The organism is Pseudoalteromonas sp. Angola-4 (assembly GCF_028599265.1).
Classification (GTDB): domain Bacteria; phylum Pseudomonadota; class Gammaproteobacteria; order Enterobacterales; family Alteromonadaceae; genus Pseudoalteromonas; species Pseudoalteromonas atlantica.
The window spans coordinates 173,014-228,612 of record NZ_JAQREK010000005.1 but is presented as its reverse complement, the minus strand read 5'-3'; the positions used below and the strand labels follow the sequence as shown (position 1 = coordinate 228,612).

Below are 55,599 nucleotides of genomic sequence, written 5' to 3'. Positions count from 1 at the left end.
TATTCATGCTGTTGTGTGGTAACAAGCCTAATTGCACGTTCACGAAATTCTGATGTATAGCGATTTGATTTTTTCATAGTTCCAGTTTCTCAAGTTATTGAGTCTCTGGCAAACACGGGGCGATTCAGAGTGGTTTTTAATCCTTTAGTTGTATTTTTGTTTTAATTTTTGTTTTTGTATATATAATGAACTTTCAACTTTGTTGTGTAATAAATTTTGTTTACTTAATAGTTTTATATGTCCATTCAGGATGGAATTTTTACTTTAGAGGGATTAAATGAAAAAAATAATTAATTTAAAAAAATTAAGTGGAGCAATTGCACTTACTTTAACAAGTTCTGTTTCTAATGCGGCGGATTTAGGCGTTGCTAATAGTTTTTCTGCTTTTGTTTTTGACGAGTTTAAATCGCATGTTGGCCGTGCAGATGGTGCAATTGCGGCTGGAGAAATTAATTTAAAAGGCGTATACAGTGTTGGCTATAATCGCCCGTCAAACCCACATGAATATTATTTAATTAGTGAAACCGGTATTGAATTTAAGCGTGGCCGCCAATTTGTAGGCAGTATGTTAGCTGGCGGTGGGGTAGATGCACATTGGAGTGTTCGTTGGGGTATGGAGCGGGGCGCTACCATTAGTAGTCGTCAAGACGAATCGGCCTTTCCGTTTAACTTTGATGAACAAGAAGAACATTACAAATATTTAAGTGCCGAGTTAAATAACTTAAACGAAACAGGCGCTGTAAAATGGAAGTGGGGCGGGCTTTACCTAAAAGGTGATAAAGTCTCTGAAACACAAGTATTTAATATAGATGCTGCGCACTTTGCTGCTGCCCATACCTTTAAAGTTAAAGGTATTCCTAAAGGTGCGACGGTTATTTTTAACATTTCTGGCGATCAAAAAGTTAATGTAAGAAGTAAAAACTTCGCCAGGTTAAGAAAGCATGCTTCTAAAACGGTGTTCAATTTTGTAGATGCACACAACCTGAATATTGAAGGAAGCCGATGGGAGGGAGTGATTTTAGCCCCTTATGCTGATATTAAAGGAGTGTTTGGTATTGTAAAAATGCCTGTAATTGGCCAAAGCTTTAAAGGTTCGATGGCATTATTAGGTGGTGAATTTAAGGGTAACCTTCCAGCAGTCGCTGAACCATTAGCGCCGTTTGAAATGACGCAAAAATGGAGCTGGAACTCTAGTGATTTTATGCCTGAATATAATCAAGTCATGACAACTCCGGTTGTAGGTCAACTTAACGACGATAACCGTGATGGTCTAATTAATGAAAATGATGTTGCCGATGTCGTTATTGTAACATTCTCACCTAAAAATATATCTACCGGTATATTAAGAGCCCTCAGTGGTGTTGATGGGACAGAGCTTTGGGACTATCATAATGGTCAAATTTACTCGGATGCAAGATATTCACCGGCATTAGCTGATTTAGATAATGATGGTTTGATTGAAATAGTTCTGAGTGATAGAAATAGCGATACGATTAGTGTGATTGATCACTTGGGTAATATTAAAAAATCTATAAATAAATTTAGCCCTAAATCAGGCAGTTCTATTGGTTCTGTTAGTATATCTGATATGAACAATGATGGTATTGCAGATATTGCTGTTGGCGATGCTGCATTTACATATGAAGATGAAGTGCTTTTTTCATATGGTTGGGCTCCTTCTCCTATTATGTTTGATTCTAATGATAATGGGGTTCAAGAGTTATTTGCTAATAGCACACTTTTTGATAAAAATGGGGCCGTGCTTTGGGCATATCCTAGCTTAGAAAAGTCTTGGTTTTCCTCTGTTGCCAACTTAGACTCAGACTTTCAACCAGAGTTAATTGTTTCTATTCCGGCTACTGCATCAACGGGTGAAAAATCTTCTCTTACAGCTTTAGAGCATAATGGAAATGTCAAATGGGAAATTGATACAACCACAGCTCCTGGTGGTGGTGTTCAATCTATTTCAAACTTTTTAGAAGATGGTGAGCTAGGTATTGTCTATGCCAATTACAATGCCGTTAAAATGATTAATGCTATGGGTAATGAGAAATGGTCTGTAGAGATTGATGATTCTTTTAGTGGTAAAATAGGTGTAAGTGCTTATGACTTTAATGGTGATGATATTGATGAAGTTATAGTGCAAGATCATTTTACTGTAAGGGTGCTTAATGGTGTAAATGGTGAGGTTTTATCATCTGTTGATAATTCAACGGCATCGCTTTGGGAATACCCAATTGTAGTTGATCTAGAAGGCGATGATAACGCAGAGCTTGTTGTTGTTTCTAATAACTATGATTCGCGCTGGTCAATTAACAATGGTGTAACAGTCTATGGCGCTGCTGATGAAAGCAAACCATGGAAAAATGCAACACGCATTTGGAACCAGCACTCTTTCCACCAAACAAATATTTCTCAAGACGGTAAAGTACCTGAGATAGAAAAACCCAGTTGGTTAAACAATAATACTTATCGCTCAAGTACAATTAAATAAATACTTATTTAGTTTTTATTTATAAAGCCAATTAAATTTTTAATTGGCTTTTTTATTGCGAAAATAATCTAAGAATTCTTACATTATTCGAATAAACAAGGTTAACTTTTGTCTAAATTAAAATCAGATCCAGCTGTGCGCAGTCTACTTAACCGAATGCCACACGATGTGCAGGACAGTTTTACCGAAGAGCAATTAGCTCATTTAAAAGTGGCAATAGGTGCAAGGCAATGGGGTAAGCATACAGTTGATTGCCGTGGCGTAATTAAATTTTTTAAATATAGGTATTACTTTGTTGTACTAGCGGGGCGAAATAGGCGAGAACTGAGCGAGAAAGAAAAAAAGATAGCTGCTGTATCTCAAGCAATAACAGTATCACTATTTAGTTTTATTGTTATTAGCATATTACTATTAGTTGTTTATTTAGTTAAATCGGCTTTAGGGATTGATATATTTAGCGGCTACTCATTTGGCGTGTGGTCGTGGTTTAAGGAACTGTTTAAATAAAAACTAGGTTACAATGTTGTTTATAAATGTTTACCCAAGTGTTTATAAGTTTATATTTGTTTTGTTTTATGTAACGCCCTCGCTACTTAAAAATATTTTGCATAATATTGTTATACATTAAAGCACCCTTAATATTGAATACGTAAGTATGATGCTGTAACATTTGCCGCACAGTTTTGTGGAGCTTAGTTCACTTATTAAGATATCTATAGGGATACATAGTATGACATCTTCAAGGACGTTTAAGCCTAATGGTTCGTCTGATGCAAATTTTTATCGTTTGTTCGATATTTTTGCATTGTTTTTGGCCTTTCAATGTTCTGCTGTTTTTTATAGCTTTGAACTCTCACCTACTTACATGGTTGCTGCATTAACCGTTGCGTTAAGCTTTTTGTATTGCGCTGAAATATTTTCGGCTTATCGCTCTTGGCGAGCTGGTAAATTTAGAACCATGGTTTTATGTGCTTGGGGCTCTTTGTTTGTAGCCTTTGCAGTTTTATTTTGTGTGTCGTTTGTTTTTAAGTTTACAGAAGAGCTCTCGCGCATTGGTTTAGGTTTGTGGTTTTTATTAAGCTTTGCTTTCATGTATAGCTGGCGCTTAGGGGCACATATGTTTAAGCGCAACAAGCGCAAGCTTGGTATGAACTTACGTAATGTCGCCATTGTTGGTGCTACAGAGTCGGCCGTGCATTTGTATAATGAAATTACTAAAAATGATGAGCTAGGCTTTAAGTTTTTAGGCTTTTATGATGACCGACAACCAGAACGCTTATTTGAAAATGCAACAAAGCATGATGTAGCAGGTAAAATACAAGATGCAGTTGATGCTGCACGCAATGGCAATATAAGTGTTTTATATATTGCCTTACCTATGAAAGCAGATAAACGCATAGCAGATATACTACTGCAATTAGGCGACACCACAGTTGATGTACATATAATTCCTGACTTTTTAGTATCTAATTTAATACATGCGCGAATAGAGCATGTTGGCGAGCTTGATACATTAAGCGTTTTTGAATCCCCTTTTATTGGAGCGCGAGAATTTATAAAGCGTACTGAGGATATAATGGTTGCTAGTATCATTTTACTGTTGATCTCACCTATTTTAATTGCCATTGCATTTGCTGTTAAATTTACATCTAAAGGACCTGTTATTTTTAAACAAGACAGGTATGGGCTTGATGGGCGAAAAATTAAGGTATGGAAGTTTCGCTCAATGAGCGTTACCGAAAATAGTAATGTGGTAACACAGGCTAAAAAAAATGACGCGCGTATTACACCGCTTGGTGGCTTTTTACGGCGGACTAGCCTTGATGAATTACCGCAATTTATAAATGTGTTAAAGGGAGATATGTCGATTGTGGGGCCAAGGCCACACGCTGTTGCCCATAACGAGGAATACCGTAAAAAGGTTGAGTTTTATATGTTACGCCATAAAGCTAAACCCGGTATTACCGGTTGGGCGCAAATTAATGGCTGGCGCGGCGAAACCGACACCTTAGACAAAATGGAAAAACGTGTTGAATTTGACTTACATTATATTAAGCACTGGTCGCTGTGGTTTGATATAAAAATTATTTTTATGACAATTTTTAAGGGATTTAAAAATGCAAATGCATACTAAAAAACTTGTACCACTTAGCGCTTTATTGAGCGCTATGATAGCTGCACCTGCTGCTGCTAATTTGCAACCTGGTAGCGTTATGACTAAAGATGGGGCCGAAATTACCCCTACGTTACAAACTGGTATTAGTAGTAACAGTAACTTTTTTAGCACCCCGAACGATGAAGAGTCTCGCTTAATTTGGACAATTACTCCTAATGTTAAAGCGGTTATTGAAGATGGCCCAGATAGCTATAGCCTAGACTTAGGCACTAGCAGCTCGTTACATAATAAAGATACTGCCGACAACTTTACCCAAGTAAATATAGGTGCGGGTGTACATAAAGAATTTACCAGCCAGCACCGCTTAGATATTAACGGCGATGCCGATTGGCTATATGAACCTCGTGGCAGTGGTTTAACCGAAGGCTTAGGCAATGCAGTAAACGAACTTGTAAAGTACCAACAACAAAATGTGTTAGCACGTTATGAGTACGGAGTGCAAAGCTCAAAAGCGCAAGTGGCGTTAAGTGCCGGTTTTTTTAGTAAAAAATACCAAAATTTTAGAGAAGTATCGCAGTATCGTGACTACGATAAATCGTTATTAGGTGTTACCGGTTATTATAATACCCAAGCCGCAACACGTACCTTTTTAGAAATTAAACAAGAAAACTACCGTTACGATGTATTAGCCAGTAGTGGTATATCGCGTGACAGCGACGATATAAAAGTACTTGCAGGTATGGAGTGGGAGGCAACTGCGGTTACTTCTGGCTCGTTTAAAGTGGGTTATCAAAATAAAGATTTTGACTCATCTGAGCGTGAGAACTTTAGTGGCTTAAGTTGGGAGGCAGCCATTAACTGGCAACCGCTTAGCTACTCTACCGTGCAGTTTATGACCAGTCGCGCTGCAAAAGACCCATTAGTACAGGGCGATTACATTAAGGAAAGCGTCTACGGAGTTAATTGGACCCACAGCTGGAGCGATTATTTAAGCTCGCTTGCAAGCGTTAATTATATTGACGAGCAGTATACAGGTGACGTTGGCCGTAAAGATAAAACAAAAAACCTGCGTTTAGGTTTAAATTATGTAGCGAGCAATTTTGGCATGGTTTCTACCTATGTAGATTTTATGGATAAAAACTCTACAGTAAATGCTATTGAGTTTGACCGTGTAATTGTAGGTGTTAACTTTACTTTTACGTTAAAGGCTAATTAATGAAGTATTGTTTTAGTTTAATGCTGCTTGTATTTAGCAGCATTTGTTTTGCTCAATCTGCGCAAAATTATGTGTTAGGTGCGGGTGATAAGGTTGAAATTAAAGTGTTTGGTCAACCCGATTTAGAAGTTACCGCTTTATTAGGTAACAGTGGTGAGGTTAACTACCCATTTTTAGGAAAAGTTAAACTTTCAGGTTTAAACACCTCAGAGGTTGAGCAGGTAATAACACAAGGTTTAAAGCCAGACTATTTAGTAAACCCCAATGTGTATGTGCAAGTTATAGAATATCGGCCCTTTTATATCCACGGTGAAGTAAAAGATCCTGGTGCTTATCCTTATCAGCCCGCAATGACCGTTAACCAAGCAATAGCTCTTGCGGGCGGGTTAACCGAGCGTGCATCTACCGATAAAATTTTTATTTTTAAAGAGCAAACTAAACAGCAGCAACAAAAAGGTAGTTTAAATAGCCAAATTGCAGCGGGCGATACTATAAAAATTGAACAACGCTTGTTTTAAGCAGTTTACAAGGCAGTAATTAATGAACCAGACAACCGAAAACTTAAACAGTAATGAAGAAATTATTGATTTAAGTGCATATATTAATGTTATTAAGCGCGCCAAGTGGCGAATTTTAGGCTTTGCGACTGTAGTTACATTACTCACTATTATGGTGGCCCTTACCTTAGTGCCTAAGTATGTTGCAACGGCTACATTACTTATTGAGGCAGAACAAACCAAAGCAGTTAGCTTTGAAGAAATATACGGGTTGGATTCTACTAAAAAAGAATATTACCTAACTCAGTTTGAGGTTATTAAGTCTGACAGTATTGCTCGAGAAGTGATTACAAAACTTGACCTAAAAAACCATAAAGATTTTACTGCTAAACCCTCGGCTATTAGTGAAGTTAAAGAGGCTATAAAATCTTACTTGCCTTTTTTAAACAAAAAAGAAGCCACTGTATATTCTGCAGAAGAAGAAGCTGAGCGTGAAATGTTAGGTTTACTAGCTGCGTTTAAGTCTCGCCTTTCTGTTTCGCCTATCCGCAAAACTCAATTAGTACGTGTAAGTTTTGAGTCGAGCGACCCGAAGTTAGCGGCACTTGTTGCAAATACAGTGGGTGAAGTTTATATAGAAAGCCAAATGCGTGCAAAAATGGGCATTACGCAACAAGCATCTAGCTGGTTAAACACGCGTTTGTCTCAACTTCGTGTTCAGTTAGATGACTCTGAGGTACGTTTGCAGGCTTACCGAGAGCAGCAAAAACTAGTTGATATTGAAGGGATAGCGGGCCTTGCAACGCAAGAGCTTGAGCAGATATCGGAACAATTAGTAAAAGCGCGAAACGAAAAAAACAATCTAGAAAGCATTAACCGTGTAATTAGTGAGTACGGTAACAATAACTTAGAGCTACTAGGCAGCATGCCTGAAATTACCTCACATAAAGTAATTCAAGATGTAAAGCGTGAAGTTGTATTAGTTGAACGTAAGCTTAGTGACTTAAGCGAAGTATATGGCCCTAAACATCCTAAAATAATTTCTGCTAAGGCAGAGCTTGCTACTGTAAAAAATAACCTAAATAAACAAATTAAAGGCCTTATTACCGGCATTGAAAAAGAGCTAAACCGAATAACACGTACTGTTAGTGCGCTTGAGCGCGATTTAGTTAAAATTCGCGCAGAATACCAGGATATTACCCGCAAGGAAACCAAATATAACCAGTTAAAACGTGAGGTTGAGACTAACCGAAATATATTTAATACATTTTTATCTCGCTCTAAAGAAACCGAGGTAACAAGCGATTTTAGTTCGGCTGCTGCACGATTTACCGACCGAGCCTACGCACCAAATAATCCAGCTAAACCAAATAAAAAACTTATTGTTGTTTTGGCTTTTGTTGCAAGTTTTGGCTTTGCTGTTGTAATGAGCTTTATATTTGATGCGTTAAACGATACCGTTAAAACTAAAAACGATGTTGAGAGTAAACTCGCTCAGCGCATGTTAGGTTTATTACCTAATGTTCCTATGCCTAAAAAGAGCACACTCCCAATTCATGCTTACCTTGACGATAACTACAGACGCTTTGCAGAGTCTGTACGTACATTCCGTACTAGTTTATTGTTAACTCAGTTAGAGCGCGACCATAAGGTTATTGCTGTTACATCGAGCTCGCCGGGTGAGGGTAAAACAACTACCTCTGCTAATTTAGCAATGTCGCTTGCGCAAATGGGTAAAGTATTACTTATTGATGCCGATTTACGTAAACCAAGTATAGCAAAGCGCTTTGATATACCGGTATTTCATCCTGGCCTTAGTAATTTAATTATAGGCACCGAGCAGTTTAGTGAATGTGTGCATGTTGATGGGCAGTCGGGTGTGGCCATTATGCCGAGTGGGCAAATTCCTAGTAACCCGTTGGAACTGCTATCAAGCTCGCGCTTTAACGAAGTGCTAGATGTGCTAAAATCTAAGTACGATCATATTATTATTGATACACCGCCTACTCAAGCAGTGAGTGATGCACTTGTTATTTCACAAAGTGCTGATTCGGTAATTTATGTAGTTAAATCAGATGTTACACGTATTAAACCAATAAAAGCCGGTATAGAGCGTTTATTTGAGTCTAAAGCGCATGTTGCCGGTATTGTGCTAAATAAAGTTGATATGAGTAAAAGTAAAGATGAGCATAGCCATGGTTATTACGATTATTACGACTACTCGCAAAAACCTGAGCAACCTACCTCTTAATTGCTAAAAATTTATGTTTGATATTCATTCGCACATTTTGCCAGGCATTGACGATGGCGCTAAAGATTTAAACGAGTCTTTAGCGCTATTAAAAATGGCGCAAAATGATGGAATAACACATATGGTAGCAACCCCACATATTCATATAGGGCGATTTAATAACTCAGCAAAAGCACTTAATAATGACATTGATGTTTTAAAGCGAGAGGCTTTAAATGCAGGTATTGATTTAAAGCTTGCAGTAGCTGCAGAGGTTAGGCTCGACATTGAATTAATGGCGATGGTTATAGCGGGGCAGTTACCTTTTATTGGTGCGTTAGATTCAGTCAATTATTTGTTGTTAGAGTTACCGCATTCCCACGTACCGCAAGGCTACGATAAGTTTATAAATTGGCTATCTAAGCAAAATATAAAAGCGATAATTCCTCACCCCGAACGCAACAGAGATATCCAAGCAAACCCATTTTATATTGAGCGTTTAAAGCAGTTAGGTTGTGATTTTCAGTTAACTGCCTCAAGCATAGAAGGGGCGTGGGGCGATACCGCTAAAGCAATTAGTATTGATATGCTACAAAAAGGCTTGGTTAGTTATGTTGCAAGCGATGCCCACTCAGTCAAACGCAGGCCTCCATTATTAAGTAATGCAAAAAGACTCGTTACCGATTTAATAGGTGAGCAAGAAGCACAAAATTTGTTTGTAAACAATCCACGGCGTTTAACAGAGTCTTTGTTTGATGAGTAATTTAAAAAAGCTAACTCAAATTACATTTATTGCAATTATTACTTTGTTTATTAGTTTTGAAAGTATCCAAAGTATGCGCGCTAATGCGTGGTATTTTAATGCATTAAATACGCTAAAACAGCCAAGTGATTTACTAACACCTCAAGAGCTTAGCTTGGCAAACGATGCAATAACACTCGCCACACAACTTGAGCCTCTCCAAGCGCATTATTGGCAGCTAAGTGCGTATATAAAAATTCTTAGCCTAACTAAAAATAATGTAAACGTTGAAAGCGCTCCTAAAGTATATAAGCAAGTAGAGTCATCTCTTTTAAATTCGTTAAAGCACAGAACGTCGTGGGCCGAAACATGGATAGACTTAGCTAAAGTAACAAGTTATCAAGAGGGGCCAAGCGATCGTGTGTTTGGTTATATTCAGCAGGCTAAAAAGTCAGGCCCTTTTAAAATAGATGTTCATTTAGGTGTTATTGAAATAGCGCTTGTTAACTGGCAGCAACTCCCTCCAAAATATAAAGCTTTGTATGTTAGCGAGCTTAGCCTTGCAGCCAAACATGGTTATAAATTTTCACGTGCGTTTGAGATAGCTAAGCAAACAGATACACTCCCTACTTTATGTTTGTCTCTTCAGTTTGGCGCACAATTTGAATCTGCCAGAAATAACTGGATGTTTAAAAAGTACTGTAAATAGGTTTTCTTGTTTAGGAAAATATTTCAGCTATTAGTTATTTAACCTCACCACCGTGAGTAAAGTGAAATTGCGTGTATTTACTTTAGAGCGTTGCTTCTCACGTTAAAAGCATAGCTTCTTTTTAAAAGATCATGTGCACAAAGAAGCAAATGAGAAGCCATTGGCCAAGCTGCTTAATAACTTTGTTCGTCTATCCTCTAAAGCGAAGCGTCTCTTAACCTCTTTGTGAAAAATTACCTAAAAACAAATTGCACAAAGAGAAGTAAACGAGGAGTAAATGAGTAGACATAAATACACCAATGAAGGTTTATTACTTAATAATTTATCACTACTCTAAAAGCGAAGCGTCTCATGACCTTTTTGTGAAAAATTACCTAAAAACAAATTGCACATAGAGAAGAAAATGAGAAGTAAATGAGTAGACATAGATACACCAATGATGGTTTATTTATTTAGCCACTAGATCACTTCTCTAAAGCGAAGCGCCTCTTGACCTCTTTGTGAAAAATTACCTAAAAGCAAATTGCACAAAGAGAAGAAAATGAGGAGTAAATGAGTAGACATAAATACACCAATGATGGTTTATTTACTTAGCCACTAGATCACTTCTCTAAAGCGGGGCGTCTCTTAACCTCTTTGTGAAAAATTACCTAAAAACAAATTGCACAAAGAGAAGAAAATGAGGAGTAAATGAGTATATATAAATACACCAATGAAGGTTTATTACTTAATAATTTATCACTACTCTAAAAGCGAAGCGTCTTATGACCTCTTTGTGAAAAATTACCTAAAAACAAATTGCACAAAGAGAAGAAAATGAGGAGTAAATGAGTAGACATAAATACACCAATGAAGGTTTATTACTTAATAATTTATTACTACTCTAAAAGCGCAGCGTCTCTAAACCTCTTTGTGAATAATTTTACTGTAGGCGCCTTGCTTGTTGGCGCTTTATTTATAGGTATGTAAAAGCGTTGCTTTTAAACGCCAGCAAGCTGCGCGTCTACAGAGGAAGGTTTGGTATGTACTTGTAAGCGTATAGTTTACTTATGTTAAAAGCGCGAAAAAACATGTGCAGCCTATTTAAAAATCACTTAACTTAGTTGTATGAAAACGCCCAGAGCCATTGTAAATAGCTCTGGGCTATAAATGGCTCTTAGTTGAGCCTTGCGCTAACTAAATACACTTTCGTAATTCTTAGGGAGAAGAAGAAAGTAACTTCTAGTGTAGTTAACTAACCCGTAAAACGCTAAGTTTTGTTTATTTATTAACCCAAAATAACAACAAAGGCTTAATGGAGTTGTGCACAGGTTAACTAATGTATTGCTTGTTTTATGCCCAGCTTATTAACTGCGTATTTTGCACAAGATCGCGAGGCAAAGAGTTTTTTATTTTATTTTTTTGCCATTTACCCAGCCCAACTGGGCAGCCACATAAGGTTAGTACTACTTCGCCGGTGGCTTTTGTAACGTCTTCTAGGCGTATATCTTTACCATTAAAGTAGTCGTTTGCTTGCTCGTTTGTTAAAGCATATGTATTGCTTTTGCATTCATTACCAAACACGGTAGCAAACTCGTGTGTGAGCCTTACTCCGTTTTTATGAGTAATACCTAACTGAATACCTAAACGTGCGTATTTTATTTTGTTTTGAACGGCTTCAAACCCATCAGGAAATAACCACAGTTCTTTATCGCGCTGCATTAACTTACCTGGCAGCGCTTTTAAGCCAAACTGTTTTTTAAGCTCGCTCATAAAAGAAGTGGTTTGTTTTTTATCAAACTCGTTAAACGGAAACGCACCTTTTTTAACGCTTTGGGTTGGGTTATTGCAGCTTGCGAGTTTTTTAAATTTAGCAATAAAAAAGCCTTCACTGTCGAATGTTTGCGGCCACACATGTAAATAGCCCTCGGCGGTTGTGGCTTTTTCTGCCCCTTTAAATAAATCACTTAGCGATTGCGGCTCAATATAGTCGCTAAATTCACTCAGTAGGTAGTTGCATACTTGTTGGTTTTCGAGCGGGGTAAGCGTGCAGGTTGAATACACCAGTGTACCGCCTGGCTTTAATGCGTAAAAAGCGCTTTTAATTAAATCTTTTTGAACTTGAGCAATTTCTATATTTGATTCTATTGACCAGTTTTTAAGTGCATCGGCGTCTTTACGTACGGTACCTTCGCCAGAGCAAGGTGCATCGAGCAAAATGCTATCAAAGCATTCAAACATATAGTTACCAAATATGACGCCATCAAAATGCGAAAGCGCACAGTTACCAACGCCCATACGTTTAAGCGTAGCGCTAAGTACTTTTAAGCGTGATGACGAAAGCTCGTTGGCAACAAGTACCCCTTGGTTATTCATTATTGCGGCAAGTTGCGAAGTTTTAGAGCCAGGCGCTGATGCCATATCAAGTACGTAACTATCTTGTAAATCTAAGTTTTCAATACTTTGTTTTAGAGCCATAGGTGGCAGCATTGAGCTTGCCTCTTGCACGTACATGGCGCCGCTTAAATGTAAGTCGGTATTGCCTAATGCTAAGCTTTGCTCTTCATCGTTTGGGCGTTCTAGCCAAAAACCTTCATTGCACCAAGGTATGGGTGTAAGTTGCCAGTTTTTTTGCTCTGCACGGAGTTTAAATTCAGCAACGCTAATTTTTAATGTATTTACACGAATAGATTTTCTGAGAGGGCGACGGCACGCGTTTATAAAGTCGTCTAAATTGAGGTGCGCAGGTAAATAGGTTTTTACGTCGTCAATAAAATGCTCAGGAATAAAAGTGTTGGCGTTCACGCGTTGGCTCGTACATTAAAAAATAAAGCGCGATATTAGCACTTTTAACGCACTATTTCAGTGTTAAATAGCGGCTTTATAATTTATTGGTATGTCGACATATTGTGTTTTTAGTTTAATGTTAAAGCAATTTTATACGACTTTAGATTAACAGTGTCGACAATAAGTGTGTTTTTTACTCATTTTTACCTTAGGTGGGGTTGACATGTTTTTTTATTAAGCACATAGTTAACCCATCAATTGTCGACAATTTATTTATAAAGCCATGACGCAACCTTTTTTAAATGATACACCTATTACTACAGCATCTGATCAAGTGTTTGTTGATATGCGCCGTGAAATAGTAGAAGGCAGCATACAGCAGGGCAGCAAAATATCGGAGCCTGAGCTTGCAAAGCGCTACGGTGTAAGCCGTGCAACGCTTAGAGAAGCGCTTAATCGCTTAGAAAGCTGTTACTTAGTGGAGCGTAAAGCCAATGTAGGTTGCCGAGTAGTGGCGCTAACCGCAGAGCGTTTAATTGAAGTATACCAAGTACGCAGCTCGCTTGAAGGCTTAGCATGTAGGCTTGCTGCCGACAATATGGCAGCTGACGAAGTTCAAGGCTTAAAGCAATTACTTAATCAGCATTTGCAAACTCAGCGTGTTAAAGAGGGTGAGTCGTACTATCAAGAAGCGGGCGATTTAGACTTTCATTATCGCATTATCAAAGGCAGCAAAAACGCTCATTTAATCCATTTGTTATGTAACGAGCTTTACCAATTAATACGTATGTACCGAGTACAAATGGGCATGGTAGGGCCGCGCGTATCAAAAGCGTTTGACGAGCACTTAGCCATTATTAACGCGATAGAAAACCACGATGGTGAACTTGCCGAAATGCTGATGAAACGACACATCAGTGCATCGCAAGCTAATATTCAAACCAAATTTGATTTGCTGAATAAGCAAACAAACACTTTGCTAAAAGCTAAAAGCTAAAAGCTAAAAGCTAAAAGCTAAAAGCTAAAAGCTAAAAGCTAAAAGCTAAAAGCTAAAAGCTAAAAGCTAAAAGCTAAAAGCTAAAAACTAAAAGCTAAAAAACAGTCACAATTTAAAATTAAAACACTAAGTTACTCCATGTAGCAACCGTTCAAAGTGAGGAGAAAATAATGTCAGCAGGATTAAAATTTAAACAGGCCATTGCGAATAACCGCCCATTACAAGTAGTGGGTACTATTAATGCCTACACAGCCATGATGGCTGAAAAAATGGGCCACCAAGCTATTTATCTCTCAGGTGCCGGTGTTGCGAACGCCTCTTACGGTATGCCCGATTTAGGCATGACCAGCCTTGATAATGTACTTGAAGATATTCGCCGTATTACTGGTGCCAGCGATTTACCACTACTGGTAGATGCCGATACAGGCTGGGGCGGGGCGTTTAATATTGCGCGTACCGTTAAAGAAATGTCCAAAGCAGGTGCGGCGGGTTTTCATATTGAAGATCAAGTAGCGCAAAAGCGTTGCGGTCATCGCCCTAATAAAGAAATTGTAAGCCAAGGTGAAATGGTTGACCGCATTAAAGCCGCAGTTGATGCAAAAACCGATAGTGATTTTTACATTATGGCGCGTACCGATGCGTTTCAAAAAGAGGGTTTAAGCGCCGCGATTGACCGCGCAGCTGCGTGTGTTGAAGCGGGCGCTGATGCTATTTTTGCAGAAGCCGTGCACGACCTTGCCGATTACCAAGCATTTGCAAAGGCGATTAATGTACCAATTTTAGCTAATATTACAGAGTTTGGCCAAACGCCTATTTACACCAAAGAGCAGTTAAGTGAAGTAGGTGTTGAAATGGTGCTTTATCCACTTAGCGCCTTTAGAGCAATGAATAAAGCTGCGCTTAATGTGTACTCTGCCATTTTAAATGAAGGCTCGCAGCAAAGCGAAATTGAGAACATGCAAACACGCGCCGAGCTTTACGAATTTTTAGATTACCACACATACGAAAACACACTCGATAACCTTTTTTCATCAAAATCTGACAAATAATAACTATTAAAATAGATAACACACACAAATTTAGATAGGAGAAGATCATGGTAGATAAAGCATTAGGCGGAGCAGGCTTACGCGGCCAAGTAGCAGGGCAAACAGCATTATGTACAGTAGGACAAACAGGCTCAGGTTTAACGTATTGTGGGTACGATATTAGCGAACTTGCCGAAAAAGCACAGTTTGAGGAAGTGTCTTTTTTACTTTCACGCGGCGAGCTACCAACAGTAAATGAACTAGCCGAGTATAAAGCTAAATTAAAAAGCTTACGCGGCCTGCCAGATGCACTAAAAACCGTGCTTGAAAATATTCCTAAAGACGCGCATCCAATGGATGTTATGCGTACCGGTTGCTCAATGCTGGGTAACCTAGAAATGGAACTTGATTTTAGCCAAGCAAACGATGCGATCGACCGCATGGTTGCGCTCTTCCCAAGTATTATTTGTTACTGGTACCGATTTACTCACGATGGCGTGCGCATTGAAACACAAACTGATGACGACTCAGTGGGCGCGCACTTTTTAACCCTCTTACACGACAAAGCACCGAGCGAGCTTTTTGCGCAAGTTATGAATGTGTCGCTAATTTTATACGCAGAGCATGAATTTAATGCCTCTACCTTTACGGGGAGAGTGTGTGCATCAACGCTTTCTGATATTCATTCTTGTGTAACGGGCGCTATTGGTACGCTTCGTGGGCCATTGCATGGTGGTGCAAACGAAGCCGCTATGGATATGATTCAGGGTTTTACAAGTGCAGAGCAAGCCGAGCAAGAAATCATGGGTATGCTAGAGCGCAAAGATAAAATAATGGGCTTTGGACACGCTATTTACCGTGAGTCAGACCCACGTAACGTTATTATTAAAAAGTTCTCTGAAAAACTAGCTAAAGAGGTGGGCGATGATGTGCTTTACCCAGTGTCGGTTAGGTGTGAAGAAGTTATGTGGCGCGAGAAAAAACTGTTTTGTAATGCTGATTTTTTCCATGCATCGGCATATCACTTTATGGGGATCCCAACTAAGTTATTTACGCCAATATTTGTGATGAGCCGTGTTACCGGCTGGACGGCACATGTTAAAGAGCAGCGCGCTAATAACCGTATTATTCGCCCAAGTGCAGATTACACAGGGCCAGAGGCACGTAGCTACACGCCAATTGAATCAAGAGGCTAATTAGTTACACATAATACCAATCCGTAATAATACTTAATTAAGCGGGTTGGTATAGGGTGAGCACACGCTCACCTTTTGCCTTTTATCTCCCGTCACCTATTAGCGAATAGATATTATGACCATAATTAATAACACCCAATACCGAAAACCATTGCCCGGCTCAAATGTGGATTACTACGATACGCAAGAAGCCGTTGATGCAATAAAGCCTGGTGCTTATGCCACATTGCCTTACACATCACGCGTACTTGCCGAAAACTTAGTGCGCCGCTGTGAGCCTGATATGCTAACCGATGCGCTTAATCAGCTTATTGAGCGTAAGCAAGATTTAGACTTTCCGTGGTATCCGGCGCGCGTAGTGTGCCACGATATTTTAGGCCAAACTGCTTTAGTTGATTTAGCAGGCCTGCGCGACGCCATTGCCGCAAAAGGTGGTGATCCAGCAAAAGTAAACCCGGTTGTGCCTACCCAGCTAATTGTTGATCACTCTTTAGCGGTTGAACACGCAGGCTTTGATCCTGACGCATTTGAAAAAAACCGTGCAATAGAAGATAGACGCAACGATGACCGTTTTCATTTTATAAACTGGACTAAAACCGCTTTTAAAAATATTGATGTTATTCCGCCTGGTAACGGCATTATGCATCAAATTAACCTTGAAAAAATGTCGCCTGTTATTCAAAACCGCGATGGCATTGCATTCCCCGATACCTTAGTAGGTACCGACAGCCACACCCCGCATGTTGATGCACTTGGCGTAATTGCTGTAGGTGTTGGTGGGCTTGAAGCCGAAAGCGTAATGCTTGGCCGCGCCTCGTACATGCGCTTGCCTGATATAGTAGGAGTTGAGCTTACAGGCACTCGCCAGCCTGGGATTACCGCAACCGATATAGTGCTGGCTATTACCGAATTTTTACGCGCTCAGCGTGTTGTATCAACCTATTTAGAATTTTACGGCGAAGGCGCTGATGCACTAACCCTTGGCGACAGAGCAACGATTTCAAACATGACACCAGAATTTGGTGCCACTGCAGCCATGTTTTATATAGACGATAAAACAATCGATTATTTGCGTTTAACAGGGCGTGATGAAGAGCAAATAGCGCTTGTAGAAAACTACGCTAAAACGGCTGGCCTTTGGAGCGATAGTTTAAAAACCGCAAAATATGAGCGAGTGCTTAAATTTGATTTATCAAGCGTAGGGCGCAACATTGCAGGGCCTTCAAACCCGCACCGCCGAGTATCCACCAGCGATTTAGCCAAAGAGGGTATATCTGGCACGGTTGAAAACGAGGAAGGCTTAATGCCTGATGGCGCATGTATTATCGCGGCTATTACAAGTTGTACTAACACCAGTAATCCGCGCAATGTAATTGCTGCAGGCCTACTTGCGCGTAACGCAAATGCTAAAGGCTTAATGCGCAAACCCTGGGTTAAAACGTCATTAGCGCCAGGTTCTAAAGCGGTGCAATCATACCTAGAAGAGGCAAACTTACTCCCTGAGCTCGAAAAGCTCGGCTTTGGTATTGTGGGCTTTGCTTGTACTACCTGTAACGGTATGAGCGGCGCATTAGACCCTGTTATTCAAAAAGAAGTAATCGATCGCGATTTATACGCAACAGCGGTACTTTCGGGCAATCGTAACTTTGATGGGCGTATTCACCCCTATGCTAAGCAAGCATTTTTAGCGTCACCGCCATTAGTGGTGGCTTACGCTATTGCCGGTACTATTCGTTTTGATATTGAAAAAGGTGTACTAGGGAAAGATCAAAATGGTAACGACATAACGCTAAAAGATTTATGGCCAAGCGATGAAAAAATAGATGAAGTAATCAAACAAAGTGTAAAGCCAGAGCAATTTAAAAAAGTGTACGAACCTATGTTTGATTTAACCGTAGATTACGGTGAAGACAACGACCCGCTATACAATTGGCGCGAGCAAAGTACCTATATTCGCCGCCCGCCATACTGGGAAGGCGCCCTTGCAGGTGAGCGAACCATGACCGGCATGCGCGCCCTTGCTGTACTTGGCGATAACATTACAACGGATCATTTATCGCCTTCAAACGCTATTATGGCAAGCAGTGCTGCGGGTGAATACTTAACTAAAATGAACGTCCCTGAAGAGGACTTTAACTCGTACGCAACGCACCGAGGGGATCACTTAACAGCGCAGCGCGCTACATTTGCAAACCCTAAATTGTTAAACGAAATGGTGCGTGATGAAAACGGCGAAGTTAAACAAGGTTCATACGCACGATTAGAGCCACAAGGTACTAACACACGTATGTGGGAAGCAATCGAAGCTTATATGCAGCGTAAACAACCACTCATTATTGTAGCCGGTGCCGATTATGGGCAAGGCTCATCGCGTGATTGGGCTGCAAAAGGGGTAAGGCTTGCAGGCGTTGAGGTTATAGCTGCAGAGGGCTTTGAGCGTATTCACCGTACTAACTTAATTGGCATGGGTGTATTACCGCTTGAGTTTAAACCAGGCACTACCCGCAAAACGCTTAACATTGATGGCAGCGAAAGCTTTGATGTAAAAGGCGAGCCAACACCAGGTGCAACGCTTGATTTAGTGATTACACGTAAAAACGGTGAGGTACTAACAGTACCTATGAAATGCAGATTGGATACCCAAGAAGAACTTTCTATTTATGCCGCTGGTGGTGTATTACAGCGCTTTGCGCAAGACTTTTTAGAAGCTACGCAATCAGCATAAGGGGCGTGCATTATGTTTAAACCACAAATTAAAGTACCAGCAACTTATATGCGCGGCGGCACCAGTAAAGGTGTATTTTTTAAGTTAACCGACTTACCCAAACCTGCCCAAGTGGCAGGTGAGGCGCGCGACAATTTACTGTTACGCATAATTGGTAGCCCCGACCCATATGGCAAACAAACCGATGGCATGGGCGGTGCAACATCAAGTACTAGTAAAACGGTTATTTTAAGTAAAAGCGAGCAACCTAACCACGATGTGGATTATTTATTTGGCCAAGTGGCAATAGATAAAGCTTTTATAGATTGGAGCGGCAATTGCGGTAATTTAACCAGCGCAGTAGGTGCGTTTGCTATAACGAACGGCTTAGTTGATAAAAGCACAGTACCCGATAACGGTGTAGCTGTAGTACGTGTATGGCAAGCTAATATTAAAAAAAGCATTTTTGTTCACGTACCTATTACTAATGGCGAAGTGCAAGAAACTGGGGATTTTGAACTTGATGGCGTAACCTTCGCCGCTGCCGAGGTAAAGCTTGAGTTTTTAAACCCTGCCGATGGTGAAGGGGCGTTATTCCCTACAGGTAATGTAGTGGATGACTTAGAAGTACCAGGAATTGGTACCTTAAAAGCCACGATGATCAACGCGGGTATTCCTACTGTGTTTATTAACGCAAGCGATATCGGCTACAGCGGCACTGAACTGCAAGATGACATAAATAATGATATCGACGCACTTAAAAAGCTTGAAACAATACGTGCCCATGGTGCGGTAAAAATGGGCCTGATCAGCAATATTAGCGAAGCACAAACACGACAGCATACACCTAAAGTCGCTTTCGTGGCAGCGCCATTAGATTATAACGCGTCTAGTGGTAAATTTATTGAAGCTAAAACAATTGATTTATTAGTACGTGCTATGTCTATGGGCAAGCTGCATCACGCTATGATGGGCACAGCTGCAGTGGCTATTGGCGCTGCCGCTGCTATTGAAGGTACGCTTGTTAATGTGGCCGCAGGTGGCGGTGCGTTAAACGAAATTAATTTTGGACACCCCTCTGGTACATTAAAAGTAGGAGCCGAAGCTCAACAGATAGACGGCTATTGGCAAGTAACAAAAGCGAGTATGAGCCGCAGTGCGCGCGTGCTGATGGAGGGCGTAGTGAAAGCACCTCAATAGTATTTCCAACGTTTTATTGAGTCATTAACGGTGCATACTGCGCGTTAATGACTTTTTAGCGTTTAGTCTTAATATAAAGCTAAATAAACATCCTGTTTATATATTTCATTTCAAAACACCACCTAACCCCATCCTTTTTCATTATATTAGCTTTGGCGGGCGTTTTTTTTAGCGTATCTGTCGCAATTACTTGAAGAATATTATTAACAAACTAAATTAAATGTAATATTCACTTAATATTGTGGATATATGGTACGCCAGAGCGATGCTTCTTAATGGTTTTAACATATGTTATTGAAAATATAGTAAAGCCTATGAAGAAGCGTCGTTTAAAATTAGATAAAAACTTGTACTCAAAACGTATAAAAATGTAGCAAAAACTCGTTACTTAATGTTACTTTAATTTATAAGTAACAAAGGTTGTTATTGTGTGTCTGTTTATGTTGTTTTGTAAACTTTCGCACGTATATTTAATAAAATAATTTTCTGATACTCATTGCAGGCTATCAAGGAGAAATAAATGGCACAGCGTATGACTAAAATTACCCCGATTGCAGCATCTGTTGCACTTACACTAGGTTTGGCGGGTTGTGGTTCAGACAACGACAGAAACACTTATGTTCCTCCAGTTGAATCGGTTACATCATCTGATGACGCTCAATTTAACGTAGAAATAACAGGTAAAGCTGTTAAAGGTGCAATGAAAGGTGCCGTTGTTAGCGTAATGACACTTGACGAAACAGGTCAAAGTGTTCCGGTTGCATTTAGATTAGAGGCTTCAGCAGAAGCTGAAACATTTACCGGCGAAGCAACGTCTCAAGATGCGGCTGATGCAGCAGTAGAAGCAAGCAAAATAGCGGGCAACCCCGATGCGCTAGTAACTGGCGATAATGGTAGTTACAGCATTTACCTTGAAGATGACTTTACAGGCCCTGTGTATATTACAGTTGCAACTGCTGAAGAGGGTGACGACAGTTATTTACGTTGTGATGCGTATGTTGGCTGTGGAACTTACAATGAAGCGCCAGAAGCAGACGATGTAAACGATGGCGACACTAACATTGAATTTGGTGAATGGTATAAAGCTGATCTAGAGCTTTCGGTTGTTAAATATATTGCTGCAGCGGACGCTGATTCGTCTGATACAAGTGGTGCAGCAGGCGATGCAAATGTTGCTCGTTCGTTTAAAGCCAATGTAACCTTTTTAACTACGTTGGTTGCTCAAGCACTACTTGAAGCTGAAGCTGACGTTGACGCAGGTGCAATTGCATCAACAAGTTTAAATACGGTTATTCAGGTAATGGGTCCTGATGCAGCAGTATTATTATCTGCACTGTTAGGTGATGTATCTAACGGCGGCGCTATTGATTTAAGTGATGTAGACGGTGAAGAAGCACTTTCACAAGGTGTATTAGCAATTGCTCAGCTGTCGTCGTCTATTCAAGGCTTATCTTCAATTAGCGAAGTAATGACCAGCATTAAAGAGGGTATTAAAGCAGGTACTTTAAGCTCAACCGACGTTGCAGCAACTTTACAAACAGCTGTTTCTAGTACGGCGAGTGTGTTTGTAGCAATTGCAACAGGTGATGAAGCAGCAATTAAAACAGCCCTTGAAGCGGCTTATGCGGCTAAGGTCCCAGCACCTTCGGCGGCAGAGATAGCTGCATTTGCTGAAAACTCAGCAGGCATTGCTACTAAAGCTAAAGAAGCAAAAGACAATGCAGTTAAAAACGGCGCTGCAAGTGATGCAGAGCTGGCTGAAATTGCAACGGCTGTTCAAACAGTGTTAGAAGAACTTGGTTGTACAGGCGATGAGTGTGTGGCGGGCGATGACTTTTATGCTGATTTAGCGGTTGCTCTAAATGCTCAACTTGATGCATCTTCTACTGAGCTTACAGAACTTCAAGCTTCGGTAGATGCTGCTGAAGAAATGCTTGCTGATGTTCAAGCATTAGGTGGTGATGCAATTACCGATGCAGACTCTGCAATTGAATTTGTTGCTGCTGTTGCAGCGCTTGAAAACGAAGCAGAAGCTGCTGACTTATCAAGTATGGCTGATATTTTATATGTTAAATCGCAGGGCTATGTTAGCACAGCTTCTTTACTTGTAGAGCAAAGCTCTGACTATCAAGGTGTACTTGATACTGCAACTGATTTACAAGACGCAGCCTTAGTCGAGGTAGAAAACCTAAGCGATTACGATGCAGCAATTGCGCAATTAGTAGCTGATGCACAAGCCGCTATTACTGAGTACGAGATTGAAGTAGCAGCTGCTAAAGAAGTTGCTATGAATACTGCCGATGTTGCAGGTGAAAAGAAAACAGCTGCTAATACTGCAGAAGCTGCATCAACAAGTGCGCTTGCTGCTGCACAAGCTGCTGTTGACTCGGGTGACGATGCACAAGCAACGGTTGCTTTAGTTGATGCTGCGGTAACTGCTGCTTCTGATTTTTCTGCTGCTGTCGATGCGCTTGAGCTTGCGATTGAGCAAGCCTTAGAAGCTGCAACTGAATATGAAGCTGTAGCAGTAACTGAAGCTGATATGGCTGAAGCCGCTGATTTAGTTGAAAGCGCAGAAATGATGGCCGAAGCTGCACAAACTCAGGCTGAACTTGCAAACGAGCAACTTGTAACAGCGCTTAGCTTACAAGCAGAAGCAGACCTTGCAGTGGCGACAGCATCAGTTAAAGAAACGTCAATGTCACTTTCTACAATGACGGTATTAACTAGCACGGGTGGCGATGCTCTATACGACACAGCCGAAGTGTTATTTGATGTGTTTGAAGAACTTGCTGATATGGGCAACTCTGGTGAGGGTACTTCAACAACTCATCCTGAATGGGACTACGATTACAGCCTAGACAACTTGACGCTAATGCTTACAAACTCAGCGACCGGTAGTGAAATTACCGCTTCGGCAGCGTACCAAGATGATCAACTTGTTGTTGCTTGGGGTGGCATGCTAAATACACAAAGCGATGCAACTGTTGAGCTTGTTACAGGCGATGTAGCCTCGGATGCACTAGAAGAGTGTCAAGCATTTGCTGATGGTACTATTACCGATTCAACACAAATTGATTCGTGTTTAGTATTTACTTTTGACGGTGCTGTAAATGCAGATACCGTTGATGACGCAGAGCTTACTATGGCGCAAGCGTGGAACCGTGTTGAAATTATGGACGGTGACTCAGGCTTTATGGGTAACCTAAACTTAAGCGGCATGGATGAAACTGATTCTGCAATGCTAGAAGCTATGGGTATGTCTGGTGACTTAGACTTTAGCGTAATGTCTGAAGTGGATAGCAGTGGTGATGAAGATATGACCATGCTTGAAATTAAAGTTAACGGTGACGCAGCTATGGGTTACACGCTGTCTATGTCGGGTACCGAATCAGCTGGTTACATGGGTGATGTTAAAGCGATGTACGATGGCATGATGATGACCTTTGGTACCGCAACTAAAGTAACAAACGGTGTTTCGATTACTTACATTGATGATGAAGTAATTGAGTACACAGATGTGACTTTAATTGACTCATCTAACTAATACTTAAACTATAAAAGGGAAAAGCTGTGTGCTTTTCCCTTTTTTTATAGAAAGCGATTAAATTATGAAAAAAAAAATTCTCTTGTTAGGATTTTCAACTGCTCTACTTTCACCTCTAGCTTCTGCAAATAATCAATTTCAAATATTTACTCACTTTGACGCCGAAATCTACACTGAGGCACAGCCAGTACAGGCATTTGTAGATGACTTTGACGAGCCTATTAAATCTGGCGATAGTGCATTTACTTATAATATTTTTGAAATTGGTGTGGGCTATAATAATTTTAAAGTGGGCCTGCAGAGCCGTTATGATTATGTACTTAATTTTGACCCAGACACTGCACTTTATACTTATTTAGAAAAAAACGACTTACCCTTTGAAGAACGATTTTACACATACCAGTTAAATGCAAAGCAAGTGACCTCTAATGGTGTATTTTTATCATACGATTTTAAATTTTTAGATAAAAACGCGCTTACTATTACGCCAAAAGTGTCTGTTTTTGCCAGTACACATTTTCAAGATGCTTCTGTAGATGGGCGAGTGTTTAGTGATGATGTTGAAGGCAGTATTACTGCTGATTATAATTTTTCGAAAGATATTTTATTCAAAAAGTTTACCCCTTCTGAAAACCCTGAGGGCCTAGGTTATAGCTTAGATATTTTTGCCGATTGGCAAATAAATGATGATTTAAAAGTAGGCCTAAGTGTAAAAGACTTACTTTATAAAACTGACTTTGATGATACTGGCTCAGTAAAAGGGCAAACGACCGAAATTCCTTTCAGCGAAGATGAGAGTGGTAATGTCGTCTCTACACCTACTGTATCTCTTCAAACCTCAGCTTTTGGTAATACCCAGTCGCACACACTTGATATGGAAATGCGTATTACGGCTTTTGCCGATTACAGAATAAATAACCGCTACTCAACTGCTTTTACAGTAAAACAGTACGATAAAGATACCTTTAGTCAGTTAAAAGGACGTATTCATTTTTGGGATCATTGGAAGGTACAAGCTGGCTATGAAACAAAAAGTGAAGCGTTTTTAGTTGGTATTGAAAACGAGTACTTTGGTCTTAATTTACAAACCGACAGCTTAGATTTAGATAAAGCTTATTATGCGAATGTAAATTGGTACATGAACATTAAGTTTTAAGGAATGAAGATGTTAAAAAAACTTTTACCTTTGTCAGTTGCTCTAGCGCTTAGTGGCTGTGGTGGCTCTTCAAATGATAGTAGTGACGAAGCGATTGAAATAAGCGTAGCATCCACCTCTACCGTAAATTTTTATGTGCCTAAATGGCAATCAGCTAAAGGTACGCTTAATCAATTAGACGGCCAAGGCAATGTAGTAGAGTCTGTTGCAGTCGAAAACATAAATACTGCAAGCGTGAGCGTATCGCCTCTTAATTTTTATACATTTGAATTTATACCTGAGGATAGTGCCTTGCCATGCCCACGGTTTACAGGTTGCGGCAGAACGCTTCGCGGCGATGTAAACGATATAAATGAAAACCGTTTAATTGATTTTGAAGAGATAACTGGCGTTAATTTAAACTATGCTGCTCGCGCTTATGTTGCACCGGGCGTTAATGAAGTATTTTTCTCGCCGTTAAGTACCGCAATTACGAATGCAAATGTTGACGCGACCCTTGCAAGTTTATCTGCGAGTCCTTTTTATCAGCTTACACACAGTGGCCTAAGGAATACACTAGAGGCAGAAATTGTGGCTGATGCATTTACCTATGGGGCTATTGTAGCTGGTGTGTCTGTTGAAGGGTTTGATTTAGCCACTGCATTTGATGATTTTATTACCGAGCAAGATGATACCAGTGCGTGGCAAACTTACAGTAATTTAGCTGATCAATACATTGCAGATAACCTTTACAGTGAGCAAGGTAATGGTTTAATTCAAAGTGTAGCAGGGCAGGTTAAGCAAACTATTGCGAGCGTGACTAGCTACACCAATTGGCAACAAAAGGTTGAAACTGAGCAAGCACTCGAGTCGCGCGAATTACTCGAAAATATAAGAGACGCACTGGGTGTTATTCGCTTACAGGACACAACCTACGCAGAGGATGTAGATGCTAAGCTCGCGCAACTAGAAAGTGCACTTGATGATGATACTCAAAAAGCGATCACTGTGCTTGCTGAAGTAATTAACGAAGTACTCATAAATTATTCGCCCCTTGCGGAAGTTTCTGCAAGCGAAGGACAATACAGGTTACGCGATCTTGATATTAGCTATTCTACATCCCCTTACGAATGGCTAATTACGGGTACTTACGACGGTTTACCAGTTAGTATAGATATGTCTATTCCTACTTTTAGAATAAGTGGTGTACTGGGCGATAAAGTAGAAGGGGTTATGAGTGCTTCTGTTATCAACGGCGATACTCGCTTAGATGTTGATGTGAGCGAATTACTAATTGAATTTGATGGGGTAAGTGAGCAAAGCGAGTTATTACCTGATGCGCAAACAGGCATAGCTAATATTATCACTGATGTTGTTATTGCTAAGCAGTCTGGCGAGCTAACAGGTGAGATATCATTAGATTTAAACCGTTTTGTATCTGCGTTTGCACAGGAAGTTACTTCTCTTTCTTCATTTGATTTTGAAGGGCAGTTTCAAAGCGATATTCAAACAACACCTTTTCATATTACCGCGCTTGAGGCTTCACCACTCAGTGGTGAGGAAAACGACGATTTAATGTTTGGCCTTGAGTTGGCGCTGCCCTTGGGTGGTGCGAGTGATTTTAGCCTGGCGTATGTAGGTGATGTTATTGATTTATCGCAGCTTACTAGTAGCGATGTCTTTATTAGCGTAAAACAAAAAGCCTTAGATTTACGCATTAGAGAAGTAAATAGCAATATTAGTTTAACTGCAAAAGGTGAAAACGGCCGTTGGCTCGACGTAAAACAAGCTGGCAGCAACTACAGCGGTGGCTTGTACTTAGGCGATACAAAAATTGCGGATGTAACTGCAGTACGTGGTATCCCTGGGGTGTTATTTCCTAATGGTGATTTTGAGTCGTTGTTTTAAACGCGACTTAACCCAATTTTAAGCCCAGCAAATTTAGTAAATGTGCTGGGCTTTTTTATGGACAAGGTTTTTTATAATAGCTCTATTTCTACGGTTTCGTTTTTTTCAATATTGCCACTTTCTGCGGGCACTACAATAAGGCAATTTGCATGACTAAGCGATGAGAGTACCCCCGAGCCTTGCTTATTTATAGGCGTTACCAACAGGTTATTGTTTTCGTCGGTACTGGCAATACCGCGTTGAAAGTCGGTACGGCCTGGGCGCTTTTTAATCAGTGTGGTTGTAGTCGCTTTTAAGCTTAACTTAGCAGTATGTTCATTTCCTGAAAGCTTTGTAAGGGCGGGTTTTACAAGTCGCTCAAGCGTTACAGCCGCTGATACTGGGTTACCTGGTAAACCAAAAAAGTAGCTGTTAGGTAATTTACCAAAAGCAAAAGGTTTACCCGGTTTCATGGCAATTTTCCAAAAATGGATATCGCCAATCTCATTTAATACTTCTTTGGTAAAATCGGCTTCACCAACGGATACACCACCAGAGCTTATTACAGCATCAGCTTGCTCATTTGCTTTTAAAAACGTGTTTTTAATGAGCGTTTTATCATCGGGAATTATTCCAAAATCAATCACTTCTATATTGCTATCATTAAGCTCGCTTAAAATAACTGCTCGATTACTTTCATAAATAGCGCCTGCATGAAGCGCATTGCCCGGCTCTATAAGTTCATCCCCGGTAGAAAACACCGCAACTTTAAGTGTTTCATATACGCTTACTTGGCTAATGCCAATAGAGGCAAGTAAGCCTACATCGACTGCTTTTAGTTTTCTGCCAGCTTTAAAAACAGCACTATTTTTTGCAATGTCTTCACCTGCAAAACGTACGTTAGCATTGAGTTCAATTTTGCCTGTAAATGTTATTTCGTTGTTATTTACAGTGGCGTTTTCTTGCATCACTACCGCATTAGCGCCAGAGGGCAGGGCTGCGCCGGTCATAATTCTCACGCATTGCCCTGGGATTAAAGTGCCCTCAAAGGTTTGCCCAGCAAATACACTGCCTACTTGTTGATAAGTTGTTAAGCCTTCACTTAGGCAAAGCGCATAGCCATCCATTGCCGAATTATCGTGACCAGGCACATTTATATCAGATTTAATATCGCGTGCTAGAACACGGCCCACACTGTGCATTATAGAAATGGTTTCTGCGGCTTTATTAAAGTTAATGGCGTTGAGCATATTACTTATTGCGGTATCTACTGGTAATAAACCAGGTGCATTGCATACATCGTTCATATATATTGTTTTTTATAATGTGACTGATTTTTAAAACAATACTTATAATGTTAAAGCTTTACAATACATGGTGTGGTTATTTGTTGTTACTGTTAGTGCTATTTAGCAACTGCGTTAGCGCAAAAGAAACACTGCATATAGCCGTTGCGAGCAATTTTAAACCAGTGCTACAAAAGCTGATTACTGATCCTGCACTTAAAAATATAAATTTTAAAATATCGGCAGCATCTAGCGGTGTATTACACTCGCAAATTATGCATGGAGCGCCGTACGATGTTTTTTTATCTGCTGATGCGTCGCGTCCACAAGCACTTATAGAAGATGGTTTTGCAATTAAAGACAGTTTAACAACCTATGCAATAGGTTTATTAGCACTTTGGCAACCAAGTAGCAGCGTTATGAATAATAAATTAGCCATTGCGAACCCACGTTTTTCGCCTTATGGGCAATCATCAATGCATTACGCAAAAGCGTTTATAAAAACCCCCTATGAGTTTGTCTATGCAAATAATATTACTCATGCCTTTCAATTTGTTGAAACAGGCAATGCCGCTAAAGGTTTGGTGGCGTTATCTACGTTAAAGTCGGCTTATGGTAAAACTAAAAATAAAAAATATTTAAACTACACGCTTATCGACACTAAAAATTACCCAGAAATAACACAGCAAGGCGTTATTATTAGCGCATCAAAGCATTTAACTGTTGCTAAAAAGTTTATGGCTTTTTTAAATGCCCCCGCAACCGCAAAAACATTATTAGCACTTGGCTACAAAGCAAAGGACAGTGATGCTAGCAAGTGATTTAACAGCGCTGTGGCTTACAATTAAACTTGCCTTTATAACAGCCGCTATTTTGTTAGTGATATGTATTCCGCTTGCGTGGCAACTTGCCAGTTATAAAGGTAAGTTAAAGCCTATATTAGAAGCACTTATAGCCATGCCTTTGGTACTGCCGCCTACGCTAATGGGTTTTTATTTATTAGTGCTGTTTTCACCTACGCATGCATTTGGCCAGTTTTGGTTTTGGCTTACTGGTACGCAGCTCGCATTTAGTTTTCAAGGGGTGGTTATTGGCTCATTATTTTATTCACTTCCGTTTGTGATGCAGCCGCTACTAGCGGGTTTTAAACAAATAAATACCACCTATGACCAAGCAGCTATTGCTTTAGGAATAAGCCCATTTAAACGATTTATGTATTTAACGTTACCGCTATTAAAGCCAAGTATAGGCAGTGCCTTTGCGCTGGGTTTTGCCCATACATTAGGAGAATTTGGTTTAGTGCTAATGATTGGTGGCAATATACAAGGCGAAACCCAAGTGGTGTCTATTGCACTTTACGACCATGTAGAGTCACTTAATTATGGGGCTGCGCATCAATTATCGTTGGTGTTGCTCGCAATGGCGTTTGCGTGTTTAGTGTTGTTGTTTAAATTTAATAAAACCGTGATAAACGGAGCTGCTAATCGTGCTTAAAATACAATGCCATCAACGTTTGGACGATTTTGAACTCAATGTTGACTTAGCTATAAACCAATTTGATATTTTAGGGGTGTTTGGCCCTTCGGGCTCTGGCAAGTCGAGCTTATTACAGGCGATAGCGGGGCTTACTACGGCGCAAAATGTGTGTATAAATAATCATAATATAACCCATCTAAAGCCAGATAAACGCCTACTTACTTTACAGCTGCAGTCGTGCCCGTTATTTCCACATTTAAATGTGATGGGTAATTTACTGTTTACTCACAGGCATTGTAAAAATAAAAGTAACAACCTAACGCCTGAACAGGTAATTGATTTATTAGCACTAAATCCATTACTCAATCGTGATGTGGCGGGGCTTTCGGGCGGTGAGCGCCAGCGTGTAATTTTTGCCAGAACACTTCTAAGTGGGCAATCTGTTATTTTACTTGATGAGCCATTTAGTGCATTAGATTGGTCAACGCGTTTTACTATGTTGGCGGGAGTGCAACAACTTAATAAATCCCATGGTATTAAATTTATTATTGTTAGCCACTCTTTAAAAGAGCTCCTTTATTGTAGCGATACATTAATACATATGGCTAAAGGTAAGGTGCTTAAGTGTGGTGCCACACAAGACGTGGTGCACAGTATTTATACAAATAAGAGCCAAACACCACTGAGTGTACTTAGTTTTAGTAAGTCTGAATTTAATGATGCATTTGGGCTATGCAAGCTAACTCTTAGTAACAGCTTACAACATGTATATGCAGTGCCTTCGCTGGTAAAACAAAGTCATAAGTTAATTATAGAAAGCGGGCAAATAACCTACAGCAAAGTAAAACCGTCTAACCAGTGCAGTGCAAACGTGCTAATAGGTATGCTTGAAAATACCCAGCAGCTTGATGAGCAATGGCTACTTACTGTTAATGTAGATACGCAGTTGCTGTATTGCGCGGTATCTAAAAGGCAATGGCAACAAAGTAATGTGCAACTGGGTGAGCAGGTTTACCTGACAATAAATAATTTAGAAACACTGAGCTAGGCTTTTAAAAGCAGTCATGAATTTTAAATGTATTAAATCAGGCACTGCAAACTGGGCAGTGCTTATTTTTAACAATGTTAAAACGGTTAAACTCCATACTCAAACCATCTACAAGTAATAGTTGCTCAGTGAGTTTACTGTTAAGTCCTGCAATAATTTTAAGGGCTTCAGTCGCTTGAATACTGCCAATAAGCCCTACAATAGGGGAGAGCACGCCTGACTCGGAGCAACTTTGAGTTTGTTCGCCAAAGAGCTGTGATACACACCCATAGCAATGGCTATTAGGCGCCATTGTAAAGCAAGCAACTTGCCCCTCAAACCGAATAGCAGAGCCAGAAACCAAAGGCGTGCATGTCTTATAGCAGGTGCTATTGAGTAAGTTTCGCGTTGCTAAGTTATCAGAGCAATCAATAACAACATCCACTTTGCTAAGTAAGTGCTCAAGGTGCGCACTTTCGTCTAAAAATTCATCAATCGTGTGTATTTCTATTTCATTATTCAACTGAGTTAAATGCTTTTTTGCACTGTGGGTTTTTAAACTGCCGATATCAGTGTGTTTGTAAAGCACCTGCCTTTGCAAATTTGTCGCATCAACCACATCGTTATCTACAAGCGTTAATGTTCCTACTCCTGAGGCAGCCAAGTATTGTGCTACAGGGCAACCTAATCCACCTAGCCCAACTATAAGCACATGACTTTGCCATATTTTTTCTTGCCCATCGATATCCAGCTGAGGAAGCATAATATGGCGTGAATAGCGTAATTGCTGCTGATAGGTTAAAGGCGGTTTTTGCATTTATTTTTTCTCATAATTTTTTTAAACAATACCAATTAGTTAAATCTTAGAGCAAGTAAAGCTTAAAATTTCTTTGCACTGTTTACGCTCACAGTGGCTGCTTTAATAGTGCAAAGCAAAAAAAATAACATTTCCAAAAAATATAAGTGCATGAAAAGCCTAACTAATAATTATTGGCTTAGTAATTGCTGAAGGCGGTTAACGTTAATTTAACAATCGTCGCAGTGTTTTTACTACCAAAGTTGTATTCGCTGCTTAAAACAATAATCGTTACAAGGAAAAAAACATGCAACCGAGTACTGGGTTTAATCTCATATCGTTTAGCGGAAAAATGAAAATACTGCATTTAAGCTGGATGGTGTTTTTTATCTCTTTTTTTGTATGGTTTAACCATGCGCCATTATTAGGTGCCATAGCGAGCTCGCTGGGAATATCCATGGCACAGGTTAAAACGCTACTAATTTTAAATGTCGCTTTAACCATTCCTGCACGTGTAGTGGTTGGCATGCTAACCGATAAATTTGGCCCGCGTATTGTTTATGCGGCTTTACTTATTTTATGTAGTATTCCGTGTTTTATGTTTGCCATGGCGACCACGTTTGAACAAGCCGCTATTGCCCGTTTCGCACTTGGCTTTATTGGTGCGGGTTTTGTTGTGGGCATTCGTATGGTGAGCGAGTGGTTCCCAGCAAACGAATTAGGCACAGCAGAGGGTATTTATGGCGGCTGGGGTAACTTTGGTTCGGCAGCTGCTGCAATGCTATTACCTGTATTAGCGCTTATGTTTGGCGGTGACGATGGCTGGCGTTATGCGATAGGCCTAACCGGTGTGTTAAGTGTCATATTTGGTGTTATTTGGTACATCAACGTAACTGACACGCCAAAAGGTGGCACTTACTTTAAGCCCAAAAAAGTTGGGGCAATGGAGGTAACCAGTAAAGGCGACTTTGTATTACTACTTATAATGAAACTGCCTATGTACGGTGCTTTAGCACTACTTACTTGGAAACTTTCGCCAGCGGGCGCCAGTTTACTGTCTGAAAACGTTGTAATTTGCACCTATGCCTTTTTAGTACTGCTTTATTTATACGAGGTATATAAAACTTACGACATAAACGGCCATATTTTTAAACAACCAGTGCCAGAGTCGCACCGTTACGAGTTTAAGCAAGTGGCAGTATTAAATATTCTTTATTTTACTACTTTTGGATCAGAGTTGGCTGTTGTATCTATGTTGCCATTATTTTTTAGTGAAGTATTTGGTCTTGATATGGTATACGCAGGCTTATTAGCATCAGCTTATGCATTTATGAACTTAGCCTCTCGCCCTGGTGGTGGTTGGATTTCAGATAGAATGGGTCGTCGTAAAACACTTATTGTACTTACCACAGGCCTAGCTGTAGGTTACTTTGTTATGGGCTTAGTTGACGCAAGCTGGCCGCTTTGGCTTGCTGTTGCCGCTGCTATGGCGTGTTCGTTTTTTGTTCAAGCAGGAGAAGGCGCAGTATTTGCCGCAGTGCCACTTATTAAACGTCGTTTAACGGGTCAAATTGCAGGTATGACAGGTGCCTACGGTAATGTAGGGGCTGTTGTATATTTAACGGCGCTCTCGTTAGTTGATTACCAAACATTCTTTATGATTATCGCTGCCAGTGCATTGTTAGGTTTAGGTGCATTATTTTTCATGAAAGAACCCGATGGGCACATCACAGAAGTTAACGAAGATGGCACTGTTGAACTTATTTCAGTGACTTAAGGTAGCGTTTAGTATGTTTGATGAAACCCAACACGCTCAAGTTCGTAATAATACGCTAGATGTTTCTTTTGGTGGGCACAGTGCCGCGGGCATAAAAGATGAAAATCAAGATGCGTTTGCTGCTTTAAATACTGAGCACGAACAACAAGAAACAAAAGGCGCTATTGCGTGCTTAGCAGATGGGTGTTCATCAGCTAAAAATGCCAAACAAGCATCGCAGCTCAGTGTTACTCATTTTATAAATGAGTATTTAAATACACCCGACAGCTGGGCGGTCAAAAAATCGGTTTCTAAGGTTTTAGCTAGCTTAAATCAGTGGTTATATTCGCAATCAGTCAACTATAACCACTTAGGGCAACGCCAAGCAGATTGGATGACCACCTTTACGGCGCTTATATTAAAATCAGCTACGGGGTATATATTTCATTTAGGCGATACTCGCATTATGCGTTTACGCGATAATCAAATGGAAGCGATAACGCGGGATCATAAAGTAAATGATACGCTCACTCGTGCTTTAGGCGCGCAGTCACATCAAGAAATTGATGTTTACGAAGTTGACCTAAAAGCCGGTGATATTTACATACTGACTTGCGATGGTGTGCATGATGTATTGCCCTATACTGAAATTGCCAACGAAATAAACGCCCATAACAACTTAGAGCAGGCAGCAAAGGCCATTACCTCACGGGCTATAGCACAAGGCAGTGATGATAATGTGAGTTGTTTATTAGTGAAGGTAAATAGCATTGCGCAGCAAAATCTAGATGAGCTTTATCAATCGTTAACGCAGCGAAAAATACCACCCGCATTAGAGGTTGGCCAAATAATTGATGGATATACGGTTATTCGTAAAATCAACGAAAGCAGCCGATCGCACATTTATTTGGTACAGCAAGCACCTGATGCACCTCCCGTTGTATTAAAGGCACCCTCGGTTAATTTTGAAGACGATATACACTACCTTCAAGGCTTTATACGCGAAGGGTGGGTAGGGCAACGTATTAATCATCCTAATGTAATGAAGGTTTTAAATACGCAATCGCAAAGCCGATTTTTATATCATATTTGCGAGTACATGGACGGACAAACCCTCAGTGACTATAAGCACGACGTCCCTTATTTAGAAATAGCGCAAGTGCGCAGTATTGTAGAGCAAATAGTGCATGCGCTAAGGGCTTTTCAGCGATTAGATATGGTACATCGTGATTTAAAGCTCGATAACGTGATGATAGATGCTCACGGTAAAGTTACGTTAATTGATTACGGTACTGTAAGTGTTGCGGCTATGGATGAGTCGGTTAAGCAAATAGCCGATGACTGCCCGCAAGGGACTATAGATTATACGGCTCCTGAAACACTTATTTCGCTGCACGCCGATTTTAAAAGCGATATGTTTTCGCTTGGGGTGATTGCTTATGAGTTATTGTGCTCGAAGCTGCCTTATAAAACATTACCGGCAAGTCATACCCCTATTGATTACAGCCACTGGCAATACACAAGTATTCGCAAGTACCGAGCCGATATACCCTTTTGGTTAGATCAGGCTTTAATGAAAGCACTTGCGCCAAAACCAGCGCTCAGATACCACGCATTTTCTGAGTTTTTAACAGATATTAGTAAACCTAATCCACATTTACAGAGCTCAGCCAACAAAATTTCAATAATGAAACGCGATCCAGTATTACTCTGGAAGAGCATTTCGCTGTGTTTATTTATCATTTTATTGTGCGTGCTCATAATTAAAAACTAAGAGACCAACATGTTAAATTATAAAAATAACTTACCTATTATTTTAATGATAGGGTGCATTGCTGCGCCTTCTATTAGTGTTGCAGCGCAAACCGACCTTAATTTTAGGCTGCGTTATGAAAGTGCAGAGCAAGATAACGCACTAAAAGATGCCAGTAGCTTAACGCTGCGCACACGCCTTACTCATAAAACCGATGAAGTGAATGGCTTTTCTGCTTTATTAGAGGTCGAAGATAGCCGAAGCCTATTAGGTGTAGACGATTACAATAATACGCTGGGTAAAAATACTAATTACTCAGTAATAGCCGACCCTGAAACCACAGAAGTAGATCAGGCTTTCGTTAAGTACGCAAAAGATGCTTTATCAATTAAAGTAGGTAGGCAAGTAATAGCGCTTGATGGACAGCGCTTTGTAGGCCACGTTGGCTTTAGGCAAGACAGGCAAACTTTTGATGCTGCAACAGTAAATTACTCCTTTAATGATATTAACTTGCACTATAGCTACATAAGTAAGCGCAACCGTATATTTGCCGATAGCAAAGATATTGATGCATCCGATCATCTTATCAATGCAAGCTTTAAAACAAGCCTAGGTAAGGTGGTTTTATACAGCTATTTATTAAGTGACGATGCAATAGATAATGACAGCTTAGATACTTATGGTGTGTCTTTTAATGGTAATAAAACGCTCAGCGATATTAAATTTTACTATAAAGCACAGTACGCCACGCAATCTGCATCAACGAGTATGAGTGATTTTGACGCAGATTACTATGCGTTTGAAGGGGGGATAGATTTAGGCGGTTTAGGCATTGAAACCGTTACATTAAAAGCTGGTATTGAGTCACTGGGTTCTGATAACGGTGATTATGGTTTTGCCACGCCGCTTGCCACAATGCATAAATTTAATGGCTGGGCCGATACGTTTTTAGCAACCCCAGCACAAGGGCTTGATGACACTTATGTAAGTTTAAATGGTAAAGCTTACGGCGGTAAATGGCTGTTGGCGTATCACAGCTTTGATGCCAACGATAGCGCCAATGGCGTTGATGATTTAGGCACAGAGCTAAACGTACAATACGTAAAGCCTATTAATAAAACCTATGCTGTAGGCGCAAAATATGCCGATTATTCAGCAGGCGATAGCGCTGCAGGCAAAGTTGATACCCAAAAACTGTGGGTATGGGTAAGCGCTAAATTTTAAGTATTTAACCTAAACCCTCGTTATTTAATTTAAAGCGTTACAAGTTGGTGCAATAGCGCCAGCTTGTGGTGCTTTCACTTCTTTTTTACTGTATTAAATTAGTTAAGCTGTTGAAATATATTGTTTATATATCTGGCTTGCATATTGCTATAACCAACACATAATAAATTATACATTTAAAGTACCCATCTAAAGTTAAGTGTATTTTAAATCAAACAGGTGATTTTAATGCCAAGCAAGCAGCGTGTTGTAGTTGTCGGAAATGGAATGGTTGGCCATCATTTTGTACAACAGCTAGTATCACAACAAGGTGATACTCAAAATATGGAGATTACCGTACTCAGCGGTGAAGACCGACTCGCTTATGACCGCGTACAGCTTTCGTCTTTTTTTAAAGGTAAAACCGAAGACGATTTAGCACTTACCTGCAGTAAAACCTATCAAGATTGGCAAGTGTGCTTTCATACTCATTCTAAAGTGGTTGATATAAACCGCGATGCAAAAACAGTCACTACTGCAAAAGGCAAAACATTTGAATACGACAAGTTAATATTGGCTACCGGTTCATTTGCATTTGTACCACCCATTCCAGGTAAAGACCGTGAGCATTGCCTAGTTTACAGAACCATTAACGATTTACACGCCATAAAAAAATCTGCACATGCCAGCAAGGTGGGCGTAGTAATTGGCGGCGGTTTATTAGGGCTAGAAGCTGCCAACGCATTAAAGCAGCTTGGCTTGCAAACCCATGTAATAGAATTTGCACCACAACTTATGGGCGTACAAATAGATAGTGCTGGTGGTCGATTGCTTAAAAATAAAATTACCGAGCTGGGCGTTACAGTGCATACATCAGTGGCGACAGAGCAAATTATAGAGGGTGAAAACAGCCGTTATAAAATGTGCTTTAAAGGGGGGCAAACCCTAGAAACCGACATGATTGTATTTTCGGCCGGTATTCGCCCATACGACAACCTAGCTCGTGAGTTTAATTTAGAAATAGGTGAGCGCGGCGGCATCGTAATAAACAACCATTGCCAAACGAGTGATAAAAACATATACGCCATAGGCGAATGCGCCCTTTGGAATAACTTTATTTTTGGCCTTGTAGCACCGGGCTACGCGATGGCAAAAGTAGCGGCAGGGCATGTTTTACAACAGCTCTCTTCAAACAAAGCTTTACACACTACCTCAAACAATTCCTCAAATAGTGCTGATGAATTTAGCGGTGCCGATATGAGCACCAAGCTTAAATTAATGGGTGTTGAAGTAGGCTCAATTGGTGATGCCCATGCACGCAGTGAAGGCGCAATTAGCTATTACTTTGAAGATCAGCCAAACGGTGTTTACAAAAAAGTAGTCACTAATGAGCAAGGCAATAAGCTCATAGGTGCTGTACTGGTTGGCGATACCAGTGATTACGATAATTTATTGCAGTATCACTTAAATGGCATTGAGCTTAGTGTGCCCGCAGAGTCATTAATAATGCCGCTTGCAGGTGACGCGGGCGAGCTAAACGCTGATGATTTGCCACGTGATGCCATTATTTGTGTGTGCCACAAAGTGACAAAACACACTATTGAACAAGCGGTTATACAAGGTTGTAGCGATTTAAATAAAGTGCAGCAAGCCACTAAAGCAAGTACGGGTTGTGGAGGCTGTGAAAAACTAGTGCAAAGCGTTATTAGCAGTGCGCTTAATAATAAAATAGCTACGCTAACCCCAGTAGATGAGCCAGTATCACAGAGCGCTTAACGCAAATAATAAGAGAGCAGTATGGAAACATTAAACACATGTTCAAACACACCTTTGCTTAAACAAACCACCTGCGCTTATTGTGGTGTAGGCTGTGGGGTTGATATTTCATTATTAAATAATACCCCAACAAAACTTGAAGGCACGCGCGAGCACCCCGCTAATTTTGGCCGTTTGTGTGTTAAAGGCACGCACTTGCTTGACACCATTGGCACTGATAATCGCTTAACATCGCCCCTTATTGATAACGAACCCGCCAGCTGGAATACGGCAACTGATTACGTTGCCAACAAATTTAACGCCATTATTAAAGAGTATGGACCGGAGTCGGTTGCGTTTTATGTATCGGGGCAGTTACTTACTGAAGATTACTACGTTGCCAATAAATTAATGAAAGGCTACATAGGCTCAGGCAATATAGATACAAACTCAAGGCTGTGTATGTCATCGGCGGTTGCCGGTTATAAACGTGCGTTTGGTGAGGACGTAGTACCATGTAGCTACGACGATTTAGAGCAAACGGAGCTACTTATTTTAATTGGCTCAAATGCGGCGTGGACTCACCCGGTGCTTTACCAGCGTATGGAGCGCGCAAAAAAACTTAATCCAAACATGAAAGTAGTGGTTATCGACCCGCGAAAAACCGATACAGCCGAACTTGCCGATACCTTTTTAAATATAAAACCAGGCAGCGACGGGGCTCTTTATAACGGCTTACTTAATTATTTAAGTGAACATAACTATTTAGATACGCAATTTATAAATGCGCATACAAACGGCTTTGAAACAGCGCTTGCAGAGGCTAAAAAGTGGAGTGTAAAAGCGGTCAGTGATTTTTGTGATATTGACGCGCAGCTAGTCAGTGACTTTTACGCCTTATTTGCACAAAGCCCAACCGCTATTAGTTTTTATTCAATGGGTATTAACCAATCAAGCTCAGGGGTTGATAAGTGTAATGCCATTATAAATGCGCATTTAGCGTCGGGCAAATTGCTAAAACCTGGATGTGGCCCGTTTTCAATAACGGGGCAGCCTAATGCTATGGGTGGGCGTGAAGTAGGGGGCTTGGCAAATCAATTAGCAGCACATTTAGACATTGAAAACGACGCGCATCAACAGTTAGTGCAGCGTTTTTGGCAATCGCCAACAATAGCTAAAAAAGCAGGGTGTAATGCGATTGATATGTTTGATGAAATCGCCAAAGGGAAAATAAAAGCTATTTGGATAATGGCAACCAACCCGATGGTGAGCTTACCTAATAACGCAGCCATACAACATGCACTTGAGCAATGTGAGCTGGTGGTTGTGTCTGACTGTATTGCTAAAAGTGATACGCTAAAATTTGCTAATGTGGCGTTTCCATCAACCGGATGGGGCGAAAAAAACGGCACAGTAACTAACTCAGAGCGCAGAATATCGAGGCAGCGCCCGCTAGTTGAGCCATTTTCGGGGGCTAAAAACGATTGGCAAATAATGTGTTTAGTTGCCCAAAAAATGGGTTTTGAAGGATTTGACTTTACAGACCCCAGTGGCATTTTTGAAGAATGGGCACAACTGACTGATTTTGAAAATAATGGTGATAGGCTATTAAATTTATCAGCTTTAGTAGGGCTTTCGCAGCAGCAGTACGATAACTTAAAACCGGTTATGTGGCCGGTACTAAAAAATGAGCCATATAAGAACGGGCAGGTTTTTGTTAATAAACAATTTAGCACCGCAGATAAAAAAGCCCGCTTTATTCCTATAACGCCCAAACTTCCTGTGCAGCAAACATCAAGCGATTACCCGTTTGTAATGAACTCAGGGCGAATACGCGATCAGTGGCATACAATGAGCCGCACCGGAAAAAGTACAGCCCTTTCTACTCATATAACGCGCCCATATATTGAAATAAACCCCATAGATGCATGCAAATTAAACATAAAAGCAAACGACTTAATAACCGCCAATGCTAAAACTGGGCAGGTTACGGCTCATGCAAAAATAACGGATGCCGTGCGTAAAGGCGAATGTTTTATGCCTATTCACTGGAACAAGCAATTTGCCTCATCCGCTACGGTAAGTGGCCTCTATCAATCGGTTGTTGACCCTATTTCGGGCCAAGCTGAATGTAAGCATGGTGCTGTTGATTTAGTTAAAGCGCAGTTTGCTCAGTACATGCAAGTTTTTAGCAAAACAGAGCTTAAAATAACCAGTGATTTTTGGCTTAAAGTTAACGCAAGTAATTGTGTTAACTACCAGTTAGCGCTCAATGAGCCGCAAAATGATTTGCTTTATTATTGCCAAACACTGACAGGGTTACAAGGGCAGTGGTCGGCAATGGGCAGTGCAAAAGCAATGCATATTCAATGTATTCAAAACCAGCAGTTAGTGTTTGTTGCGGTTATTTCGCCGGCTCAAAAAGACACATCACTTGAGTGGATAAATCATTTATTTGCAGAGCCTTTAATAACCTTTAGCCAATTACAGTCATTGCTTTATGCCACGCCTGATGAAGAATTTACTCAAGGCGCACAAGTATGTAGTTGCTTTAAAGTACGTGAACAACCCATTATAAACGCCATTAAAAGTGGTGAAAATACAGTAGAACAATTGGGGTCTAAACTAAAATGCGGCACTAACTGTGGGTCGTGTAAAACCCAGTTAAGCCAATTAATAAAGCAGCATACTACGCAAAACGCTAACAGTATTGATGTTGCAGTTGAAATGTAAATAAACAAGGAAGCATATGCTTAATGATCAATTTGGTCGGCAGTTTAACTATTTGCGCCTCTCAATTACCGATGTGTGTAATTTTAGTTGCACCTATTGTTTACCAAACGGGTATCAGTGCGATACCCCGCGTAACTTTTTAAATAAAAACGAAATAAACACCTTAGTAAATGCGTTTGCGCAATTAGGCACAAAAAAAGTGCGTATTACAGGCGGTGAGCCGTGTTTACGCAGTGACGTAACCGATATTATAAAGCAGTGTAAAAACACTCCAGGCATAGAAAAAGTCGCCATAACAACCAATGGTTTTAACTTATTTAATAAAATTGATGAGTTTTACAGCGCTGGCCTAGATGCCCTAAACATTAGTATAGATAGCTTAAACCCGAGTATGTTTAAATTAATTACAGGACACGACAAGCTAACCCATATTTTAAAAGGGATAGACCGGGCAATTGAGCTGGGCATAAAAGATATAAAAATAAATGCAGTGCTGGCTAAGCAATTTAATAAAAACCAATTGAATGATTTTTTAGACTGGGTAAAACATAAAAAAGTAACGGTACGCTTTATTGAATTAATGGAAACAGGTAATGGCGCCACTTTTTTTGAACAAAACCATTTAAGCGGGCAAAGTGTTAAAACACAGCTTTTAGCACAAGGTTGGTTACAGGTAGTAAGAGGTAAATTAAACGGCCCTGCAGAGGAGTTTTGTCATCCCGATTTTGAGGGGCGCATTGGCTTAATTATGCCCTACAGTAAAGACTTTTGTAAAAGCTGTAACCGATTAAGAGTATCGTCATTAGGCAAATTGCATTTGTGCTTGTTTGCCGAGCAAGGAATAGACTTACGCCCGCACTTAAATGCGCAAGATACGCCAGCCACTGTAAATGCAATTCAAGCGGCAATGGGCAATAAAACCATTAGCCATGAGCTTGATAAGCGCTTAACGGGCGCCACAACCCATTTAGCAATGTTGGGCGGCTAAAATGAGCAATAAAGCCGTGTTTACGGGAGTTGTACTCGCTGGTGGGCAATCATCAAGAATGGGCAGCGATAAAGCCAATCTCATTTTAAAAAATAAAACATTACTGCAAAATGCATGTGAGTTATTAACGGCAGCAGGAGCAAGTGATGTACTTATAAGCCGTAATGTACAAAGTGCTACTGCGCAATACATTGCAGATATATACCCAGGTTCTGGCCCGCTTGGCGGGATTTATTCAACCTTAATAGCAACAGAGCAAGATATACTTGTAACCGCTGTTGATATGCCATTGCTTACTTGCACTTTATTATCGCAAATTGTATCTGCAGCAAGCGATAACCCCCACTTTCAAACAAATCAGCCACAAATACATGCGTGGCACTTTGAAAATGAACCGTTACCCCTGTATATTCGTAACACCCAAAGCGTTAAACGTCATTTAAAACAATTACTCATAAACGCAAATAGTCATAAATCAATTAAACAGTTTACCCGTAGTATTGGTGTGCAAACGCTAAAATGTAATAAAGCACATGCACTTGTTAATACCAACACACCGGCGCAATTTAAAGCTGTTAACGAGCAATTTGACCAACACAAACCTAATTTATTGAGAAGAACCCTATGAGCCACACAACTGAGTCACAAATCGCATTAAACATTGCCGTAATGACAGTAAGCGATACACGCGATGAAATTACGGATACTTCAGGCCATTATTTAATTAAAGCCCTTACTGAAGCAGGCCATCACTTAGCTGATAAAGACATAGTTAAAGATGATGTTTACCAAATGCGAGCCGTTGTATCGCAGTGGATTGCCGATGACACCATTCACGCTATTTTAGTAACCGGTGGTACGGGCTTTACCGAGCGTGACTCAACACCAGAGGCATTTGCACCGCTGTTTGATAAAAGCGTAGATGGATTTGGAGAGCTATTTAGACATATTTCGTACGGCGAAATTGGTAACTCAACTATTCAATCGCGTGCGTTGGCGGGCCTTGCCAATAACACCGTTATTTTTTGTATGCCTGGCTCTACGGGCGCATGTAAAACAGCCTGGACAGGTATTATAAAAGATCAGTTAGACTCAATGCACAAGCCATGTAACTTTGCCCCGCATATTACTATTGGTAAAAAATGCGAATCGCGAGAGCAATAATATGCTGAGCCACGTAGATGAAAACGGCCAAGCAAACATGGTTGATGTATCGCTAAAAGAGGTCACTCTGCGCGATGCATCTGCCGAGGCCTACATTAAAATGAGCAAACAGGCTTTTGAGCAAGTGTTGCTTAATCAAAATAAAAAAGGTGACGTGCTAGGCGTAGCCCGAATTGCGGGTATTCAGGGCGCTAAAAAGTGCGCTGATTTAATTCCGCTTTGTCACCCGCTGGCACTGAGTAAAGTAGCCGTTGATTTTGAACTTGATGAAGCAAATAGCCAAATTAAAGTTACTAGCTACTGTAAATTGGCGGGCAAAACGGGCGTTGAAATGGAAGCACTCACCGCTGTATCTGTGGCGACCCTTACACTATTTGATATGTGTAAAGCTGCCGATCCGCTTATGGAAATACACGGTATGCGTGTAACGCAAAAAGCAGGAGGCAAGCATGGCAGCTGGCAGCGAGACTAATTTAAATGAGACTGATGCAGCGGCAGGGCATGTAAACGTACTGTTTTTTGGCCAACTAAAAGAGCGCCTAAAGTGCGATAAGTTAACCGTTGATATAGCGTATACCCTTAGCATAAAAGCGTTTAAACACATGCTGGTTGAGCAAAACCCGCACTGGCAGGCATGGCTTGAAGAGCGTGATGTATTGTGTGCGCTTAATCAAACTATGACATCAAGCGATGAGCTTGTAAAAGCAGGGGATGAACTTGCTTTTTTCCCACCAGTGACAGGTGGCTAATGAGTATAAGTATTAACGTACAAACGCAGGATTTTTCAGTAGGCGAGCAACATGGCGCACTTTGCAGTAATAACAAAAGTGATGGTGCCGTAGTGACGTTTACAGGGCTGGTGCGAGAATTTAGCAGCGGCGATAACGTAATCGCCCTTGAGCTTGAACACTACCCAGGTATGACTGAGCAACTACTGCAATCGATAGCTGAGCAAGCGCAAACACGCTGGCAACTTGCCCGCATAAGTATTATTCATCGAGTAGGCTATTTAGCGCTTGGTGAGCAAATTGTATTTGTTGGCGTAACTAGCCGCCATCGCCAAGCCGCGTTTGAAGGCGCGCAGTTTATTATGGATTACTTAAAAAACCACGCTACGTTTTGGAAAAAAGAGCATTTTAAAGACTCCTCAAACTGGGTTGAGTTTAAACAAAGCGACAAGCAAGCACTGGATAAATGGCAAAGTATCGAACAGGATGCAATTAAGTAAATGCATATAATCTCTACCAACATCTCTAAAATAAAAACGGTTGAGCATAACGGCAAAGCCATTAAAACAGGTATATTTAAAACACCAACCAATGAGCCGGTTGTTATTGAAAAGCTGAATATAATAGGTGATGAACAAGCCGATTTAGTCAATCATGGCGGGGTGGATAAAGCGGTTTATGCGTTTTCGCACAATCATTACGATTATTGGAAGCGCACCCTTAAAAATGATGATTTAGCAGTCGGTGCCTTTGGCGAAAACTTCACAATTTCAGAACTTGATGAGCAAAATATTCATATAGGCGATCGTATTCGTTTAGGTACTGCACTACTTGAAGTAAGCCAGCCCCGTGTGCCGTGCTTTAAATTGGCTATTGCACTTAATAATAAACAAAGCCTAAAACTGTTTACTCAGTATTACCACACGGGTGTTTATTTTAGAGTGCTTGAGCAAGGTGTTGCTAAAACGGGCGATGCCGTGACTTTTGAACATAAAGCTGAGCATAACATTTCGGTTAAAACGTTGTTTCAGGCCTTTTTTGATAAACACTACCCAGATTATGAAAGCGTATTATTAGCAGCACTTGAACTACCCGAGCTTGCACTTGAGTGGCAAACTAAAATCAAAAAGAAATTGGGGAGTTAAAAGAGCGTTATTAAAGCTGTATTCCCCTTAATAAAAGCTCACTTTTAGCTGTATTATTTAGTTTGTTAAGTGAGCGACCGCTGATAAGTATTTGCACACCAATTGGCTTAATGTGTCGTATTGCTGTTTGTTATTTACCGGCTTACTAAAATCGCTACTTACCGCCACTGCGCATGCCCCCGCTGCAAACCAATGGGTTAGGTTGTCTAAATTAATGCCGCCTACGGGCATTAATGGCACATCAGAAAAAGGCCCCGTTAGCGCTTTAAAGTAATTAACCCCCATACTGCCTGCAGGAAAAACCTTAATAATATCGGCGTTATACTCTATTGCATTGGCAACATCGGTAGGGGTGAGTGCGCCCATTAATACAGGTAAACCATGGCGGTGGGCAAGCTCTACCACTGCTTGATTAGTATTTGGTGTAACTATAAATTGCGCACCGGCATCAATCGCTTGTTGCGCAAGGGCGGTGTTAATTATTGTGCCAGCGCCAATGAGTGTATTTTTATAAGCAGCGCGTGCTTTTGCTATTTCTTGCTCAAAGCCAGGTGTATTTGAGGTGATTTCTAGCGCGTTAATGCCTGCATTAACTAAGCAATTAATTAAAGGGGCTACATCGCTTTGTTGCTTTAAGCGAAGTATAGCAACTAACTTATGTTGCTTTATTTGGTTGCTTATTTTTATTCTGTTGGCATTTAAAATTTGGCTCATAATGTCACTTTACTTTATTTAATCCAGAGTCAGACGTGTAACAGCAATCGGCAATAATACTTAATTATTTTGGGGCTAAACGCGTTACAAAGCTCTCACTTTGATCATTTTGAATAACTAAATAGCGAGTTTTTGTCTAGTTATCAACACGCTTTTGCACCCTCAAAATAGCACACTTAATTAAATGGATTGGTATAAACGTTTTTTTCTCATAAAAAAACCGCTGAAATATCAGCGGTTTTTTATAAGTAATAAATTACATTACACGCATGCCTGGCTCTGAGCCATCGTCTGGGTTAAGAATGTAAATTTCTTTACCGCCAGGGCCTGCAGCTAATACCATACCCTCTGACATACCAAAGCGCATTTTACGAGGCTTAAGGTTTGCAACCATTACAGTCAGTTTGCCTTCAATGTCTTCTGGTGCGTAAGCCGATTTAATACCAGCAAACACTTGGCGTGTTTCGCCGCCTAAATCCAGCGTAAGTTTAAGTAGCTTATCGGCGCCTTCAACATGCTCTGCTTTAGCAATTTTAGCAACGCGTAAGTCTACTTTTGCAAAGTCATCAAATTCAATTTCATCCGCAATTGGCTCTTTTGCCAGTGGGCTATTAGGGTCAATTGTTACTTTTGATTCTAGGCTTTCTTTTGATTCTTCAACCATTTTGTTCACTTTATCCATTTCTACACGTTGCATGAGCGGCTTAAATTTATTGATAGGGTGTGCAACAAGTGCATTTTGAACGCCATCCCATGCTAAGTCGTCATTTAAAAAGGCTTCTACGTTTGCAGCCATACCTGGTAATACAGGTTTTAAATAGGTAATTAAAACACGGAACAAGTTAAGGCCAAGCGAGCACACTTCGTGCGCTTCTTGCTGTTTTGCTTCATCTTTAATGAGTACCCATGGCGCTGCGGCATCAATAAATTGGTTTGCTTTGTCGGCTAGGGCCATAATTTCACGAATCGCGCGGCTGTATTCACGGTTTTCATAGTGGGCAGTAATGCTCGGTGCAGCAGCTTGAAATTCTTCAAGTAATTCAGGCTGCATAATTGTGCTACTTAATTTACCGTCAAACTTTTTAGTAATAAAGCCTGCACAGCGGCTTGCTATGTTTACTACTTTACCTACTAGGTCTGAATTTACACGTTGTGCAAAGTCTTCTAGGTTTAAATCAAGGTCAATAATACCGCTGTTTAATTTAGCTGCGTAGTAATAACGTAAGTACTCTGGGTCTAGGTTATCAAGGTAAGTACGTGCTTTTATAAACGTACCCTTTGATTTAGACATTTTTTCGCCATTGACGGTTACAAAGCCATGTGCAAACACGTTAGTTGGCTTTCTAAAATTAGCGCCCTCTAGCATGGCTGGCCAAAATAAGCTGTGGAAGTAAATAATGTCTTTACCAATAAAGTGATAAAGCTCAGCATCAGACCCTTCAGCCCAAAATGCATCAAAGTCGAGGCCTTTTTCGTTACATAGGTTTTTAAAGCTTGCCATGTAGCCAATTGGCGCATCTAGCCATACGTAAAAGTATTTGCCCGGTGCATTTGGAATTTCAAAACCAAAGTAAGGCGCATCGCGGCTAATATCCCACTGTTGCAGGCCATCGGTAAACCACTCATCTAACTTATTCGCCATTTCTTGCTGAATAGAGCCCGAGTGTAGCCACTCTTTAAGCATGCCTTCAAATGCTGGCAGGTCAAAAAAGTAATGCTCTGAATCTTTTAAAATTGGCTCTGCACCTGACATTACCGAGCGCGGGTTTATTAATTCGGTTGGGCTGTAAGTTGCGCCACACGAGTCACAGCTATCGCCATTTTGGTTTTCAGACTTACACGTTGGGCAAGTGCCTGTTACAAAGCGATCTGGTAAAAATATGCCTTTTTCAGGGTCGAATAACTGTGAAATAGTGTGCTTTTTAATATGACCCGCATCATTAAGGCGGTTATAAATAAGCTCACTCAGCTCTTTATTTTCTGAGCTGTGGGTGCTGTGGTATTTATCAAACTTGATGTTAAAGTCGGCAAAGTCACGCTGGCGTTCAATGCTTACATTTTTAACCATTTCTTCAGGCGTGATCCCTTGCTTTTGCGCATTAAGCATAATTGGCGTGCCGTGAGCATCGTCGGCGCAAACATAATAAGCTTCGTGGCCTTGTAGCTTTTGAAAACGTGACCAAATATCAGTTTGAATATATTCCAATAAATGGCCTAAGTGAGTAGGGCCATTTGCATAAGGTAATGCGCTGGTAATGAGGATCTTTCGCTGCGTCATAATCATTCCGAATTGAGGATAAACCACCATTTTTACTACAAAAAAGGCGGTTATCATTAATTTATCCATAAGCTTTGGACTAACGGTACGCGCAGCTTATGGATTTTTGTTAATTGACTGGTGTTAATGCCCTGAATGTTACATAATTCTGTGGCACTTTTCATCAAAGAAACGCTATTTAATTGCTATGTTTGGACTGTCGAAACTATTCTCCTCTAAATCGGTGCAAAAACAACCGATTATTACTGCCTTAGCGGCGTATCGAAGCGCGGCATTTGCCGTAGGTATTGATGAAAGTTTTATTGATACCATTTCGCAAAATGACGATAAATCAATACACATTAAAATAACGCTGCCATTTGCGGCTCAATCAGAAATGCCGTTAGTAGAGCAGCACGTAAGTGAAAGTATAAATACATCGGTTACCATAGACTCTGTGGTGACTATAAAAGAGCCTGCAAAATTTAAAGCCATTAAACACATTGTGCTGATTGCCTCAGGTAAAGGGGGGGTAGGAAAATCCACGACCGCTGTTAATTTAGCTGGGGCGCTTAAAAGCGAAGGCGCAAAAGTAGGGATTTTAGATGCTGATATTTATGGGCCATCTATTCCTATGCTTTTAGGGCTTGTGGGTGCAGAGCCACAAACCAAAGATAACAAGCTACTACAGCCATTTGATGCCAACGGCATTAAAGCGCAATCAATCGGCTTTTTAGTGCCAAGTGATGACGCAACGGTCTGGCGAGGCCCAATGGCATCGGGAGCGCTCAACCAATTATTAAACGAGACAGATTGGGGCGAACTTGATTACTTAATTGTTGATATGCCACCGGGTACGGGCGATATACAGCTAACAATGAGCCAAAAAGTGCCTGCCAGCGGCACTGTTATTGTGACGACACCGCAAGATTTAGCCCTTGCCGATGCGCAAAAAGGCATTGCAATGTTTAATAAAGTTAACGTACCTGTGCTTGGGCTTATAGAAAATATGAGTCACTACATTTGTAGCCACTGCGGTGAAGCCAACCATGTGTTTGGCAAAGATGGCGCAGAAAAACTTGCCCATAAACACGGCGTACCGGTGTTAAGCCATATTCCACTTGCCATAGATATTCGTGAATACTCAGAGCAAGGTAAATTAATCGCCAGCGATACCAGCGCGGCTATTAGCAAAACATACAGCGCAGCGGCAAGACTGATTGCCAGCACGCTTTTTTATCAGCAGCACCAACATAGTGTTGAGATAGTGATAACGCAGGACTAAGAAAAAATGAGACTCTCAGATACCCATATTAAAGAATATTTAAGTGATGGCCGCATAGTGATTGAGCCTGCGCCGACTAATGAAATGATTTCGGGTGTGACAGCCGATTTGCGTTTAGGGAACAAATTTAGAACCTTTAACGCACATAACGCAGCGTACGTAGATTTAAGTGGCCCTAAAGATCAGTTAAATAAGGCTATGGAATCAATAATGAGTGAAGAGATTGAGCTTGCCGACGGCGAAGCTTTCTTTTTACACCCAGGTGAACTGGCATTGGCCATTACCCATGAAAAAGTAACACTTCCTGCCGACATAGTAGGCTGGTTAGATGGTCGTTCATCACTTGCCCGCTTAGGTTTAATGGTGCATGTAACAGCGCACAGAATCGACCCAGGTTGGAGTGGTAATATTGTTTTAGAATTTTACAATTCAGGTAAGTTGCCACTAGCGCTGCGCCCAATGATGAAAATTGGTGCAATGAGCTTTGAAATGCTTTCAGGACCCTGCGAAAACCCATACAACATTCGTAAAGACGCAAAATATAAAGATCAAAGTAGTGCGGTAGCAAGCCGCATTAGCGACGATAACCTATAACAATATAAAACTATTAAGCGTTTAAATGGTTTTGTTTTGCTAGCTTAAACGCTTAATAATTTATACCAATGTGCATTATTGCTTACACTGATATTAAATGTGTTTTTTATTTCTGGCTTTATAAACGAGTAAAAACTCGACTAATATAGATAATAAAATAACTATAATTACAATGCCTTGAATAGTGTGTAGCCTTTTAACCCTGTCAACACTCTCTTTTTCGTACTGCATAACCACCGTATTAAACGCTTTTAAAAGCGGCTCTTTTGCTAAAGAAAAAAAGCTTTCTTGCACTGTATCTAAATTAAGTGTTTGTGTTTTTAACTTTAGTACTTCTTCAACTCTATCTGAAAACATACTTAATTTTTTATCGACATTAATAGGCTCTTTAAAATACATTGCTAACAACTCGTTAGATAGCGGGCTTTCATCGCCTAATACTTGCGCCCCATAATGCTCACTTAATAAGTATTTATGATTATTTTTTAAAGAGTTTAAAGCATTAATGGCCAGTAATTTAGAATCCTGCGAGCCATACATTAAGTACTCTAAAGTAAACATGCTCACCCGTTGCGAAAGCATTCTTTGTTGACCACTTACATTTACGAGTTTTCCAGTATCGGTTTGCGCGTCTATCACTTCATCAAGCATAAAGTGAATACAGATAGATAAAATAGCAATTACAGTTAAGGGGACAATATAAATAAAAGAAATAGCGCTGCGCTTTTTATGTTTCAAATCTGTATTCACCATGTAATTCTACTTATTTTTAAATTATTAATGCTTAAGAATAGGATAGATTAAATATAAGATTTTTCACGTAAATAAAGTTTACAAGGTAGCTTGTGGGTTATTTTGAGTTATGAAGTGCATAACCCAGTAGTTCAAAATACTTATTAAGCGCTTCATTTGCCTTATTAACATGTTGAGCACTTGGGTATATCAAGTTACTGCTTTTTAAGCCACTGACTAAAAAGCTATTTTGAATAGTGCTGTGAGCATCTATACAGGCTTCAAAGCAGCGTGCTGCAAGCTCCTCAGGCATACTCATATAATGCATGTTTTGCGCTTTATCGAACGTAATGCTGCGTTGTACGTAATTATTGGCGTTTGCGCCGCTTTCATCTAAAAACACGCTTTGGTAAAACTTATCGAGTGCACTATTTAGCGGATGGGCTAAATTAGGCGTGTTAGCAAGCCACAGCTTTGAAGCAAACCCAAAGCGAGGTTTTGCATTAAATAAATGCTCGCTTATATGGTGATCAAAGGCATGAAACCATTCGTGAGCCAATGCGCCACCGCCGGCGTTTTTTGCTAAAGCAAGGGTTTGTGAAGCTGCGTTATAATGCGCTTGTACGCCTTTTTGACCGCCATGCCCAAAGGCAAAATTTAGTTTACCGCGCAGGCCAATGGCTTTGGGCGGTAAATGTAATATTTGAGCAAGGTCGGCGAGGGCATCGTAAATTAAGTTTGCACTAATAAAATGCTCTTCTTTGGTCACCCATTTTCCTACAACCATAGATCTAAAGCCAAAGGTGTCTCTAATATCACTAAAGTCAACTTGGTCGTCAAAGCGGTAGTCTGGCCCTTTACGAATGAATCCGCGTTTTAATCTGTTTGGGTAATTACGCATTTACGTTTAATCGTGGCTAATTTAAGTAACGTGCTTTTACGTGTTCGGGCATGTGTTGGGTTTGTTTTTGTATTAATTCGTCTAATAAATTGTAAAGCGGGGCAGGGTTTAGCTGCTCTATTAACAACAAACTATGTGCAACGGCCTCAAGTGTTGAAAGGCTATCGGCTCTAGGGGCTTTTCTAATAGCGTAACGGTTTTGCGGTAACTGCTTAAAGCTCACTGTTTTAAATTTAGTGAGTAGCGGGGTCAGCTGCAAAATTTTATAGGCTTTTTTCCAGGTGCCATCAATCACGATTAAGTGCGTAATTTTACTTAAGGCTGGCTTTGGGTTTGTATCATCTAAGTTGGTGGCGTGCTCGTTAGGGTAGAGCAGTACCGTAGACTCCACAGGTAAAGAGTTGAGCATGGCAAAGTCGGTGTTATTTTCCCCTTTGATTATTTTGCAGTCAGTTAGGCTCAAATTCAGCAATTTTGCCGTGTTTTTCGCTATTTTTTCTTCACTGGGGTGTTGTAGAATAACCACGCTAACTTTATTTGTTAAACGTTTAATGGCCCCGCATATACAGGTAGAGGGCGTAAACAAACAGCGTTCACAAACTTGGCGAGTCATTAATTAAACTTTTTATTGCGAGTGTATTTTGATAATTATACATTTATAAAGTAATAAAGTTGGATTTTTTTACGCATAGATATACAGTAATACTATTAATTATAAAATGACACGGAATGTTTAGAAGGGCTAAAAATATGACAGAAGTACAAATAGATGAGGCTGCTTTAGAAAGTATGCAGTCGTTACTTGGTGAGCAGTTTAAAGATACACTTGAATTTTGCTGCAGTGAATTTGAGCGCCTTGGTAATGAAGTAATTGCAACCATTGATAACGATAAAGAAGCGGCGATTCGTCATGCCCATAGTTTAAAATCGAACGCGGCTCAGTTTGGTGCTACGAGTTTATCTGATGTAGCCCGTGATATTGAGCTTAATCTAAATCAAGATAACTTAGCGCAAGCTGTTACGGCATCTACAGATTTATTGGCGCAAGTAAGTGGTTCGCAGGCCCAATTAAGAGCGTGGGTAGAGTCTAATTAATATTATTTGTTAACGTGAATTTATTTCAGTATTAAGCAACTAATTACGCTGGCATTTTACGCCTTTACTAGGGTAGTCTTAGACTTTACTAGGGCGTGTTTGGCCTCTCGATAATAAATTTGATCACGCATTGCCCAAGGGCCACCCTTGGGCTAGTAACACAATTTTACCGAGCCCATTAGGTTATAACCCTCGCATTGTATAAAACCCACTCCTAGTTAATTATTTTTTTCCATAAAGCCAGTTCGCCCCAAAGAGGTAAAAATGTCAGATATTAAAAAGAGTCACAAATTAGAAGGTGTATGTTATGACATTCGTGGACCGGTTTTAGCGCAAGCCAAAAAAATGGAAGACGAAGGTCAAAAGGTACTAAAGCTTAATATTGGTAACCCTGCGGCGTTTGGCTTTGATATGCCAGAGGACATGCACCGCGATATTATTCGTAATTTGTATTCGGCCCAAGGCTACTGCGACTCTAAGGGGTTATATTCAGCCCGTGTAGCGGTTTATCAGCATTACCAGCAACGAGGTTTACATAACCTAGATGTAGATAATATTTATATTGGTAATGGGGTGAGCGAGCTTATTCAAATGATCACCCAAGCGTTATTAAATAACGATGATGAAGTGCTTATTCCTGCGCCTGATTACCCACTGTGGACCGCGTCAGTTAAATTAGCAGGGGGCAACCCTGTTCATTATTTATGTGATGAAGAGCAAGATTGGTTTCCGGATATTGCCGATATAAAAAGTAAAATTACGTCTAAAACAAAAGCGCTTGTACTAATTAACCCTAATAACCCAACCGGCGCGGTTTATAGTGACGATTTACTTTTAGAGTTAATTAATGTGGCGCGCGAGCATAAGCTGTTATTGCTTAGCGATGAAATTTACGAAAAGATTTTATACGATGGCATCACTCACACCTCAATTGGTGCGCTATGCGATGATGTGCCCATTATTACCTTTAATGGTTTAGCTAAAACCTACCGTGCGGCAGGTATTCGAATGGGCTGGATGGTACTAAGCGGGCGCACCTCAGCAATGGAAGATTTACGCAAAGGGCTAGATATTTTATCGTCCATGCGTTTGTGTGCCAATGTACCCGCCCAGTATGCGATACAACAAGCGCTAGGGGGCGTGCAATCAATAGATAGCTTAATCGACCCAGGCGGGCGATTATATGTTCAGCGCGATATTGCTTGGCGTGGGCTTAATGCTATTGAAGGGATAAGCTGTAAAAAGCCAAAAGGGGCGCTTTACGCGTTTGCTAAAGTAGACACGGCTCATTTTAAGGTCACTGATGATGAAAAAATGATGTTTGATTTACTAAAAGCAGAAAAAATATTATTAGTGCATGGGCGTGCATTTAATTGGCCAGAGCCTGATCACTTTAGGTTAGTGTTTTTGCCTAACAAAGACGATTTATCGAGTGCGATGCTTAAAATGCAGCGCTTTTTTAAAGACTATCGCCAAGTTTAGTTAATTCCAACTAATGCGCTGTAAAATAAAAAACGAGCTTAAATAGCTCGTTTTTTATTTACGCGATACTGCTGATACGGGCTGTTAGTACGCGCGGTCAACTCTTACGGTATTATCACTTAAATAGACCAACCGTACGTTATCACCTTTACTAAAGCGCATTGACTGGTCTTGGTCTTGTACCACCATGTATTGATCGCCGTTTTCTACCTGAATCAATAACTCTACGAGGTGTGTTTGCTTATAATAGCTTTTTTGCTGATTATTATGCGCCACGCTTCCGCCAATGACTGAGCCTAAAATAGTGGCGACGGTACGACCGCTCCCACCACCAAATTGATTACCGACAACACCCCCGAGTAGGGCGCCGCCAAAGGTTTTCCAGCCATTGTTTTTGTCTTGCACAAGCTCTTGTTCGGTAATTTTACGTACAGATTTTACATCGCCAAATAAAACCTGTTGTACAGGCACGGCTTTGTTTCGCTCATAGTTAGCAAAACTTGGTGCACTGAGTGTAAGCAATGCACACATTGCTATAGTTAAGGCTTTCATAGATGTCTCCTGTTGGTGTTACGCAAAGGCGATATTTTGCCTTTGCGTGGAAATGTATACCAATGCGCAAAAATACTTAATCATTTTGCGGCTAAACGTGTCACTACCGGTGTTAAAAATTCTCATTTAAAACAAATAAATAGCAATTTTCCTAGCTATCAACGCGTTTATCCAGCCTCAAAATAGATCAGTGAATTAAGCTAATTGGTACTATTACCAACCAAATGTCGATTTTTCTTTCGTTTTACGAATTTCAGTTTCGTCTGCCCACTCTACTAGGCCGCTTTGCATATCCATTAAGCGCATTGTAAATTTGTAATACACATCTGATTTATCAGCATTTGATTTTACAATGCTCGATAAGTTGCCGTACAACATGTATTGCGCACCAATTTGTTTACCAAAGGCAACTGCGGTGGCAGGGTTTACAAGGGCATCTTCGTTTTGAAAGTTAAGCTGCTCACGTAATGATTCAACACGGGTCATGTCAACAAAACGAAACTTACCGCTGCGCAACAGTTGCGTAGAGATTGAGTCGGTAATAGATTCAGTGTCTATGTGTTCACTGGTTTTATTTTTAATGCGCTCAACAAATACCACAGGGCGTTTGTTTTGGGTCATTGTGCCAATAACCGGCGAGCTAAGTAGTGAGTCGGTCATTTGGCTGGCTACTTTTTGTAAATCGGTAGAGCCAAAGTTTATATCGGTGGTTTCTACTGCTTGCGCGTCGCCATAACTAACTACGGCTTTATTGGCACAACCGCTTAAAATGAGTGCGCTGAGGCCAATAACTGCATAACTCGATAACGTTTTAAATTGTGTAGTGATCATTTTTATAACCCTTATTCTTTAAATTCTTGTGCGTCGGTAGACACTTCTCTTACTGCGAGCGAAAATGTAACCGCATCCGGTGTTGGCGCTAAGCCGGGTAATTGTGTTTTAGAAAAACCAAACAGTGTTAAGGCTTGCCAAGGTGAGTGGTTTCCTTTAATTACAAACCCGTCTTTGTCGTACCAATTAAACTGATACTGTAAATATTGCGACTTTTTATATTGGCTGCTTAGTGTTACTACCACGTCGGTTAACTGGTTTGTTTGGCGTGTTTTAACATCGGTAATGGCAAGCTTTTCACCTAGAGCAGGATTATCAACATGTAACTGCTCGTTAAATGTATTTTTGCTTTGCTCAACCGAAATGCCTGATGTATCAGGTTGGCTTGCACATGCCCCAAGCATTAATGCAGCCACTAATGGCAAAGTATATTTCATGATGACTCCTAGAGTTGAACCACATGGTAGTTAAAATAGTTATTAATAGAGGTTAGGTAAATTAAGGTTAACCCTTGCTTACTAACGGTAAAATTAATAGGCGCATGGTTGCCTATTAAAAGTGTATGCGACCCTGCATTTAAACTGCTACGTGCCATGCTTATTTGATTAGGTAAAGTAAGCCAACTGCGTGTATCAGCCTGTTCAGACGCCAAATTATAAATATTAGCAATAATATTGCCTACATCGCCTGTGCTACGTGCAAGCTCTGCGCGCACTTTTTCTTTGGCTACCAAGCGTAATACTTGCCTAGATACGCGAGCCGGTATTTGTTGCTCTAATGTTTTAGCCGCTAATGCTTCTATATGCACTAACGGGTTGAGCTCTAAATTTTGCGAACCTATATTTACGCCATTAATATTAGCTATAAACGCATTATCTTTAT

General features: G+C 40.5%; 47 protein-coding genes (1 of these 47 only partly in view). 35 read left to right on the top strand and 12 right to left on the bottom strand.

What is annotated here, in order from left to right:
• Nucleotides 1–277: 277 nt before the first annotated feature.
• From PSH48_RS09105 to PSH48_RS09070, 8 genes are all read left to right on the top strand, one after another.
• A complete protein-coding gene (locus PSH48_RS09105; protein WP_273611408.1) occupies nt 278–2,494 on the top strand; it encodes a choice-of-anchor A family protein in 2,217 nt (738 codons plus the stop codon).
• Nucleotides 2,495–2,602: 108 nt separating this feature from the next.
• Complete coding sequence (locus PSH48_RS09100) at nt 2,603–3,001, top strand: 3-phosphoshikimate 1-carboxyvinyltransferase (RefSeq protein ID WP_273611407.1); 399 nt, start codon at nt 2,603–2,605, stop codon at nt 2,999–3,001.
• Nucleotides 3,002–3,224: 223 nt separating this feature from the next.
• The gene (locus tag PSH48_RS09095) at nt 3,225–4,628 is read left to right on the top strand and encodes an undecaprenyl-phosphate glucose phosphotransferase (RefSeq protein ID WP_273611406.1); all 1,404 of its coding nucleotides are present in this window, start codon (nt 3,225–3,227) and stop codon (nt 4,626–4,628) included.
• Nucleotides 4,612–5,826 (top strand): outer membrane beta-barrel protein, encoded by a 1,215-nt coding sequence (locus PSH48_RS09090; RefSeq protein ID WP_273611405.1) that lies wholly within the window; start codon nt 4,612–4,614, stop codon nt 5,824–5,826. Before PSH48_RS09095 ends, PSH48_RS09090 begins: the two co-directional genes overlap by 17 nt.
• Nucleotides 5,826–6,344 (top strand): polysaccharide biosynthesis/export family protein, encoded by a 519-nt coding sequence (locus PSH48_RS09085; RefSeq protein WP_273611404.1) that lies wholly within the window; start codon nt 5,826–5,828, stop codon nt 6,342–6,344. Before PSH48_RS09090 ends, PSH48_RS09085 begins: the two co-directional genes overlap by 1 nt.
• Nucleotides 6,345–6,366: 22 nt before the next feature.
• Complete coding sequence (locus PSH48_RS09080; protein ID WP_273611403.1) at nt 6,367–8,574, top strand: GumC family protein; 2,208 nt, start codon at nt 6,367–6,369, stop codon at nt 8,572–8,574.
• 13 nt (nt 8,575–8,587) lie between these two features.
• The gene (locus PSH48_RS09075) at nt 8,588–9,316 is read left to right on the top strand and encodes a tyrosine-protein phosphatase (protein WP_273611402.1); all 729 of its coding nucleotides are present in this window, start codon (nt 8,588–8,590) and stop codon (nt 9,314–9,316) included.
• A complete protein-coding gene (locus PSH48_RS09070) occupies nt 9,309–10,004 on the top strand; it encodes a VpsP family polysaccharide biosynthesis protein (protein WP_273611401.1) in 696 nt (231 codons plus the stop codon). The genes PSH48_RS09075 and PSH48_RS09070 overlap by 8 nt, the downstream gene beginning before the upstream one ends.
• Before the next feature lie 1,332 nt (nt 10,005–11,336).
• On the opposite strand, the gene rsmF is transcribed toward PSH48_RS09070, so the two are convergent.
• Nucleotides 11,337–12,788 carry a 16S rRNA (cytosine(1407)-C(5))-methyltransferase RsmF gene (gene rsmF, locus PSH48_RS09065; RefSeq protein ID WP_273611400.1) on the bottom strand — a complete coding sequence of 484 codons (1,452 nt, stop codon included), beginning with the start codon at nt 12,786–12,788 and terminating at the stop codon, nt 11,337–11,339.
• Between the two features lie 265 nt (nt 12,789–13,053).
• Here rsmF and PSH48_RS09060 point away from each other — a divergent pair, with 265 nt between their 5' ends.
• The 8 genes from PSH48_RS09060 to PSH48_RS09025 all read left to right on the top strand — a co-directional run bounded on the left by PSH48_RS09060 (nt 13,054) and on the right by PSH48_RS09025 (nt 26,485).
• The gene (locus PSH48_RS09060) at nt 13,054–13,767 is read left to right on the top strand and encodes a GntR family transcriptional regulator (protein ID WP_273611399.1); all 714 of its coding nucleotides are present in this window, start codon (nt 13,054–13,056) and stop codon (nt 13,765–13,767) included.
• Nucleotides 13,768–13,937: 170 nt separating this feature from the next.
• On the top strand, nt 13,938–14,816 hold the full coding sequence (gene prpB / locus PSH48_RS09055) for a methylisocitrate lyase (protein WP_273611398.1): 879 nt from the start codon (nt 13,938–13,940) through the stop codon (nt 14,814–14,816).
• Nucleotides 14,817–14,863: 47 nt separating this feature from the next.
• Nucleotides 14,864–15,991, top strand: a complete 1,128-nt coding sequence (gene prpC / locus PSH48_RS09050) for a bifunctional 2-methylcitrate synthase/citrate synthase (RefSeq protein ID WP_273611397.1) — start codon at nt 14,864–14,866, stop codon at nt 15,989–15,991.
• Nucleotides 15,992–16,106: 115 nt separating this feature from the next.
• Complete coding sequence (acnD, locus tag PSH48_RS09045; RefSeq protein ID WP_273611396.1) at nt 16,107–18,716, top strand: Fe/S-dependent 2-methylisocitrate dehydratase AcnD; 2,610 nt, start codon at nt 16,107–16,109, stop codon at nt 18,714–18,716.
• A 12-nt stretch (nt 18,717–18,728) separates the two neighbouring features.
• Nucleotides 18,729–19,895 (top strand): 2-methylaconitate cis-trans isomerase PrpF, encoded by a 1,167-nt coding sequence (prpF, locus tag PSH48_RS09040; RefSeq protein WP_273611395.1) that lies wholly within the window; start codon nt 18,729–18,731, stop codon nt 19,893–19,895.
• A 520-nt stretch (nt 19,896–20,415) separates the two neighbouring features.
• Nucleotides 20,416–23,442 carry a hypothetical protein gene (locus tag PSH48_RS09035; protein WP_273611394.1) on the top strand — a complete coding sequence of 1,009 codons (3,027 nt, stop codon included), beginning with the start codon at nt 20,416–20,418 and terminating at the stop codon, nt 23,440–23,442.
• 64 nt (nt 23,443–23,506) lie between these two features.
• Nucleotides 23,507–24,598 (top strand): hypothetical protein, encoded by a 1,092-nt coding sequence (locus tag PSH48_RS09030; RefSeq protein ID WP_273611393.1) that lies wholly within the window; start codon nt 23,507–23,509, stop codon nt 24,596–24,598.
• A gap of 9 nt (nt 24,599–24,607) precedes the next feature.
• The gene (locus PSH48_RS09025) at nt 24,608–26,485 is read left to right on the top strand and encodes a hypothetical protein (protein ID WP_273611392.1); all 1,878 of its coding nucleotides are present in this window, start codon (nt 24,608–24,610) and stop codon (nt 26,483–26,485) included.
• A 71-nt stretch (nt 26,486–26,556) separates the two neighbouring features.
• On the opposite strand, the gene moeA is transcribed toward PSH48_RS09025, so the two are convergent.
• The gene (gene moeA, locus PSH48_RS09020; protein WP_138540759.1) at nt 26,557–27,771 is read right to left on the bottom strand and encodes a molybdopterin molybdotransferase MoeA; all 1,215 of its coding nucleotides are present in this window, start codon (nt 27,769–27,771) and stop codon (nt 26,557–26,559) included.
• Between the two features lie 47 nt (nt 27,772–27,818).
• Here moeA and modA point away from each other — a divergent pair, with 47 nt between their 5' ends.
• Genes modA through PSH48_RS09005 form a run of 3 tightly spaced genes read left to right on the top strand, consistent with a single transcriptional unit; the run spans nt 27,819 to nt 30,274 of the window.
• Complete coding sequence (gene modA, locus PSH48_RS09015) at nt 27,819–28,571, top strand: molybdate ABC transporter substrate-binding protein (RefSeq protein WP_138540758.1); 753 nt, start codon at nt 27,819–27,821, stop codon at nt 28,569–28,571.
• Nucleotides 28,558–29,244, top strand: a complete 687-nt coding sequence (gene modB / locus PSH48_RS09010) for a molybdate ABC transporter permease subunit (RefSeq protein ID WP_055015044.1) — start codon at nt 28,558–28,560, stop codon at nt 29,242–29,244. The genes modA and modB overlap by 14 nt, the downstream gene beginning before the upstream one ends.
• Nucleotides 29,237–30,274: an ATP-binding cassette domain-containing protein gene (locus tag PSH48_RS09005; protein WP_138540757.1), complete on the top strand. Its 1,038-nt coding sequence runs from the start codon at nt 29,237–29,239 to the stop codon at nt 30,272–30,274. The genes modB and PSH48_RS09005 overlap by 8 nt, the downstream gene beginning before the upstream one ends.
• Before the next feature lie 37 nt (nt 30,275–30,311).
• Here PSH48_RS09005 and PSH48_RS09000 read toward each other — a convergent pair whose 3' ends face one another.
• Nucleotides 30,312–31,070 (bottom strand): HesA/MoeB/ThiF family protein, encoded by a 759-nt coding sequence (locus tag PSH48_RS09000; RefSeq protein WP_273611391.1) that lies wholly within the window; start codon nt 31,068–31,070, stop codon nt 30,312–30,314.
• Between the two features lie 286 nt (nt 31,071–31,356).
• Between PSH48_RS09000 and PSH48_RS08995 the strand changes: the two genes are divergently transcribed.
• The 12 genes from PSH48_RS08995 to PSH48_RS08940 all read left to right on the top strand — a co-directional run bounded on the left by PSH48_RS08995 (nt 31,357) and on the right by PSH48_RS08940 (nt 44,274).
• A complete protein-coding gene (locus PSH48_RS08995) occupies nt 31,357–32,826 on the top strand; it encodes a NarK family nitrate/nitrite MFS transporter (RefSeq protein ID WP_273611390.1) in 1,470 nt (489 codons plus the stop codon).
• Nucleotides 32,827–32,839: 13 nt separating this feature from the next.
• Nucleotides 32,840–34,579, top strand: a complete 1,740-nt coding sequence (locus tag PSH48_RS08990) for a bifunctional protein-serine/threonine kinase/phosphatase (RefSeq protein WP_273611389.1) — start codon at nt 32,840–32,842, stop codon at nt 34,577–34,579.
• Nucleotides 34,580–34,588: 9 nt separating this feature from the next.
• The gene (locus PSH48_RS08985; RefSeq protein WP_273611388.1) at nt 34,589–35,782 is read left to right on the top strand and encodes an alginate export family protein; all 1,194 of its coding nucleotides are present in this window, start codon (nt 34,589–34,591) and stop codon (nt 35,780–35,782) included.
• Between the two features lie 228 nt (nt 35,783–36,010).
• A complete protein-coding gene (locus PSH48_RS08980) occupies nt 36,011–37,537 on the top strand; it encodes an FAD-dependent oxidoreductase (RefSeq protein WP_273611387.1) in 1,527 nt (508 codons plus the stop codon).
• A 21-nt stretch (nt 37,538–37,558) separates the two neighbouring features.
• Nucleotides 37,559–40,249 carry a nitrate reductase gene (locus PSH48_RS08975; RefSeq protein ID WP_273611386.1) on the top strand — a complete coding sequence of 897 codons (2,691 nt, stop codon included), beginning with the start codon at nt 37,559–37,561 and terminating at the stop codon, nt 40,247–40,249.
• A gap of 16 nt (nt 40,250–40,265) precedes the next feature.
• Nucleotides 40,266–41,237 (top strand): GTP 3',8-cyclase MoaA, encoded by a 972-nt coding sequence (gene moaA, locus PSH48_RS08970; protein ID WP_273611385.1) that lies wholly within the window; start codon nt 40,266–40,268, stop codon nt 41,235–41,237.
• Nucleotide 41,238: 1 nt separating this feature from the next.
• Nucleotides 41,239–41,865: a molybdenum cofactor guanylyltransferase gene (locus PSH48_RS08965; protein WP_273611384.1), complete on the top strand. Its 627-nt coding sequence runs from the start codon at nt 41,239–41,241 to the stop codon at nt 41,863–41,865.
• Nucleotides 41,862–42,401, top strand: a complete 540-nt coding sequence (gene moaB, locus PSH48_RS08960) for a molybdenum cofactor biosynthesis protein B (RefSeq protein WP_273611383.1) — start codon at nt 41,862–41,864, stop codon at nt 42,399–42,401. The genes PSH48_RS08965 and moaB overlap by 4 nt, the downstream gene beginning before the upstream one ends.
• A 1-nt stretch (nt 42,402) precedes the next feature.
• Nucleotides 42,403–42,873, top strand: a complete 471-nt coding sequence (gene moaC / locus PSH48_RS08955; RefSeq protein ID WP_004587754.1) for a cyclic pyranopterin monophosphate synthase MoaC — start codon at nt 42,403–42,405, stop codon at nt 42,871–42,873.
• Entirely contained in the window at nt 42,851–43,150 is a 300-nt protein-coding gene (locus PSH48_RS08950) for a MoaD/ThiS family protein (RefSeq protein ID WP_273611382.1), read from the top strand. Before moaC ends, PSH48_RS08950 begins: the two co-directional genes overlap by 23 nt.
• Nucleotides 43,150–43,629, top strand: a complete 480-nt coding sequence (gene moaE, locus PSH48_RS08945) for a molybdopterin synthase catalytic subunit MoaE (RefSeq protein WP_024032657.1) — start codon at nt 43,150–43,152, stop codon at nt 43,627–43,629. Before PSH48_RS08950 ends, moaE begins: the two co-directional genes overlap by 1 nt.
• On the top strand, nt 43,630–44,274 hold the full coding sequence (locus PSH48_RS08940) for an MOSC domain-containing protein (protein WP_273611381.1): 645 nt from the start codon (nt 43,630–43,632) through the stop codon (nt 44,272–44,274). It abuts the gene before it with no gap.
• Between the two features lie 57 nt (nt 44,275–44,331).
• Here the strand turns inward: PSH48_RS08940 and PSH48_RS08935 are convergent, their stop codons facing one another.
• Nucleotides 44,332–44,988, bottom strand: a complete 657-nt coding sequence (locus PSH48_RS08935) for a bifunctional 4-hydroxy-2-oxoglutarate aldolase/2-dehydro-3-deoxy-phosphogluconate aldolase (RefSeq protein ID WP_264389637.1) — start codon at nt 44,986–44,988, stop codon at nt 44,332–44,334.
• A 256-nt stretch (nt 44,989–45,244) separates the two neighbouring features.
• Nucleotides 45,245–47,266 (bottom strand): methionine--tRNA ligase, encoded by a 2,022-nt coding sequence (gene metG / locus PSH48_RS08930; protein WP_248442555.1) that lies wholly within the window; start codon nt 47,264–47,266, stop codon nt 45,245–45,247.
• A 187-nt stretch (nt 47,267–47,453) separates the two neighbouring features.
• Here metG and apbC point away from each other — a divergent pair, with 187 nt between their 5' ends.
• Both apbC and dcd read left to right on the top strand, forming a co-directional pair.
• On the top strand, nt 47,454–48,530 hold the full coding sequence (gene apbC, locus PSH48_RS08925; protein ID WP_273611380.1) for an iron-sulfur cluster carrier protein ApbC: 1,077 nt from the start codon (nt 47,454–47,456) through the stop codon (nt 48,528–48,530).
• Between the two features lie 6 nt (nt 48,531–48,536).
• On the top strand, nt 48,537–49,124 hold the full coding sequence (gene dcd, locus PSH48_RS08920; protein WP_004587761.1) for a dCTP deaminase: 588 nt from the start codon (nt 48,537–48,539) through the stop codon (nt 49,122–49,124).
• Nucleotides 49,125–49,217: 93 nt separating this feature from the next.
• Here the strand turns inward: dcd and PSH48_RS08915 are convergent, their stop codons facing one another.
• From PSH48_RS08915 to PSH48_RS08905, 3 genes are all read right to left on the bottom strand, one after another.
• Complete coding sequence (locus tag PSH48_RS08915; protein ID WP_264389635.1) at nt 49,218–49,877, bottom strand: type IV pili methyl-accepting chemotaxis transducer N-terminal domain-containing protein; 660 nt, start codon at nt 49,875–49,877, stop codon at nt 49,218–49,220.
• Between the two features lie 97 nt (nt 49,878–49,974).
• Entirely contained in the window at nt 49,975–50,757 is a 783-nt protein-coding gene (locus PSH48_RS08910; protein WP_273611379.1) for a CLCA_X family protein, read from the bottom strand.
• 16 nt (nt 50,758–50,773) lie between these two features.
• Entirely contained in the window at nt 50,774–51,370 is a 597-nt protein-coding gene (locus PSH48_RS08905) for a tRNA-uridine aminocarboxypropyltransferase (protein WP_248461377.1), read from the bottom strand.
• Between the two features lie 137 nt (nt 51,371–51,507).
• On the opposite strand from PSH48_RS08905, the gene PSH48_RS08900 reads away from it, so the two are divergent.
• Together PSH48_RS08900 and PSH48_RS08895 are read left to right on the top strand one after the other, a co-directional pair.
• The gene (locus PSH48_RS08900) at nt 51,508–51,852 is read left to right on the top strand and encodes an Hpt domain-containing protein (protein WP_273611378.1); all 345 of its coding nucleotides are present in this window, start codon (nt 51,508–51,510) and stop codon (nt 51,850–51,852) included.
• 264 nt (nt 51,853–52,116) lie between these two features.
• Nucleotides 52,117–53,334: a pyridoxal phosphate-dependent aminotransferase gene (locus tag PSH48_RS08895; RefSeq protein ID WP_273611377.1), complete on the top strand. Its 1,218-nt coding sequence runs from the start codon at nt 52,117–52,119 to the stop codon at nt 53,332–53,334.
• An 84-nt stretch (nt 53,335–53,418) separates the two neighbouring features.
• On the opposite strand, the gene PSH48_RS08890 is transcribed toward PSH48_RS08895, so the two are convergent.
• The 4 genes from PSH48_RS08890 to PSH48_RS08875 all read right to left on the bottom strand — a co-directional run.
• Nucleotides 53,419–53,886: a glycine zipper 2TM domain-containing protein gene (locus PSH48_RS08890; RefSeq protein ID WP_004587767.1), complete on the bottom strand. Its 468-nt coding sequence runs from the start codon at nt 53,884–53,886 to the stop codon at nt 53,419–53,421.
• A 213-nt stretch (nt 53,887–54,099) separates the two neighbouring features.
• Nucleotides 54,100–54,717 (bottom strand): penicillin-binding protein activator LpoB, encoded by a 618-nt coding sequence (gene lpoB / locus PSH48_RS08885; protein WP_273611376.1) that lies wholly within the window; start codon nt 54,715–54,717, stop codon nt 54,100–54,102.
• Nucleotides 54,718–54,728: 11 nt separating this feature from the next.
• A complete protein-coding gene (locus PSH48_RS08880; protein WP_024032667.1) occupies nt 54,729–55,154 on the bottom strand; it encodes a YcfL family protein in 426 nt (141 codons plus the stop codon).
• An 8-nt stretch (nt 55,155–55,162) separates the two neighbouring features.
• Nucleotides 55,163–55,599, bottom strand: the final stretch of a protein-coding gene (locus PSH48_RS08875) for a COG3014 family protein (protein ID WP_273611375.1). 928 nt of this gene lie beyond the right edge of the window; only the last 437 of its 1,365 coding nucleotides appear in the window; its start codon lies off the right edge, out of view; the stop codon is at nt 55,163–55,165.

What these genes read in the sequence shown, in the direction of transcription:
- PSH48_RS09105 (WP_273611408.1), top strand. Translation starts at nt 278, where the DNA reads ATGAAAAAAATAATTAATTTAAAAAAATTAAGTGGAGCAATTGCACTT.
- PSH48_RS09095 (WP_273611406.1), top strand. Translation starts at nt 3,225, where the DNA reads ATGACATCTTCAAGGACGTTTAAGCCTAATGGTTCGTCTGATGCAAAT.
- PSH48_RS09090 (WP_273611405.1), top strand. Translation starts at nt 4,612, where the DNA reads ATGCAAATGCATACTAAAAAACTTGTACCACTTAGCGCTTTATTGAGC.
- PSH48_RS09085 (WP_273611404.1), top strand. Translation starts at nt 5,826, where the DNA reads ATGAAGTATTGTTTTAGTTTAATGCTGCTTGTATTTAGCAGCATTTGT.
- PSH48_RS09080 (WP_273611403.1), top strand. Translation starts at nt 6,367, where the DNA reads ATGAACCAGACAACCGAAAACTTAAACAGTAATGAAGAAATTATTGAT.
- PSH48_RS09075 (WP_273611402.1), top strand. Translation starts at nt 8,588, where the DNA reads ATGTTTGATATTCATTCGCACATTTTGCCAGGCATTGACGATGGCGCT.
- PSH48_RS09070 (WP_273611401.1), top strand. Translation starts at nt 9,309, where the DNA reads ATGAGTAATTTAAAAAAGCTAACTCAAATTACATTTATTGCAATTATT.
- PSH48_RS09060 (WP_273611399.1), top strand. Translation starts at nt 13,054, where the DNA reads ATGACGCAACCTTTTTTAAATGATACACCTATTACTACAGCATCTGAT.
- prpB (WP_273611398.1), top strand. Translation starts at nt 13,938, where the DNA reads ATGTCAGCAGGATTAAAATTTAAACAGGCCATTGCGAATAACCGCCCA.
- prpC (WP_273611397.1), top strand. Translation starts at nt 14,864, where the DNA reads ATGGTAGATAAAGCATTAGGCGGAGCAGGCTTACGCGGCCAAGTAGCA.
- acnD (WP_273611396.1), top strand. Translation starts at nt 16,107, where the DNA reads ATGACCATAATTAATAACACCCAATACCGAAAACCATTGCCCGGCTCA.
- prpF (WP_273611395.1), top strand. Translation starts at nt 18,729, where the DNA reads ATGTTTAAACCACAAATTAAAGTACCAGCAACTTATATGCGCGGCGGC.
- PSH48_RS09035 (WP_273611394.1), top strand. Translation starts at nt 20,416, where the DNA reads ATGGCACAGCGTATGACTAAAATTACCCCGATTGCAGCATCTGTTGCA.
- PSH48_RS09030 (WP_273611393.1), top strand. Translation starts at nt 23,507, where the DNA reads ATGAAAAAAAAAATTCTCTTGTTAGGATTTTCAACTGCTCTACTTTCA.
- PSH48_RS09025 (WP_273611392.1), top strand. Translation starts at nt 24,608, where the DNA reads ATGTTAAAAAAACTTTTACCTTTGTCAGTTGCTCTAGCGCTTAGTGGC.
- moeA (WP_138540759.1), bottom strand. Translation starts at nt 27,771, where the DNA reads ATGAACGATGTATGCAATGCACCTGGTTTATTACCAGTAGATACCGCA.
- modA (WP_138540758.1), top strand. Translation starts at nt 27,819, where the DNA reads ATGTTAAAGCTTTACAATACATGGTGTGGTTATTTGTTGTTACTGTTA.
- modB (WP_055015044.1), top strand. Translation starts at nt 28,558, where the DNA reads ATGCTAGCAAGTGATTTAACAGCGCTGTGGCTTACAATTAAACTTGCC.
- PSH48_RS09000 (WP_273611391.1), bottom strand. Translation starts at nt 31,070, where the DNA reads ATGCAAAAACCGCCTTTAACCTATCAGCAGCAATTACGCTATTCACGC.
- PSH48_RS08995 (WP_273611390.1), top strand. Translation starts at nt 31,357, where the DNA reads ATGCAACCGAGTACTGGGTTTAATCTCATATCGTTTAGCGGAAAAATG.
- PSH48_RS08990 (WP_273611389.1), top strand. Translation starts at nt 32,840, where the DNA reads ATGTTTGATGAAACCCAACACGCTCAAGTTCGTAATAATACGCTAGAT.
- PSH48_RS08985 (WP_273611388.1), top strand. Translation starts at nt 34,589, where the DNA reads ATGTTAAATTATAAAAATAACTTACCTATTATTTTAATGATAGGGTGC.
- PSH48_RS08980 (WP_273611387.1), top strand. Translation starts at nt 36,011, where the DNA reads ATGCCAAGCAAGCAGCGTGTTGTAGTTGTCGGAAATGGAATGGTTGGC.
- PSH48_RS08975 (WP_273611386.1), top strand. Translation starts at nt 37,559, where the DNA reads ATGGAAACATTAAACACATGTTCAAACACACCTTTGCTTAAACAAACC.
- moaA (WP_273611385.1), top strand. Translation starts at nt 40,266, where the DNA reads ATGCTTAATGATCAATTTGGTCGGCAGTTTAACTATTTGCGCCTCTCA.
- PSH48_RS08965 (WP_273611384.1), top strand. Translation starts at nt 41,239, where the DNA reads ATGAGCAATAAAGCCGTGTTTACGGGAGTTGTACTCGCTGGTGGGCAA.
- moaB (WP_273611383.1), top strand. Translation starts at nt 41,862, where the DNA reads ATGAGCCACACAACTGAGTCACAAATCGCATTAAACATTGCCGTAATG.
- moaC (WP_004587754.1), top strand. Translation starts at nt 42,403, where the DNA reads ATGCTGAGCCACGTAGATGAAAACGGCCAAGCAAACATGGTTGATGTA.
- PSH48_RS08950 (WP_273611382.1), top strand. Translation starts at nt 42,851, where the DNA reads ATGGCAGCTGGCAGCGAGACTAATTTAAATGAGACTGATGCAGCGGCA.
- moaE (WP_024032657.1), top strand. Translation starts at nt 43,150, where the DNA reads ATGAGTATAAGTATTAACGTACAAACGCAGGATTTTTCAGTAGGCGAG.
- PSH48_RS08940 (WP_273611381.1), top strand. Translation starts at nt 43,630, where the DNA reads ATGCATATAATCTCTACCAACATCTCTAAAATAAAAACGGTTGAGCAT.
- PSH48_RS08935 (WP_264389637.1), bottom strand. Translation starts at nt 44,988, where the DNA reads ATGAGCCAAATTTTAAATGCCAACAGAATAAAAATAAGCAACCAAATA.
- metG (WP_248442555.1), bottom strand. Translation starts at nt 47,266, where the DNA reads ATGACGCAGCGAAAGATCCTCATTACCAGCGCATTACCTTATGCAAAT.
- apbC (WP_273611380.1), top strand. Translation starts at nt 47,454, where the DNA reads ATGTTTGGACTGTCGAAACTATTCTCCTCTAAATCGGTGCAAAAACAA.
- dcd (WP_004587761.1), top strand. Translation starts at nt 48,537, where the DNA reads ATGAGACTCTCAGATACCCATATTAAAGAATATTTAAGTGATGGCCGC.
- PSH48_RS08915 (WP_264389635.1), bottom strand. Translation starts at nt 49,877, where the DNA reads ATGGTGAATACAGATTTGAAACATAAAAAGCGCAGCGCTATTTCTTTT.
- PSH48_RS08910 (WP_273611379.1), bottom strand. Translation starts at nt 50,757, where the DNA reads ATGCGTAATTACCCAAACAGATTAAAACGCGGATTCATTCGTAAAGGG.
- PSH48_RS08905 (WP_248461377.1), bottom strand. Translation starts at nt 51,370, where the DNA reads ATGACTCGCCAAGTTTGTGAACGCTGTTTGTTTACGCCCTCTACCTGT.
- PSH48_RS08900 (WP_273611378.1), top strand. Translation starts at nt 51,508, where the DNA reads ATGACAGAAGTACAAATAGATGAGGCTGCTTTAGAAAGTATGCAGTCG.
- PSH48_RS08895 (WP_273611377.1), top strand. Translation starts at nt 52,117, where the DNA reads ATGTCAGATATTAAAAAGAGTCACAAATTAGAAGGTGTATGTTATGAC.
- PSH48_RS08890 (WP_004587767.1), bottom strand. Translation starts at nt 53,886, where the DNA reads ATGAAAGCCTTAACTATAGCAATGTGTGCATTGCTTACACTCAGTGCA.
- lpoB (WP_273611376.1), bottom strand. Translation starts at nt 54,717, where the DNA reads ATGATCACTACACAATTTAAAACGTTATCGAGTTATGCAGTTATTGGC.
- PSH48_RS08880 (WP_024032667.1), bottom strand. Translation starts at nt 55,154, where the DNA reads ATGAAATATACTTTGCCATTAGTGGCTGCATTAATGCTTGGGGCATGT.